At 53.5% G+C, this 57,671-nt stretch carries 48 protein-coding genes and 2 pseudogenes; 13 read left to right on the top strand and 37 right to left on the bottom strand.

Annotation, left to right across the window (positions count from 1 at the left end; genetic code table 11):
- Nucleotides 1–187 precede the first annotated feature (187 nt).
- The 3 genes from GSF01_RS00245 (at nt 188) to GSF01_RS00235 (ending at nt 2,902) form a co-directional block, all read left to right on the top strand.
- The gene (locus GSF01_RS00245) at nt 188–394 is read left to right on the top strand and encodes a hypothetical protein (RefSeq protein WP_159881011.1); all 207 of its coding nucleotides are present in this window, start codon (nt 188–190) and stop codon (nt 392–394) included.
- A 231-nt stretch (nt 395–625) separates the two neighbouring features.
- Nucleotides 626–1,426 (top strand): archaetidylserine decarboxylase, encoded by an 801-nt coding sequence (asd, locus tag GSF01_RS00240; protein WP_159881010.1) that lies wholly within the window; start codon nt 626–628, stop codon nt 1,424–1,426.
- A gap of 219 nt (nt 1,427–1,645) precedes the next feature.
- Complete coding sequence (locus GSF01_RS00235; protein ID WP_159881009.1) at nt 1,646–2,902, top strand: MFS transporter; 1,257 nt, start codon at nt 1,646–1,648, stop codon at nt 2,900–2,902.
- Nucleotides 2,903–3,006: 104 nt separating this feature from the next.
- Here the strand turns inward: GSF01_RS00235 and GSF01_RS00230 are convergent, their stop codons facing one another.
- The 3 genes from GSF01_RS00230 to pdxR form a co-directional block, all read right to left on the bottom strand.
- Entirely contained in the window at nt 3,007–3,867 is an 861-nt protein-coding gene (locus GSF01_RS00230) for a tetratricopeptide repeat protein (protein ID WP_159881008.1), read from the bottom strand.
- 168 nt (nt 3,868–4,035) lie between these two features.
- Nucleotides 4,036–12,222, bottom strand: coding sequence for a 5'-nucleotidase C-terminal domain-containing protein (locus GSF01_RS00225; protein WP_159881007.1), 8,187 nt, complete (start codon nt 12,220–12,222; stop codon nt 4,036–4,038).
- Between the two features lie 113 nt (nt 12,223–12,335).
- Entirely contained in the window at nt 12,336–13,805 is a 1,470-nt protein-coding gene (pdxR, locus tag GSF01_RS00220) for a MocR-like pyridoxine biosynthesis transcription factor PdxR (RefSeq protein WP_159881006.1), read from the bottom strand.
- Between the two features lie 123 nt (nt 13,806–13,928).
- Between pdxR and GSF01_RS00215 the strand changes: the two genes are divergently transcribed.
- Entirely contained in the window at nt 13,929–14,405 is a 477-nt protein-coding gene (locus GSF01_RS00215) for a GNAT family N-acetyltransferase (RefSeq protein WP_159881005.1), read from the top strand.
- Nucleotides 14,406–14,407: 2 nt separating this feature from the next.
- Nucleotides 14,408–15,025 carry a pyridoxamine 5'-phosphate oxidase family protein gene (locus tag GSF01_RS00210; protein ID WP_159881004.1) on the top strand — a complete coding sequence of 206 codons (618 nt, stop codon included), beginning with the start codon at nt 14,408–14,410 and terminating at the stop codon, nt 15,023–15,025.
- Nucleotides 15,026–15,173: 148 nt separating this feature from the next.
- On the opposite strand, the gene GSF01_RS00205 is transcribed toward GSF01_RS00210, so the two are convergent.
- Complete coding sequence (locus GSF01_RS00205) at nt 15,174–16,889, bottom strand: ABC transporter ATP-binding protein (protein WP_159881003.1); 1,716 nt, start codon at nt 16,887–16,889, stop codon at nt 15,174–15,176.
- A 261-nt stretch (nt 16,890–17,150) separates the two neighbouring features.
- Between GSF01_RS00205 and GSF01_RS30575 the strand changes: the two are divergent.
- Nucleotides 17,151–17,330, top strand: a pseudogene (locus GSF01_RS30575) (IS1634 family transposase); the annotation flags it as partial.
- A gap of 462 nt (nt 17,331–17,792) precedes the next feature.
- Here the strand turns inward: GSF01_RS30575 and GSF01_RS00200 are convergent.
- The 3 genes from GSF01_RS00200 to GSF01_RS00190 form a co-directional block, all read right to left on the bottom strand.
- Nucleotides 17,793–17,972: a hypothetical protein gene (locus GSF01_RS00200; protein ID WP_235941185.1), complete on the bottom strand. Its 180-nt coding sequence runs from the start codon at nt 17,970–17,972 to the stop codon at nt 17,793–17,795.
- An 82-nt stretch (nt 17,973–18,054) separates the two neighbouring features.
- Entirely contained in the window at nt 18,055–18,870 is an 816-nt protein-coding gene (locus GSF01_RS00195; RefSeq protein WP_159881001.1) for a response regulator, read from the bottom strand.
- 53 nt (nt 18,871–18,923) lie between these two features.
- Nucleotides 18,924–20,207: a BNR-4 repeat-containing protein gene (locus tag GSF01_RS00190; protein WP_201305285.1), complete on the bottom strand. Its 1,284-nt coding sequence runs from the start codon at nt 20,205–20,207 to the stop codon at nt 18,924–18,926.
- Between the two features lie 941 nt (nt 20,208–21,148).
- Between GSF01_RS00190 and GSF01_RS00185 the strand changes: the two genes are divergently transcribed.
- On the top strand, nt 21,149–21,511 hold the full coding sequence (locus GSF01_RS00185; protein WP_235941183.1) for a group I truncated hemoglobin: 363 nt from the start codon (nt 21,149–21,151) through the stop codon (nt 21,509–21,511).
- 239 nt (nt 21,512–21,750) lie between these two features.
- Here the strand turns inward: GSF01_RS00185 and GSF01_RS00180 are convergent, their stop codons facing one another.
- From GSF01_RS00180 to GSF01_RS00165, 4 genes are all read right to left on the bottom strand, one after another.
- A complete protein-coding gene (locus GSF01_RS00180) occupies nt 21,751–23,622 on the bottom strand; it encodes a cache domain-containing sensor histidine kinase (RefSeq protein WP_159880999.1) in 1,872 nt (623 codons plus the stop codon).
- Between the two features lie 136 nt (nt 23,623–23,758).
- Nucleotides 23,759–24,544 (bottom strand): carbohydrate ABC transporter permease, encoded by a 786-nt coding sequence (locus GSF01_RS00175; protein WP_235941218.1) that lies wholly within the window; start codon nt 24,542–24,544, stop codon nt 23,759–23,761.
- 139 nt (nt 24,545–24,683) lie between these two features.
- Nucleotides 24,684–25,553 carry a carbohydrate ABC transporter permease gene (locus tag GSF01_RS00170; protein ID WP_159880997.1) on the bottom strand — a complete coding sequence of 290 codons (870 nt, stop codon included), beginning with the start codon at nt 25,551–25,553 and terminating at the stop codon, nt 24,684–24,686.
- A gap of 100 nt (nt 25,554–25,653) precedes the next feature.
- On the bottom strand, nt 25,654–26,988 hold the full coding sequence (locus tag GSF01_RS00165; protein WP_159880996.1) for an ABC transporter substrate-binding protein: 1,335 nt from the start codon (nt 26,986–26,988) through the stop codon (nt 25,654–25,656).
- Between the two features lie 317 nt (nt 26,989–27,305).
- Here GSF01_RS00165 and glsA point away from each other — a divergent pair, with 317 nt between their 5' ends.
- Nucleotides 27,306–28,250, top strand: coding sequence for a glutaminase A (glsA, locus tag GSF01_RS00160; protein ID WP_159880995.1), 945 nt, complete (start codon nt 27,306–27,308; stop codon nt 28,248–28,250).
- 443 nt (nt 28,251–28,693) lie between these two features.
- Here the strand turns inward: glsA and kduI are convergent, their stop codons facing one another.
- Nucleotides 28,694–29,527, bottom strand: coding sequence for a 5-dehydro-4-deoxy-D-glucuronate isomerase (kduI, locus tag GSF01_RS00155; RefSeq protein WP_159880994.1), 834 nt, complete (start codon nt 29,525–29,527; stop codon nt 28,694–28,696).
- A gap of 358 nt (nt 29,528–29,885) precedes the next feature.
- Between kduI and GSF01_RS00150 the strand changes: the two genes are divergently transcribed.
- Nucleotides 29,886–31,193 (top strand): aminotransferase class I/II-fold pyridoxal phosphate-dependent enzyme, encoded by a 1,308-nt coding sequence (locus tag GSF01_RS00150; RefSeq protein ID WP_159880993.1) that lies wholly within the window; start codon nt 29,886–29,888, stop codon nt 31,191–31,193.
- A gap of 78 nt (nt 31,194–31,271) precedes the next feature.
- Here GSF01_RS00150 and GSF01_RS00145 read toward each other — a convergent pair whose 3' ends face one another.
- The 4 genes from GSF01_RS00145 to GSF01_RS00130 all read right to left on the bottom strand — a co-directional run bounded on the left by GSF01_RS00145 (nt 31,272) and on the right by GSF01_RS00130 (nt 37,105).
- Nucleotides 31,272–33,251, bottom strand: coding sequence for a rhamnogalacturonan lyase family protein (locus tag GSF01_RS00145; RefSeq protein ID WP_159880992.1), 1,980 nt, complete (start codon nt 33,249–33,251; stop codon nt 31,272–31,274).
- A gap of 38 nt (nt 33,252–33,289) precedes the next feature.
- The gene (locus GSF01_RS00140; protein WP_235941182.1) at nt 33,290–34,540 is read right to left on the bottom strand and encodes an extracellular solute-binding protein; all 1,251 of its coding nucleotides are present in this window, start codon (nt 34,538–34,540) and stop codon (nt 33,290–33,292) included.
- Nucleotides 34,519–34,797: a hypothetical protein gene (locus GSF01_RS00135; RefSeq protein ID WP_159880991.1), complete on the bottom strand. Its 279-nt coding sequence runs from the start codon at nt 34,795–34,797 to the stop codon at nt 34,519–34,521. Before GSF01_RS00135 ends, GSF01_RS00140 begins: the two co-directional genes overlap by 22 nt.
- Nucleotides 34,798–34,942: 145 nt before the next feature.
- Complete coding sequence (locus tag GSF01_RS00130) at nt 34,943–37,105, bottom strand: helix-turn-helix domain-containing protein (protein WP_159880990.1); 2,163 nt, start codon at nt 37,103–37,105, stop codon at nt 34,943–34,945.
- A 272-nt stretch (nt 37,106–37,377) separates the two neighbouring features.
- Here GSF01_RS00130 and GSF01_RS00125 point away from each other — a divergent pair, with 272 nt between their 5' ends.
- Together GSF01_RS00125 and GSF01_RS00120 are read left to right on the top strand one after the other, a co-directional pair.
- Nucleotides 37,378–38,325, top strand: coding sequence for an ABC transporter permease (locus GSF01_RS00125; RefSeq protein WP_159880989.1), 948 nt, complete (start codon nt 37,378–37,380; stop codon nt 38,323–38,325).
- 17 nt (nt 38,326–38,342) lie between these two features.
- Nucleotides 38,343–39,206, top strand: a complete 864-nt coding sequence (locus GSF01_RS00120; protein WP_159880988.1) for a carbohydrate ABC transporter permease — start codon at nt 38,343–38,345, stop codon at nt 39,204–39,206.
- A 162-nt stretch (nt 39,207–39,368) separates the two neighbouring features.
- On the opposite strand, the gene GSF01_RS00115 is transcribed toward GSF01_RS00120, so the two are convergent.
- The 21 genes and pseudogenes from GSF01_RS00115 to GSF01_RS00015 all read right to left on the bottom strand — a co-directional run.
- A complete protein-coding gene (locus GSF01_RS00115; protein ID WP_159880987.1) occupies nt 39,369–41,516 on the bottom strand; it encodes an ABC transporter transmembrane domain-containing protein in 2,148 nt (715 codons plus the stop codon).
- Nucleotides 41,517–41,660: 144 nt separating this feature from the next.
- Entirely contained in the window at nt 41,661–42,770 is a 1,110-nt protein-coding gene (locus GSF01_RS00110; RefSeq protein WP_159880986.1) for a GerAB/ArcD/ProY family transporter, read from the bottom strand.
- Nucleotides 42,771–42,801: 31 nt separating this feature from the next.
- Entirely contained in the window at nt 42,802–43,035 is a 234-nt protein-coding gene (locus tag GSF01_RS00105) for a hypothetical protein (RefSeq protein ID WP_159880985.1), read from the bottom strand.
- A gap of 10 nt (nt 43,036–43,045) precedes the next feature.
- Nucleotides 43,046–44,242, bottom strand: coding sequence for a Ger(x)C family spore germination protein (locus GSF01_RS00100; RefSeq protein ID WP_159880984.1), 1,197 nt, complete (start codon nt 44,240–44,242; stop codon nt 43,046–43,048).
- Between the two features lie 16 nt (nt 44,243–44,258).
- Nucleotides 44,259–45,734 (bottom strand): spore germination protein, encoded by a 1,476-nt coding sequence (locus tag GSF01_RS00095; protein WP_159881284.1) that lies wholly within the window; start codon nt 45,732–45,734, stop codon nt 44,259–44,261.
- Between the two features lie 204 nt (nt 45,735–45,938).
- Nucleotides 45,939–46,382 (bottom strand): GyrI-like domain-containing protein, encoded by a 444-nt coding sequence (locus tag GSF01_RS00090; RefSeq protein WP_159880983.1) that lies wholly within the window; start codon nt 46,380–46,382, stop codon nt 45,939–45,941.
- A gap of 5 nt (nt 46,383–46,387) precedes the next feature.
- Nucleotides 46,388–46,810 (bottom strand): VOC family protein, encoded by a 423-nt coding sequence (locus GSF01_RS00085; RefSeq protein ID WP_159880982.1) that lies wholly within the window; start codon nt 46,808–46,810, stop codon nt 46,388–46,390.
- Complete coding sequence (locus GSF01_RS00080) at nt 46,800–47,213, bottom strand: DUF1801 domain-containing protein (RefSeq protein WP_235941163.1); 414 nt, start codon at nt 47,211–47,213, stop codon at nt 46,800–46,802. Before GSF01_RS00080 ends, GSF01_RS00085 begins: the two co-directional genes overlap by 11 nt.
- A gap of 37 nt (nt 47,214–47,250) precedes the next feature.
- Nucleotides 47,251–47,724, bottom strand: a complete 474-nt coding sequence (locus GSF01_RS00075; protein ID WP_159880980.1) for a hypothetical protein — start codon at nt 47,722–47,724, stop codon at nt 47,251–47,253.
- 38 nt (nt 47,725–47,762) lie between these two features.
- Nucleotides 47,763–48,209, bottom strand: a complete 447-nt coding sequence (locus GSF01_RS00070) for a hypothetical protein (RefSeq protein ID WP_159880979.1) — start codon at nt 48,207–48,209, stop codon at nt 47,763–47,765.
- A 321-nt stretch (nt 48,210–48,530) separates the two neighbouring features.
- A complete protein-coding gene (locus GSF01_RS29465) occupies nt 48,531–48,734 on the bottom strand; it encodes a histidine phosphatase family protein (protein ID WP_235941157.1) in 204 nt (67 codons plus the stop codon).
- Between the two features lie 29 nt (nt 48,735–48,763).
- A complete protein-coding gene (locus tag GSF01_RS00060; RefSeq protein ID WP_268893668.1) occupies nt 48,764–49,378 on the bottom strand; it encodes a M24 family metallopeptidase in 615 nt (204 codons plus the stop codon).
- Between the two features lie 6 nt (nt 49,379–49,384).
- Nucleotides 49,385–49,933 (bottom strand): histidine phosphatase family protein, encoded by a 549-nt coding sequence (locus GSF01_RS00055; RefSeq protein ID WP_159880978.1) that lies wholly within the window; start codon nt 49,931–49,933, stop codon nt 49,385–49,387.
- A 30-nt stretch (nt 49,934–49,963) separates the two neighbouring features.
- Nucleotides 49,964–50,671 (bottom strand): AAA family ATPase, encoded by a 708-nt coding sequence (locus GSF01_RS00050; RefSeq protein ID WP_159880977.1) that lies wholly within the window; start codon nt 50,669–50,671, stop codon nt 49,964–49,966.
- A 17-nt stretch (nt 50,672–50,688) separates the two neighbouring features.
- A complete protein-coding gene (locus GSF01_RS00045) occupies nt 50,689–51,204 on the bottom strand; it encodes a cupin domain-containing protein (protein ID WP_328803614.1) in 516 nt (171 codons plus the stop codon).
- Between the two features lie 600 nt (nt 51,205–51,804).
- Nucleotides 51,805–52,317 carry a DUF6886 family protein gene (locus tag GSF01_RS00040; protein WP_159881281.1) on the bottom strand — a complete coding sequence of 171 codons (513 nt, stop codon included), beginning with the start codon at nt 52,315–52,317 and terminating at the stop codon, nt 51,805–51,807.
- Nucleotides 52,318–52,512: 195 nt separating this feature from the next.
- Nucleotides 52,513–53,004, bottom strand: coding sequence for a DUF6933 domain-containing protein (locus GSF01_RS00035; protein WP_159880976.1), 492 nt, complete (start codon nt 53,002–53,004; stop codon nt 52,513–52,515).
- Between the two features lie 56 nt (nt 53,005–53,060).
- Nucleotides 53,061–53,474, bottom strand: a complete 414-nt coding sequence (locus tag GSF01_RS00030; protein ID WP_159880975.1) for an NUDIX hydrolase — start codon at nt 53,472–53,474, stop codon at nt 53,061–53,063.
- A 60-nt stretch (nt 53,475–53,534) separates the two neighbouring features.
- On the bottom strand, nt 53,535–54,104 hold the full coding sequence (locus GSF01_RS00025) for a histidine phosphatase family protein (protein ID WP_159880974.1): 570 nt from the start codon (nt 54,102–54,104) through the stop codon (nt 53,535–53,537).
- Between the two features lie 196 nt (nt 54,105–54,300).
- A complete protein-coding gene (locus GSF01_RS00020) occupies nt 54,301–54,642 on the bottom strand; it encodes a cupin domain-containing protein (RefSeq protein WP_159880973.1) in 342 nt (113 codons plus the stop codon).
- A 147-nt stretch (nt 54,643–54,789) separates the two neighbouring features.
- A pseudogene (locus tag GSF01_RS00015) lies at nt 54,790–55,526 on the bottom strand (FAD-dependent oxidoreductase); the annotation flags it as partial.
- Between the two features lie 187 nt (nt 55,527–55,713).
- Here GSF01_RS00015 and GSF01_RS00010 point away from each other — a divergent pair.
- Both GSF01_RS00010 and GSF01_RS00005 read left to right on the top strand, forming a co-directional pair.
- Nucleotides 55,714–56,502 carry a formate/nitrite transporter family protein gene (locus tag GSF01_RS00010; RefSeq protein ID WP_159880972.1) on the top strand — a complete coding sequence of 263 codons (789 nt, stop codon included), beginning with the start codon at nt 55,714–55,716 and terminating at the stop codon, nt 56,500–56,502.
- Between the two features lie 60 nt (nt 56,503–56,562).
- Nucleotides 56,563–57,486, top strand: coding sequence for an L-lactate dehydrogenase (locus tag GSF01_RS00005; RefSeq protein ID WP_159881280.1), 924 nt, complete (start codon nt 56,563–56,565; stop codon nt 57,484–57,486).
- Nucleotides 57,487–57,671: the final 185 nt, after the last annotated feature.

Here is a 57,671-nt window from a genome sequence, read left to right as displayed (position 1 = left end):
GAAAATAGAAATGCCGGATCTCAGAACTGATACGGATTGGAGCGATTATTAAAAATAATTTAGAAAAAAATCCCTAGTGTTATCGAGAAATGTTTGTTAATATAGGCTTACTCTCTTTAACGGAAGCGGGGAATACCGAGGATTGAAAGCGTTATCTTATACGGAATGTATCAAGGGGGTACCGCCTATGCAAGAGATGGCTCCTAACGAGCTGGAAGCTCTGGAACTGCAGCCGATTACCGCAAGCATGATCGCCGATTGTCAATTTTGCACCCGAATCCTTTGCGATCCCCACTCCCGAACTCCTGTGCATTGCACGAAGTGGTCGGGGGCGCGCAGTCCGATTATGGTCAATTTGACCGCATGCATGACCTGCGGGGAGTATAAGAAATAGACAAATTCCCGATTCGGCGGCGGGCTTATGTTAAGCTATATGGGCCGGAATAATCGGAAGAAAAGCGGCAATGCGCCGAAAATAAGAGGTCTGTATCCCTAGTAGGCTCCTTCCGGGAGCCTTCCTGCTTTTTTGCCCTTGTTTAAGGTTTGCTTTGTCCTACATTCTGTGTCAAGATAATCGGTAGGTTCCATACCATGATTCTGAAGAAATAGGTGACATTCGACCCTTATGAAGATCACGTTTTTTCGGCTTTTAACCGAGCTCTCATCCCGCAAGACCGTATCCCGCATCACGGGAGCCTTCGCCAAGTCCCGCGTCAGCCGCGCCTTTATTCCGCAGTTTGCCAAAACCTACGGCATCCCGGTAGAGGACGCGGAGAAGGCGGTGCATGAATATGCTTCTTTGAATGACTTCTTTACCCGTCGTTTGAAGCCCGGCTTACGCCCTGTCGACCCGGCCAAGGGCATCGTGGTCAGCCCTGTCGATGCGATGATCACCGGCATGGGCCAGATTCGGGAAGGCACCCTGCTGAATGTCAAAGGGCAGGACTATACCGTCGAGGAGCTGCTTAACTTCAGCCCGCGCCGCATTAACTATACGAACGGCTATTTCTACGTCCTGTACCTGAGCCCTACCGACTACCATCGCATCCATACGCCGGTAACGGGCGAGATCATCGAGAAGGAGCATGTCCCTGGGAAGGTATACCCGGTCAACGACTTCGGTCTGAAGCATATGCGCCGCGTGCTGAGCCGCAACGAACGGTTGATCACGTATATGCAGCACGAGGATGGCGAAATCGCAGTCGTCAAAGTAGGGGCCTTGAATGTCAGCTCCATTCAGTATGTTTCTCCTCTGCCGAACCAAGTAGAGGCCGGAGACGAGCTTGCCTACTTTGAATTCGGCTCTACCGTAGTTCTGCTTATGGAAAACGGCACGTACGAAGGACGGGCCGATCTGGACGTCGGCAGTAAAGTGAGGATGGGCGAGGCACTCGGTGCTTTAACTCGTCATTCGTCAGGGAATTAGCGGAACTGGAGCGCGTTACTCGTCGATGCTTCCTCCATTTCCGTTCGATTAAGGCCGGAGGCGGGCCATTAACGAGCTGCAGTTCCTTTAATTTCCGGTTTCGCCCTTGGAGAGGCAGGCGGGCAGCAACCCCCTGCTTCTGACCAGCCGGGCGTTTTTTCACATGCGCTTACCGAGCCATTCGGGCTCCGAGCTCACCACAGGAAGGAGTCAGACTTCATGAATGTATCTACCGGAGCGCCGGCGGGCAGTTCGGCTTCACAGCAGACTGTGAAGTCCGATGCGAAGCCGACCGTCTTCCGTATTTTGCTCGCGATCAGCCTTGTCCATCTGTTCAATGATACGATCCAATCCATCATTCCCGCTATTCTCCCTATCCTGAAGGACACCATGAAGCTCAACTACGCCCAGTCGGGCATTATCGTCTTCACGCTCAATATGACGGCCTCCGTCATGCAGCCGCTGGTCGGGATGTACTCGGACCGCAAGCCGCGTCCATACATGCTGCCGATCGGGATGTGCTTCACCTTCGTAGGGGTGCTGGGACTTGCGCTGGCACCGAATTATTGGTTCGTTCTGCTCTCCGTCCTGCTCGTCGGTATCGGCTCGGCGATCTTCCATCCTGAAGGCTCGCGGGTCGCTTATATGGCGGGCGGCAGCCGCCGCGGCTTGGCCCAATCCATCTTTCAGGTGGGCGGCAACTCCGGACAATCGCTCGCCTCGGTCATGACAGCGCTCGTCTTTGCCCCGCTCGGGCAGCTGGGCGCGATATGGTTTACGGCCGTAGCGGCCATCGCCATCGCCGTGCAGCTGTTCATCTCGCGCTGGTATAGCGGCTACATGGCAGCCAATCCGCCGACTCCCCGGAAGAGCGGGACTCGGGCCATCGATCCAAACCGCAAACGTCAGCTGCGCTTTGCCGTGTACCTGCTGATTTTTCTCGTATTCGCGCGGTCTTGGTACCATGCCGGCATCACGATCTACTTCCCGTTCGAGCTGATGGAGAAGTTCGGGATGACCCTTGAGCATGCGCAGGTCTACATCTTCCTCTTCGCGGCCGCAGGCGCGGTAGGTACGTTCATGGGCGGTCCGCTGTCCGACAGATTCGGCCGCCGCAATATCATTTTTTTCTCCATGCTGGGCTCGGCGCCGCTGGCCATGGTGCTGCCGTATGCCAATGAAGCCTGGTCTTATGTGATTCTGCTCATTAACGGATTTATCATTTTATCCAGCTTCTCCGTCACCGTCGTTTACGCCCAAGAGCTGATTCCCGGCAAGATCGGCACGGTCTCCGGCCTCATCACCGGCCTGGCCTTCGGCCTCGGGGCGCTGGGCGCTGTCGCGCTCGGCAGTCTGGCCGATACGTTCCACCTGCAGACGGTCATGGGCTGGGTCAGCTTTCTCCCTCTGATCGGACTGCTGACCTTCTTCCTGCCGTCGGACCGTACCTTGAAAGAATGGTCTCAGGAGGGCTAACCGCCACAGCAGCACGCGGCCTTCGTTCCAACTAAGCGAGACCGTCCGGGTCACCGGACGGTCTCGCTTAGTTTTTGCTCTAGGTTAGCCTGGAGTTCTTCTCCCTAATCAGCCCGGACGGCTTCAGCCCCTTCTTCAGCCCCGTTCGATTCGGTCGCCAGCTCCAGCCCGCCGGCCAGCCGCTCCAGATCCTCTCGGGTCAACGGGGTCACCATCGCCAGCTCCCGGCCCAGCGCCTTCTCGCTCTGCTCTCGCGCCTCTTCGAGCCTACCCAGCTTCTTCAGCGTAAGCGCATAGAAATAGTAGGACTCGGCATGCTTCGGAGATTTGTCCATAACCTTGTCGTACATCTCGGCGGCTTCCTCCAGCCTGTCCAGCAAGTAATAATTCTGCGCCAGATTATCCAGGATGGTCATATCATTATCATTGAAGGCATACGCTTCTTCATTCAAGACGAGCGCTTGCTCCAGGTCCCCGTTCAGCACCTTGAAATACCCGAGGTTTCCGTAAGCCAGCGTATTCTTGTACTCGTCCATCACTTCCTCCATCAGCTCCAGCGCATCGCTGCGCCTGCCCTGCAGCCAGTAGGCGGTCGACAGGTTGATCCTCGCCTGCATCATCACCTCACGGGGTACGGCCGAGCGCTGCACATCCTGAAATACCTGCTCCGCTTCCTCCGGCCTCCCCGCCTTCAGCAGCAGATACCCATACCCGATCCGGTGCTGCGGCGCCACTCTTTTCATCCGGTTGGCCTTCTCTAGCAGCTCCAGCGCCTTCTCCTGGTCGCCCTTCATATAGGCCATGTTGCCACGCTGGGCATACAGCGCGGAGCGGTTAAGGAATACAAAGAGGCCGAGCAGCAGCACAACAACCCCCGTCCCAAGAGCCCAATGGAGCTTGAAAAGATACACGATAACGATGACGACGGCAGCAACTTGAAGCAAGGTTTTCACAATGGGAGGCATCCGCTTCCCTCCTTCACCTACGTTTTATCCCCATTATACTCAAGCACGGGGAGGAGAAGCCACTTTCTGCTGGTCCAGGCGCCGAATCGGGCAAAAAGAGCCTACCGGACAGAACCGGTAGGCTTGGTAGGCTTAGTATACTTGACAGACGTGCAGGCTTCGCCCGCCTTACTTATTGATAAATTCCACAGACTGCAGCAGCCGCTTGAGCATGACCGCAGCTTCTGCTCTTGTCGCAGATTGGGCAGGCTCGAAGGTGTTGGCCGGAGTGCCTTGAACAATACCTGCTCCTACGCTCTCGGCAACTGCGTCAACCGCCCACTGCTGGATCTGGCTGAAGTCCGTAAATCGGCTAGCCGCTTCAGGCTTAGCCTGACTCTTGCTTTTGCCGGCAACTGTCATCGCCCGGCTGATCATCACGGCCATCTGCTCGCGCGTGATGGTCGCCTCCGGCCGGAAGGCACCGTCCTCGAAGCCTTCCATCAAGCCAGCCTTCGAGGCTGCGCCGAGCGCTCCCGCGAACCAGTCGCTGGCCTGCACGTCCTTCATCCCCGATGCGGCCTGGCTGTCATTCTTCAAACCAAGCGCACGGACGAGCAGCGAAGCGAACTCGGCACGCGTGATCCTGCTATCCGGAGCGAACCCGACTTCCGTCTGGCCTCTCACCACCAGCTTGGAGGCAAGCAGCTCGACATCTTGCTGTGACCAGTGGCTGTTCAGATCGGCAAAGGTTTTCTCGTAGTTCACGACCGTATAGATGCTGTTGGAATTCCGCTTCATCGTAACAATCGTTCTGCCGCCCGCGACTTCGAATACCGATGGCACGAAAGCCAACTCGCCGGTGGTCGGGTCGTACACGACGGCCGTCGCTTGATTGCGATCGACGGACCGTGGAATCGTAATCGTCCGTGTTACGTAAGTGGCGCCGAAGTTATTCACCTCCGCCGACTTCCCTCCTGCTTCGGCCGTAATCGTGAAGCTGATGGCGTCCGCAAGCAGACTTAGTCCGGACCTGGCCGCAGCTGCGCTGACCTCCTTGGCTTCGTCCCCTCTTAGGGCCTCAATCGCGACGCTGATCGTCACTTCACGCGGGGATACTCCCAGCTGAGCAGCCAGCTCCCCAAGCTTTAGAACGCTCAGCGGCAGATCATAGGATTGCCCCTTCGTCTTCACCTGGATTACGGCATCGGCCTTTTTACCCACAGCCTCCTGCAGCGCTGCTGCCGGCAGCTCCACCTTCACCGCTCCGTCCACGCCAGCCAGATTAAGGACGGCGTTACGTCCCTTGCCGCTGCTGGCGAGTGCTTGCACCGCCTCGGCCAGCGACTCAGGGCTGACGACCACCTTCGTCCGCGTTTGGCCGTCAGGCGTCGTTTCCCGCTTCAAATCGTTGTCGCTTACTTTCAGCTCGACACCGTTGCCGGAAGCCGCAGGTTTTGCGGACTCTGACGTCTGAGGCGCAGAGCTTCCGGAGCCCGTAGTCGTCGTACCGCCCGTCGTCCCGCTGCCGGAAGAATCGGCTTCGGTTCTCAGCGATACGGACGGACCGTCCGTCGTCTCGTTGCCCGCTGCGTCAAAGGCCTCTACTTTGAAGGTATAGCCGGTGTCCGAGGATAGCCCGCTTACCGTGAAGCTATATACGTCGCCGGTCACGGTGGCAGCCAAGGCCGTGCCTTTATACAGCTTGTAGCCTGCAACCGCTACGTTATCGGCTGCCCTCGTCCAGGTCAATACCGCGCTGCCGGTCGATACGCCGGATACCGTGATGGACTTGTCACCCGGCCATACCGGGGCTGTCGTATCCGCTCCTGCCGGCTCGGCCAGTTCACGGATGCGGCCTTCGGCCACATAGTGGATAGGGCCTTCGTAGCCGCTCACGAAGCTTAATGTGGCCTCCAGATCCTCCGGTCCGGTAATCGGATTTTTGCCCCGCTTGCCGATCTCTATGTTTTTCGGACTGGTCGACGTATGCATAAAGTTATTGACGACCACGGTATACGTGCTGGCCTTATCGACGGGGGTACCGTCCGGCAATTGCATGTCGATGACCTTGCGGTTGTTGCCGCTGTCCCTGTACCACGTATACGTAAAGCCGGATACATGGAAGTCTGGCCCGTAGATGGAGCCGGAGCCCAGCTGCGCGTTCAGAATTTCTTCCAGGTCGGCGCCCGTCACCTCCAGCTTCACCAGCACATTGTTAAACGGTTGAATGCTGAAAAGCTCGCCCCATGTAATGTCGCCGATATCAAGATTTTCGCGAACGCCACCGCCATTCATCAGGGCAAAATCCGCCTGCATGTTGGCTCTCATGCCGTCTGCAATCAGATTGCCTAGAGCCTGATCTCCGTTCACGCCAATGCCCATGCCCGGATAATCCTTCTTCATCTCCACGGTAGAGCTTCCTACGACGCGGTTCAGGTACGGAGCGGCAAGCTCCGTATATTTCTCGATAATGGCTCTGACAGCCGGGTCATAGACCGTCTGAAGGTTGTATCCGATCACGGCGTTCTTCTTCACGATATCGCCGGTGGCACGGTCGATCTCCAGATCCACATCGCCAAACGCCTTGCCGTACTCCCACGCCTGCACGATCAGCTTGCCGTCCACTTCACCCGCGACGCGCTGGTGATTATGGCCGGCGAAGATAACGTCCACTTCATCGTCGACAGCTGCAGCCAGATCGGCCGCATCTCCGCTTACAAGCGAGCCGGACTGCGAAGCCGGGATATGGGCGAGCAGGATGATCGACTTGACGCCCTGCGCCTTCAGCTCAGCCACCGCTTCATTGGCCGCCGTCTTCGCATCGGTAAACACAATATCCTGGATCCCCGCCGGTACGACGATCTGCGGGGTTTCTTCCGTAATGACCCCGACAAAGCCTACTTGGATGCCTTCGACCTCTTTAATGACATAGGGAGGCAATACATGCTTTCCGCTGTCTTTATACTTCACGTTCGCGGCAAGCAGCGGGAAGTTCTGGCCGTCATAGCCCTTCGTTCCCTTCGGATGCTCGCCTCCGTTCTGGAGACGGAGCAATTCCTGCGTGCCCTCGTCAAACTCATGGTTGCCGACGACACCAACGTCGAAGCCCATCGCTTCCATGATCTCGACCGTCGGCTCGTCCTGGAACAGAGCGGATACCGGCGGACTTCCACCGACCATATCTCCTACATGAAGGGTGATCGTATGCGGACTTGCGGACCTGCGCTGCTTCAGCGCAGCTGCCATATAATCCATGCCGCCTACGAATACATCCGTGCTGATCACGCCATCGCCGTTCAAGTCTTCGTTCAGCGATTTTTCGGAATAGGAATCGTTGATCTTGCCATGCAGATCGTTGACGCTGAGCAGCTTCAGCTTGACGTTACCCGAGGGCTCTCCCGGAAGGTCGGAGCCCTTCAAGTCTACGATCCGGCCTTCGACTGCCGAATCGGAGGCGGTTACCGTCCCAAGCTTCTTCAAATAGTTCGTGAGCACTTCATAGTCCGGCAAATACAGCAGATTGACGCGCCCTTCCTTATACGCCTTCTCCAGCGATGCGTAGAAATCTCCGCCCTTCGCGGTAAAAGCATTCGTAGCCACCGTATAGCTCGCCGCCAGATCAAGCGCGACATAGCTTGCGCCCTGCTTAACCTCCACGCGCTTCACGCGCTCATTCACCGGCTGGGTCGAGTCATAGTAGAACCGCATTCCCGCGACATGCGGGAAGCGCCCATCCCTGGTCGTCGTAATCGTCGACACGCCATTCTCCAAGGCTTCCTTGATCTCCTGGCCGGTCAGCGTGATCGTAACCAGATCGTTATTGAAGGGCAGTACGGTCAAAATCTCGCCCTGGCTGATCGGACCTTGGTCGATCGAAGCGCGGATGCCTCCGCCGTTCTGCAGCGCAATGACCGCGTCCGTGCCTGCTGCCCGTGCCGCGTCCAGCATCCCGTCGGCGATCAGGTTGCCCAGATTCGTCTCCTTCGAGCGGACATCGGTGCGGACGCCGTTCAGCTCCACATCGGAGTATCCGACCACGACCTGGGTCAATTCCTCGATGCCCGGCTTATACTTCGTATCCAGGATCGCCTTCGCTGCGGCGTCCTCGGCCAGCACGTAGCTGCCGTCCTTCTTCTCATCGATGGAAATCAATCTGTCGTTCCATGCCGTCAGCACGCCATCCTTATTGAACGCGGCCTCCAACCGGCCAAGGAACTGCCCCTTCTCGCCCGTCTGAACGATCAGCTTGGGCGCGCTGTGCTTCGTGTTGACGACAGCATCATTAAGCTGGGTATGGGAATGTCCGCCGACAATGATGTCGATGCCTTCGACGGCATCCGCCAGCTTCAGGTCTTCGTCGTAGCCCAGATGAGTGATCGCAATGATTTTGTTGATGCCCTGCGCCTGCAGCATCTCGACGGTCGCCTTGGCTTTGTCCAGCGCAGAGTGGAATTTCACATCGCCCGGAGAGGCGATATTGACCGTATCCTCCGTCGTCAGGCCGAACAGTCCGACCTGCTCTCCGGCGATATTCAGCACGATGGCCGGATAGATCGTAGCAACGGTACCCGTATCGACGGCTTTCCCGAAGCTGCCGATCTCCGCTTTGTAGATGTCCTTGAGAATCGCATCCGCGGAAAAATCCAGGTTGGACGAAACGAACGGGAACTTCGCGCCTGCGATGAAGCTTGCCAGCACCTGTGAATCCTTATCGAACTCATGGTTCCCGAACGTCATCGCGTCGTAGCCGGCCATGTTCATAAATTCCAGGTCCGCTTGCCCCAAGTATTTGTTGAAGTAGAGCGTACCCGAGAATACATCGCCCGCGTCGAGGAGAATCGGATTCACCGAGCTTGCCTTGGCCTCCTTGATGGCCGTTATCCGCCGCAGGATATTATTCGGCGAGCTTACCGTATCGAGATTCGCGTGCGTATCGTTCGTGTGCAGAACCGTGAGCGGGAAAGCGCCCAGATCGAGCTGAGCCAGCACCGCGTCATGGTCCGAAGCCCGCCCCTTGGCAGGGGAGAAGTCCGCATTGAGATGGACGATATCCACACGGGCTGCGGCCGACAGGTTCTTGCTGACTAAGATGTGATCGAGCACCTGCGAGTTGCCGTCAAACGTATACGTATAGCGCTCCTGCAAGGGAAGCTTATCAATCAGATTATCCAGCTCGTTCCCCTTCAGGATGTCCGCTGTCCGGGTAAACTGAAAGTCGTTCAAGTCGCCGAGCGCGACGATGTTGGCCTTCGGATTGGCCGCCAGCACGTCCTTCACAAAGCCGTTCACGACGGCTGCGATCTGATGGCGCTGCGTTTCGCTGGACAGCACCGGCGGCTGGGTATTCGCGAACGGACCGCTGTCTCCGCTCTTGGAATTGAAGTGATTGGCGATGACGATGACCTTCTCGCCCTTGAAGTCGAATTGGGCCGCCAGCGGCTTGCGCGAGCTGTTGAAGGCTGCGTGGGTCGGATCGATGCGCCCCGGATTGTAAGTCAGCTTGTCCGCTCCGCCATCATACTGGACCGCTGTCGTCGAAGACCCTTTCGCTCCGTTGACGCTGTCCGACAAAGTAACCCGAGCCGGGTTGTACAGGAAGCCGACACGGATATTGCCTCCAGGCGCGCCGCCATCCTGATTATTAACAGGCGCGATGTCGGTATACGTATAGACCGGGCCTCCGGCTGCTTGGATGGCGGCGATCAGCGATGCCGCGCTTTGATCCGCACCGACCTCTCCGTTATTCGTCTCCCCGTTGCTGTCCTGCATCTCGACGACAGCGACAATATCCGGCGTCTTCATGTTCTCGACGATAGATTCAGCAATTTTATTTATCTTCTCGGCTCCGACATTCGGATTGAAATTTTCGATATTATATGTGGCAATCGTCAATTTATCGGCATCGACCGGCAAGGTCGTCGTCTCGCGCTGGAACGTACCGCCTGTGATAGCGGGCAGCTCGCCCCAAGCCGGGATAACCTTGAAATTGCCGTTGTTATAGCCGATAACGCCCGTTACATCCGCGGCAAACCGGTCGCCGGTATTCACTTCCTGACCCGGGTTGCCGTAAGCGATGAGAAGGCGCTGCGGGTTCAGATTGCCAAGCTCCTTCAGCACAAGCCCGCCTGCCGGAGTGATCACATCGGCATCGTCATTCTCTACTCTTGTCGGTATGTTGTATAGCTGAGAGTCCCCTGAGCCGCTTGTCCAATACGGACTGAGAATGGTCGGAGTCTGCAGCTGGACGCGCATGCCCTCGAGGGATTCGAAGAAATCGATCGCATCCTCGGCAGGCTCGAACTTCGTCAAGCCGTCATTGTCGATGATCGAAGAAGGAATCGTTCTGCCGTTCTTACCCAGGATGACGGGAGCAGGAAGCGGATTCCCCGACGAAACGATCGTACGCGAGGTCATCGTGATCTGGGTAGAAGTCAGGTTGCTGCCGCTGCCTTCGTTATATTCGGATACTTTGCCGGTTACCTTGACAAGGTCGCCGATTGCCGGCTTCAGCGATTCATTCGTGCTGAATACAAAGATCCCTTCGGAGGTGTTGATATTATCGTCCGGGGCCGGATCTTGCATGAAGAAGCCCTTGTAAGCTCCGTTTGCAAATGTATACCCGTACTGGGTGACGATCCCTTCAACATCCTTCACTTCCTGCCCGGCGTACTTGGAGGCATGGGCTTCACCCTGGATGTGATGAATGCGGCCGAGATCGGATGAAGTCACATAAGAGAAGGAATACACGTCGCTCGTCTGCGCTCCCAATACGACGATCGCCTTGATCGTCATATCTCCGTTAACCGGGATCGGAGCGGTGTACGGAGCGCTCGCTGCCGTCGGCTCTGTGCCGTCGACCGTATAGTAGATCGCAGCTCCGGCCGTCGGGCTGGACAGCGTGACCTTGTTGCCCGCTACAATAGGGCCGGAGCCGGGTGTGGCAACGACCGAGAAGGCGTTCTCGACCAGAGCGTTTTCATTCAGCGGAATGAATTGATAGGCCGTATTATACTGCTTGATGACGCCAGTAATCCTCTCGAACACGACACCTGCCTGCAGAGCCGCAAGGCCCGAATAAATCGTGAACGTTTGGCCTCCCTGGCTGGCTGTCACCGTGGAGCCGTTCTTGCTTTCGATCTTGACATTTTCCATATACACGAGCTCGGCTTCATGCTGCTCGCCGTTTGCCGCCGACAGATCGGCTGCCGTCAGCAGCTTTGCCGCAGGCACGCCCGCTTGTTTTTGAAGGATGCCGTAGCTTAAGCCCGGCAGCGGCTTGAGCTCCTGCAATTGGTTGAAATGCACCATGCTGCCCTGGGCGTATACCCGGTCGCCCGCCTCGGCGAATGCCGGATAGCCATATAGCACAAGACCTCCGGTGCTGTCCTGGATATAGACCTCCTGGCCGTCCACATGCGTCACGATACCTTCGGTATAGACGTTCTGCGAGATAGCCGCCATACGTGCGGTCGCGATATCCGTCTTGGCAAGAATCGTATAGTCAAACTCGGACACCGGACTATCCGCATAGCCCGGAGCCGCTGCGTAAGCCTTGATGGTCTTCGCCGCATCCAGGAGAATCGGACTCGTGTAAAGTCCGAAGCCGGAGCCCGCTCCCGGAGCGGTATATACATCCGCATAGACGGATGCGCCCACAGTCGGGGAGCTGAGCGAAATCTGCGTTCCGGCCGGCCAAGCGCCCGGAGCAGGATCTGCCGTCACGGACGAAGCGCCGAAGCCGTAGGAGCTGTTTCTCGGATCAGGCTCGGCTACGAAGAAGTCAGCAGCGTTATTATTCGTATCCAGTCCTCGGCTGCCAGCCGGGGCGCCGGGAGCTGCATGACGAACAGCCGCCCTCGTATTAGACAGGACAGCGGTCGGGCCGGTTCCCTCGTGGGTGCTGGCGCCACCATATCCGACCATATCGACGACAGCGCCTGACGCCTGGACCAGATCGACCTTGCCGTCTGTGCCGCTCATAGCCAAAGTACCGATATCATCAGGAGTCGGCAGGTTTTTGGTGCCGTTCGCACCGGCTGCCTGCTGGATCAAGTAATAACCCTTGGCCCGGATCGTCCCTGTCAACGTAGTGAAAGCGCTCGAATCGCCCAAAGCACTCGCTTTGCTCGCATAGCGCACCTTCCAGCCGTTCAGATCTATGGGAGCATCCGTCGGATTATACAATTCGATAAAGTCATGTTTATATTCGGCTCCCGAATTGCCTCCTCCGCCATATAGTTGCGAAATGACGACGTTACTGCCATCCGTCGCCGCTTGGGCGGCCGGTGCGGCCGGAAGCGCGAGACCGGCTACCAGTAAAGCCGCGAGCATCAGGCCCATCCATTTCTTAACCCTGTACAAAGAGCTAATCATTGCAGAAATCATCCCCTATCCATTTTTAAGAAGACTCGGACAACCTCTACTAGACTAGCACTCTATTGTTAACGGAATGTCAGTGCTCGTGTTAAAATAAGGTAAATCGCCCATTAAGCGCGAGAAGCCCCGGCCCCTTCGTTCAGTATCCGGTTCATCCGCCTGACTCCCTCTCTCATCTCCTCCTCCGTCAGATCCGAGAAATGAAAGTAAGCCCCCCATCGACCGATGCCTGCTCCGTTATCCGCCGGCTCCGTATCGGCCCAGACGACTCCCGCTTCCCGGCATGCGGACCGGAAGGCCAGATAGGCCTCCTCACTCCCTTTCCACCACCCGAACACATGCAGACCGGCATCGCTCGGTACCCAGTCGAAGCTTCCGGACAGCTCTTCCTGCAGCAGGGCCGTCAGATGGGCAAACTTGCGTCCATAGCTGCGCTTCATGCGACGGAGATGCCGCTCGTAGCCGCCGCTCGTCATAAATTCCGCCAGCGCCCCCTGCTCCAGCTTATTGGCCGGGGAAGGCTCATACAGGGCCTGCGCACGGACGAAGGGCTCCACCAGCGAATCGGGAAGCACCGCATACCCGATTCGCAGGGACGGGGGCATCGACTTCGTGAAGCTTCCGACGTAGACGACCCGGCCGTCCCGGTCAAGCGCCTTCAACGGCTCGATACTTCGCCCGCGATGGCGGAATTCGCTGTCGTAATCATCCTCGACGATGACGGCCCGCTGGCGGGCAGCCCAGGCGAGCAGCGCTTGCCGCCGCTCTAGACTGAGCACCGCTCCCGTCGGGAACTGCCGGGAAGGCGTGACGAATAGCGCGCGTGCGTCCCATTCGGCCGGGACGATCCCCTCTTCGTCGATGGGGGCGTCGATCACGGTGCCCCCTGCGGAGCGGATCGCCCGGCGTATGCCCGAATAAGCGGGCGTCTCCGCTACCGCCCGGTCGCCCGGATTCAGCATCAGCTGGGCGATCAAGGCCAGCGCCTGCATCGAGCCGTGTACAACGGCGATCTGCTCGGCGGACACATGCAAGCTCCGGGACCTGCGCACATACATCGCGATTGCCTCGCGAAGCCGGTAGTCGCCCTGCGCGCTTGCCCGCCCCGATTCCCACTGGGTCTCATCCCGAATCCCGGCATACAGGCACCGGTTCCAGGCTTCGCGGGGAAACAGCCGTTCATCGGCCTTCCCCGAGGCGAAGTTGATTGGTTTAAGCCCCGCTGCGGCTGCCGGATGCCCTTGCTCCCGAGGGAGGTCGACCAAGCGGGAGGACCAGGCCGACAGTCGAAAATCAGGGACTGATGCAGCCCGAGCTTCGGGCGCTGCATAGCGGTAGGCGACCGTTGTACCGCTTCCTACTTTGCACACGACATAGCCTTCCGAAGCAAGCGTCTCATAGACCTGATTCACCGTGCCCCGGGACAAGCCATACTGGGCGGCCAGCTCGCGTGTGGAAGGCAGCTTCATGCCCAGAGGGAGTCGACCGTCCAGCATCGCTTCGCGCAAGGCTTCATATAGCGCAGCATGCTTCGTCGGATGCCGCTGTGCAACCTTTTCATAGGGAATAAGAAAGTCCAATCGATTACGCTCCTTTCCCGACCCTCAAATGGTCCAATAAAAGTATATAGAAATGGATCTTTTCATCGGTCCATATTTTCATTATAGTTCCCCTATTACCTTGTTGAAAAGGAGCCTCTCCCGATGAAAAGCGACGATCAACCGATTTGCCGTTTGGCCGAGCATTCCGACGTCCCTGCTCTCTCTGTGTTATTCGATGCCTACCGCCAGTTCTACGGACAGCAAAGCGATGTTGCCGGGGCCGAGGCCTTCCTGCGCAAGAATATGGAGGAGCGGCGTTCCGTGATCTACCTCGTGCCTCAAGCCGCTCATGAGGGAGCCGACCTGCTGGGCTTCGCCCAGCTGTACCCTACTCTCTCCTCCATCTCGATGCAGCGCGTCTGGACGCTTAACGATCTGTACGTCCTACCGGTATCGAGGGGGCATGGAGTCGGCTCGAGTCTACTGGATGCGGTAGCCGCACATGCCCGCGAGAGCGGGGCCAAGGGCGTCGAGCTTTCCACAGCCGCTGACAATCTGACGGCCCGGCGTCTGTACGAGAAGGCGGGTTATGTCCGAGATTTGACATTCGTACACTATTTTCTAAGCCTGGAGGGGTAAGTATGCGCAGAAGTGATTTTGAAATAACCGAACAGCAAGAAATCGAGTCCTTTCTGGCGGAGATGAGCTTCGGCATCCTGGGTACGCAGGGCGAGGACGGCTGGCCGGAGCTGACGCCTCTAAACTTCGTCTACCACGAGGGAGCCATCTATTTCCACGGCAGCAAGGTCGGCCAGAAAATGACGAATCTCAAGAAGGAAGCCCGGGTGACCTTCTCCGTCTCGCAGGAATTCGCACGTATCCCCTCATACTTCCTCGACCCGAAGCTGGCCTGTCCGGCCACCGCTTATTTCAAGTCGGTCCTGATAAAAGGGTACGGCGAAATCGTGGAGGATCTGCAGGAGAAAGCCTCCGCGCTGTCCGCCTTTATGAGCAAGCTGCAGGCCGAGGGCGGCTATGAGACTATCGATCCTGGGGATGCCGACTACGCCGGACAGCTTCGTGCCACAGCCGTCGTTCGCATCCGCGTCGAGACGATGTCAGCCAAATTCAAATTCGGCCAAAACCTCACGGACCGGAAGCGGGACAAGGTCACCGCAGGCCTGGAGAACAGGGACGCCCCGCTGGATGCCGAGACGCTCGCGCTGATGAAGCAGTTTTGCCCGCATCATCGGGAATAAGACGGCAGACACCGGCTGGACTGGATACGCAAAAAGGACATCCGCTTTGCCAATCCTTCAGCAAAGCCGACGTCCTCTCCCTCAGCAGCGCCATGAACGCGTAACGGTTCATGGCGCTGCTGCTCTGTTTTATTGTGCGAGCCATCGGCTATCTTGCCGACTGTGCCCTATGCAAGCGACTGTACGCGCCTCCGGAGGCGATCAGCTCCTGGTGCTTGCCCTGCTCGGCGATGCCGCGCTCGTTCACCACGACGATCCGGTCCGCATTGCGGATCGTCGTCAGGCGATGAGCGATGACCAGCGTCGTCCGGCCTTCGGACAGCTCGGACAGCGCCTGCTGGATGGCCGCCTCGGTTTCCGTATCCAGTGCCGAGGTAGCTTCATCCAGGATCAGGATCGGCGGATTTTTCAGGAACATGCGGGCAATCGACAGCCGCTGCTTCTGGCCACCCGACAGCTTCACGCCGCGCTCCCCGATGACCGTCTCCATCCCTTCGGGAAGCTTGCGGATCAGCTCATCGAGCGAGGCTCTGCGCGCCGCCTCCCAGATCTGCTCCTCGGTCGCGTCCAGATCCCCGTAGGCAATGTTTTCGCGAATCGTCCCCGAGAAAAGAAAGACATCCTGCTGCACAATCCCTATATGCTTGCGCAGGGCTTGCAGCTTTATCTGCCGGATGTCCCGGCCATCGATGGTGATCCGTCCCCCCGTCACATCGTAGAAGCGGGGCAGCAGGCTGCAGATGGTCGTCTTCCCGGCCCCGGAAGGACCGACGAATGCGATCGTTTCCCCCGCACGAATGGTCAAGTCGATATGGGTTAGGATGTCCCGGCCCGGCTCATACCCGAACGACACGTCTTCGAAGCGAATATCCCCCTTCACCTCGCGTAAGCTTACCGCATCCGGCGCGTCGGCAATATCCGGCTCCGTATCGAGTATTTCCGTATAGCGCTTGAAGCCTGCGATACCCTTCGGGTAGCTTTCGATCACCGCGTTGATCTTCTCGATCGGCCGGAAGAAAATGTTGGACAGCAGCAGAAACGCCATGAACTCGCCCATTTCCAGCTTATTCTGAATAAAGAACCAAGCGCCGCAGATCATGACGAATACCGTGATCAGACGCATCATCATATAGCTGACGGAGATGCTTTTGGCCATCGTTTTGTAGGCGAGCAGCTTGGTCGTGCGGAAGTTCTGATTGTCCACGGCGAACAGCTTCTTCTCATGGGCTTCGTTGGCAAACGATTGTACGACGCGGATGCCGCCCACATTGTCTTCGATGCGCGCATTGAAGTTGCCGACATCGCCGAACAGACGGCGGTACGTCGTGGTCATCCTCCGGCCAAAGAAGATAATCATCCAGGCCATGACCGGGATGATGATAAACGTCAGCAGCGCCAGCTCCAGATTAATGTAAGCCATCAGCGTAAACGCGCCGGCCAGCGTCATGATCGCGATAAACACGTCCTCAGGCCCGTGATGCGCAACCTCGCCGATGTCATTCAGATCATTCGTGATCCGTCCGATCAGATGGCCGGTTTTTTGATTGTCGAAAAAGCGGAAGCTCAGCTTCTGGATATGCTCGAACATCTTGCGACGCATATCCGTCTCGATGTTGACGCCAAGCATATGCCCCCAGTACGTCACGATATACTGCAGGGCCGTATTGAGGGCATAGACCGCGAGCAAGCCTAAGCACGCCAGCACGATGACCTGCCAATTCTGTCCCGGCAGCAGGTCGTCGATAAACTTGCTCACTGCCAAAGGAAAAGCCAGCTCGAGAAGACCGGCGATGATCGCGCAGGAAAAGTCCAGAATAAAGAGCCCTTTATAAGGTCGGTAATAAGAAAAAAAACGACGAAGCATGCTGAACCCTCACTTCCAAGCAGATGTATAAAGTCTTTGGGGCAAACTTCCGGCAGCAGCACCTAGGAACCACGCTTGGCGGAGCCTATCCGATTCTGAGGGATCGCCGTACTTCCTAGGTTGAGCTTGCCTGCCTGCATCATATAAGATATATCGGATTCCTGCAATACTTCCCGGCAACAAAAAAACGCCGATCGCAGCGATGGCGCATTCCATATTCGTACTCGGCATATCGTGGACGGACCCTCCCCGACCTACCTGGTTCGCGGCCAGACGAGTGAGCACCGCCCCCTGATCGCAACGACGAAACGAAAACTGGCACAACCAACGACGAGGGAATTCTTCCGTCTGCTTGAATATGCGCAGGTGATTCTCATTCGGATGCCTGACGGAAGCCGCTTTCGCCAGTTGGGTCAACAATTGAGATCGAAGCAAAGATGATTGTCAGCACTATTTGGCTATGATGAGTCTATCTATATTTGAATGTATAGGCAGCACGATTCTCTTTTCCAGCAAAATGATCTTTCCCGCTAGGAGCGCTGGCGCATGACCGTGCTTGATTTGTGTTGCTATTCGATATCCAGAGGGTGCGCGAAATGTCAGAGCAAGGTCAAGGAGCAGCTGAGCGCGCCGGAGACCTCGGCCGCCGTTACCGTCGGACCGAGCCCCCGACTGCATCGTCCGCTGTTACGCTGCACCGGAAGCAGATATCCGCGGCTTCGCCGATCGCGTGGAGGTGCCGGTGACCGTGGCGCTCACTGCCGCGCAGCTAGGTATGGCAGATTGTCTAATATAAAAAAGAGTCCGATTGGACCCTCCAACTTGCTTCGCTATTAGCCTTCTGGGAGAAGTCTATATTTTTAATAATACAAACTATGTATATTAGCGCTTAAACTGCTCACACTAGACTTGCTTTTCATTGCTTTTTCCTTTGGCGACCGCTATGCATGTAGCAGTTACAAATAACAAAATAGCTAGCACCCATCCAATCGTTGGCGCGAACGTTATCATGTCTTTCACGGCAATACCAAATAAAATGGATGCAACAGCGAGTAAACAAAGCAAAACTACAATTTTATTCAAAATTATCACCCCAGGCTAAATTATTGGGCAAGCTCAATGTTTTTCTTACAATAAAACTAAGAAAAGGAGGCGAAGAGGAGGGCTACGACGGATGGCCGGTCAGAAACCGGCTTCGGTACGTATTCGGCGTCAGCCCTGTAAACCGCTTGAAGATCTTGATGAAATAGTTGTCATTCTCATAACCGACCTGCAAGCCGATCTCCGACACGGACAAGCTGGTCTGCTCCAGACGGAGCTTGGCTTCTTCGATGCGCAGTTGATGTAGAAACTGAATCACGTTCGTTCCGGTCTTTTTCTTGAACAGCGTGCTGATATACTTCTCATCCATCGCGACCTGCCCGGCCAGCGTCTTCAGCGATATAATGCTGCGGTAATTTTCCTTCATATAGAGAATCAGCTTGTCAACTTCCTTGTGGCCGGTCTCCGCCTGAAGGGAAGAGGGAAGGTCTGAGGCCCGTGCAGGCGGCCCTCCCTCCTGGTAGCCTGCGTCTGCCTCCCGGCCTCCTTCCCGCTTTGGCCGCTTCCTAAGCTCCGCATCCACTTTGACCAGAGCGTCCATCAAGGACTGCACATTCATCGATAGCTTCAATATATAATTGGAGGCGCCGAACTCCATCGCCTGCCGTACATATTCAAAGTCGCTGAGACAGGACAGCATGATGAAGCGGCAGTCGATGTCCGCCTCGCGGACGCGCTTCAGCACCTCCACCCCGTTCATCTTTGGCATCAAAATATCGCAGATGACCAGATGGGGGCGATGCTGCTCGATCAGAGCGAGCGCTTCCTCGCCGTTACCCGCTTCTCCTATGACATCGAAGCCCAGGCTGTGCCAATCCACGATGCGCCTGACCGACTCTCGTACAAACACCTCATCCTCAACCAGCAATACGGTCCACATGCTCCCACCCCCTGCTCCTGATCATCCCTTAGCTGATTTAATTATACCATGCGTCAGTTTCTTCCGTAATACAGCTTGAGGTTCGTGATGTCGACCAAGTATAGAATATCGACTCCCTTGGCGTTCCGTTCCACAGCGAGTCGTTCGATCGGCTTGCCGGGGGCAAGCGAAACCGCGCTCCAGCCGGAGGCTCCTGTATTCACGGCCATAAAGGCCCGATCCGTTCCGCTCGCCGTCGCGTAATAGACTCTCGCCTGCGAACCCGTCCAGGTCACATCGATGGCGGCCTTGGTCTGCACGGTGTCCGCTACGGTCTGCCTGACCCAACCGCTGCCCCCGTTGAAGGCCGCATATTTCACGGAGAACAGGCTGCTGCCTTCCTCCCGGTACCGGTATGCGACCAGTGGAGAGCCGGTCCCGTCGACGGTTAGCTTGGCGCTCTGTACGCCGGGACCGCCGGGATCGGGCGAGCTGTTCACATAACCCTCGCTTCCCGTCAGCGGCTGGACCTTATCCGCGGTAGCCGGAGTGACCGGCACGGAGACGGGGGTACCGTCGGCCTTCGAAAATACGCCGGTAGCCGGACTGTATTTTAGATAAGACAGCTCATGGCGGAGCACACTCGAAGGGAAATGCGACCACTCAAACAAAATATGAAGATCGCCGCTTGCATCGAATGCGAGATCGTTGGGATAGACGGCGCGATTCAAGGCTGAAGCAACCACGGCTACCTTGCTCCAGGCGGAAGAGGCGTTGTTCCAATGGTACAGCACCCCGTTCCGGCGGCCTTGCGGATCCTGATCTCCGCGGACCAGCAAGTACAAGTCGCCGTTAGGAGCTGTCTTCACAACGGGATACGTGATACCCATCCCGGCATCCGGCAGATCAGCCGAATGGTTCTGGGGCGGCCCTCCGACCGTATCGGAGCGAAAATACCTCCAGGGATTGTCGTGCATGGAGGCGAACACATGGAATCTGCCGCTTCCGTCTCTGGCTATCGAAGGCTGATTGTGGCCTATGTCGTCTATGTACTCGGCCACATTCGTCCCGTTCATCACCGGAATGTTCGACCAGGCTCCGGCTCCGTCCCGTCTGGCTATGTACACCTTATGCGTGCCGGGCGTACTGCCAGGAGCGTTATACGCCATATAGGCGTACTCGTTGCCGGTGCCGTACGTCGCCAGAGGCGACCACCATCCCGCCTGATTGCTCGAGTCCATCGCATAAGGCACCTCGGTCAGCACGGCGGCAGCCTGTCCCGTACCTGCCGGAAGCAGCGCCAGCAGCAAAGCCGAGGCAGCGAGTCCCGCTTTCCCTATCCGTTTCATCCATCTCATCGTCAAAACCTCCTTCAGAGCTAACATGCAGAAGCAGCCTTGCGCAGCCCGGATCGATGGGACGGCAATCCTATCTTTCTCCATCAAAATGAAGCGCTTACACAATTTGCTGTCTGTTGCTGCACCTATCGTATCACGGCCGCGACAGGGCCGAACATGAACAATATCTTGCGGTTCATAGAACGATATTCAGCATTTCCGGTCATTGACGCAGCGGGTAGAACGATTTCCTGCTTGGCGGAGTCGTATAATGTCCGGCACGGGTAGAGCGAAAGCCCGAAGGCCGTCGGTCGGTTCACTGAGAGTTCGTACCTGCAGGACGGATTCCAGAGAACGTCGGCGCGCCGAGAATTCTTACCTGTAGGACGGATTCCGGAAACCGTCGGCGCGCCGAGGGTTCTTACCTGTAGGATGGACTCCCGAGAACGTCGATTCGACGTGAGTTCGTACCTGCAGGACGGACTCCAGAGAACGTCGGCGCGCCGTGCATCCCTTCCTTCGGTACGGACTCCAGAGCCGCTATCGGCACTTTTTCATCTGATTGGTAGATGTAACGGACCCAGGAGCCGTTAAACGCCTGGATCTCTTAACCGAAGGCAGCTTTCTGTACAAGTAACGTCATCTGTGTCCGTTATGAAGCTTGATCGAGGTTACCGGGTACATTAACGGCGCTGGGGTCCATTGCGAGGTCGTTCATTCGTTTCACAACCTCCCGCATCGAAGTTCGGGCACTTCTAGCAAACACCATTTGTGTTGAGTGTGCATCATGGGATAAAACCAAGTAAACAGGCGTCCACGCCACTCCCGCATCTTTATCACGATGTGTATGGTCATGGCACCTCCAGAGATTAGTGCACTGCATCAGGTCGCATGAATTCATTCTACATTGGTATTCTAACCATTGGATTAACCAACACTTCAATACGCAAAGGATGAACACCGTGAGTACTGCAACCTTATATGAAAAAGTGGGCGGAGAGCCAGCGATAGAAAAAGTCGTTGATTACTTCTATGAACTTGTTTTAGCTGATAAGACAGTGAATCAATTTTTCAAGAACACGGACATGGACAAGCAGCGAATACATCAAACTAAATTCATCAGCTTCGCTCTGGGCGGTCCGAACCAGTATTCGGGATTGTCGATGGCCAAAGCTCACCAAGGGATGAATTTACAGCCCATTCATTTCGATGCCATTGCTAAGCATCTTCATGATGCGCTTGCACATTTTAATGTGAGTGAAGATGATATTAATCAAGTTTTGAATCACGTAAGTACATTAAAAGAAGATATCCTCTATAAATGATGAGCAAAGGTGAAAAGGGGCAAGTCGAATGGAATCATTCGCCGCCCTTATGGTCGTTCAACTCATCGACAATCGCTCGACCGCTCGAACGTTCGACCACTCGACCACTCGACCACTCGTCCGCACGCCCTACGCCGGATCCCGCCTGACGCATCAAGCCCGGCCACTGACGGAAGTCCTGCATGCGCTCGCGCCGCCTGCGCCTCTTCCCGAATCGCATTCCCCGACGGGGCGTGACGTCAGCCCTCCCCGGGAAGCGGCTGGACCGCCGGCTTGTCATCCGCTACCGCCGTCTCCTCATACGGCTTCGACAGCAGCAGCGGCAAATAAAAACGGACCAACGTGCCCTGCTGCTGCGGCAGCACCTCCAGCCCCGAATTTCCCTTGAACAGCAGCTCCAGCCGCTCCCTCAGGTTGCTGATCCCGATCCCGGGCCTTCTGCGTTCCGGCTTGCCCGTACCCGGCGTCGTACCAGCCGCATCCGGTCTCGTATCCAACTTCGTACCCGGCGTCGTCCCCGGCTTCATGCCGGCTCCGTTGTCCTCTGCCTCCAGATACAGTCGGTCTCCGCGGGCATAAACCCTGACGGTGATCAGCCCTTGACCCTCCAGCTCCATGAAGCCATGCTGGATGCTGTTCTCCGCCAGCGGCTGAAGGCTCAGCTTCGGAATCAGGGCATATTCCAGCCCCGGCTCCGCCTCAACCCGCAGCTCAAACTGCTGTTTGTAGCGGAAATTTTGAATATACATATAAGACTCGACGAGATGCAGCTCCTCCCGCACATGGATCAGCTCCAGCTCGGAGTTCAGCCCGGCCTCCAGCAGCTTGCCCAGGCTGACGCAGATCTCCGCGATATCCGGCTGCTTCTCCACCAGCGCCAGCCATTTGATCGTATTGAGCGTATTGAGCAGAAAATGCGGGTTGGTCTGCGAAAGCAGCACCTGGAAGCGGACGGCCTCCTTCTTCCGCTCCTCCTCCTTCAGCCGCTGAACCAGCTCCTCCATATCGCCCATCATCCGGTTGAAGGCTCGCGTCAGCTGGAGCACCTCGCCTTGGCGATTGGCCTCGGGCAGCTTCACGCGGAACCGCTTATCCACCGCATCAGCCATCCGGCGCTGCAGATGATGCAAGGGCTTGGTGATCGTCGAGGCGATCAGCAGCGTGATCGTAATAAAAGCCAGCGTCAGCGATACCGATACGGTAAAAAACGACCGCTTCAGCCGGTCCACCTCCGCGTAAATAACGTCAAGCGGAACCTGCTTGATCAGCACTTTATCCAGCCGGGGCAGCTTGGAGTAGATATGCAGATAAGAGCCGGACACATAGTAGCCCTTGTCTACGAGCGCGGGCACCCCGGTCAGCCTCTCCCCTTGCCCGGACAGCCTCTGCTTGCTATCCGCGAGAATGGTGCCGTCCAGGTCCAGCAGCAAATACTTTTCCTGGGAAAATTGCGTAGCCAGCCGGAACCATTCATACACATCCACACTGACGCGCAGGGCCGCAAAAGGCGTGTTGTTGCGGTTCTTCAGCGCAGTCGCGTAGGTCAGAAGCTCCGGACTGCGCGACACGTCCCGGCTCGTGTAGTTCCTCTCCCAGTCCCAAGCATATACGCCGGGCTGCTGCGTCGCCTTCACATACCAAGGCTCGCTGGTCATTCGCCCATAGGATAGGCTCTCATAGGGCTGATAAGAGGCGTAGACATGGCCCGTAAAGTCCACTATCGTGTAGTAGACAGGCGACAGGCTGAGAAACAGACTGTTCATGATGGACTTGAACTTGGTTTCGATCAGGTAGACCCGCTGCAGCTCGTCATACCGGTCCGGAACCTGTAGAACGGAGGATGCGGTATCATCCTGCTCCACGAGAATGACGGACTTGTAGGCTACATTCAAGAAGTCCTCCAGCGATTTGTTCAATGAGAGCATCTGATCCAGATTCTGATCGGCCGTCTGCTTCCGGAGCACAGCCTCCACCCGATTGAAGTTGTACAGATTCAGGAAGGCATGCGGCAGCAGGATCAGCAGGACGAAGGCGAGAAACAGCCGGTTTCTCAAGGTGTGGGGCAGCCAGGCCGACGGCTTCAGCTTTGATTTTCTTGGTAAGGAATCCATGCTCGTTAGCCACCCTTTCCAGAGTCCGTCTTCACTTGCCGTGCAAGACAGCTTTTCTTTCCTTCAGCTTAGTACACGATAGCGAACAAAAACAAGCCTTCTTCGCAGAAGGCTGTTTCCACTTGACCAACTCCACTTACCCTTTCACAGCCGTGCTGGACAAGCCCTGAATAATGAACCGCTGCCCGATCAGAAACACCACCAGCATCGGTAGAATCCCCGCCGAGGCGGCTGCCATCATCCCGTTGTAATCGACGTTAAACTCCATAATAAAATTTTGCAGGCCGAGCGGGACCGTATACAGCTCCCGGCTGATCAGAAACACCAGCGCGTTCTCGAAATCGTTCCAGTGCCACGAGAAGTCGATGATGGCCAGTGTCGCCAGCGCCGGCTTGGCGAGCGGCAGCATGATCTGCGCGAAGATGCGGAGGTGTCCGGCTCCGTCGATGAACGCGGATTCGGAGATGTCCTTCGGAATCGAGATGAAGAACTGCCGCATCATAAACACGCCGAAGATCGTAATCATCCCGGGCAGGATCAGTGCCCAGTGCGTGTTGAAGATGCCCAGCCACTTGAACATAATGAACTTCGGCACGAACAGCACCTGAGGCGGAATCATCATCATTGCGATGTAGAGAAGGAACAGCGTGTCCCGGCCCTTGAACTCCACCTTGGTAAAGCCGTAAGCCGCCAGCGCGGACAGGAACGTCGCGCCCGCCATGCTGATCAGCGAAACCTTCAGGGAGTTGATATAGTACGGCACGAAGCTGCTCGATCCCGTCCATATCTTGATATGATGCTCCCATACGGGCTGGGTGGGAATCCAGGCGATCGGGTATTCGAACACCTCGCTCGGCGTTTTGAAGGATGTGGAGATCATCCAGATGAACGGCAGCACCATCAGCACCGCGAAGAACAGCATGATCAGGGTAACCGCGATTTTCCCGAGCCGCTGCCACGCCTGCTTCTTCACGGCGACGGCGGCCGGTCGGCGGCGCGGGGCGGCGGCATAGTCGGCATTGGCATTCATGGCTGGCTTCCTCCTTTGGTTGTATTAGCCATTAATAGTGCACCCATTTCTTCTGTCCGATCCACTGGAGGCCCGTAATGATCAGAATGACAGCGAACAAAGCCCAGGATACAGTGGAAGCGTAGCCCATCTCGTAATAGCGGAATGCCGTCTTGTACACATACAGCGACAGAATAAGCGAGCTGCTGCCGGGACCGCCCTGCGTCAGCGCCTCGATCATGCCGAACGTCTTGATCGTCATAATCAGTCCGGTCACGACCAGCATGAACGTGGTCGGGCTGACAAGCGGGAGCATGATGCGCAGCACCGTCTGCCTGACCGAAGCGCCGTCCATCTTGGCCGCTTCCAGCAGCTCCGGCGATATTTCCTGTAAAGCCGCAAGATAGATGATCATATTATAGCCGAGCATAAACCAGATCCAGATGATATCGATAGCCATCATGACAGAATCCGGAGAGGTCAGCCAGCCCGGGGGATGTGCGATGCCAAGGTTCATGAGCAGGCTGTTGATCGGTCCGAGCTTAGGCTGGAACAGCAGCATCCAGACGAAGGCAACGGCCACGCCGCTTGTAATGTAAGGCATGAAATAAAGCGCGCGGAGCAGCGTCTTCACATAAACCGAACGGTTCAGAATAACCGCGACGATGAACGCCAGCGCTACGGAGACCGGGACGCTAGCCAGGAACAGCACCGTGTTTTGGAGCGACACATAGAACAGCTCGTCGCTAAAAAGCCGCTTGATATTATCGAAGCCTACGAAGTGAAAGGTAGGACTTGTGAACTGCCAATCGGTAAACATCAGAACCGCGGAGAATAACGCCGGGATGATGAAAAACAGGAGCACGCCGATCAGATTCGGCATAATAAACGCATATCCGATCCATAGCTGCCTTCTGCGCATGCACGTCCGCTCCAATCCGGACCGGTGGTCCGGGAGAGCCGGTCGTCTGGATATGGGCGGCCATTCCTGCCTACCCCGACGAAGCTCTCCCTGCTACCGGTTATTTTTTATTTTGCTTCAAATAGTCGTTGTGGCGCTTCGCCATCGACTCCAGCGCAGCCTTGACATCCTTCTTGCCGGTGAAGAAATTCTCGTACTCCTCCTGCCGCAGATCGAGCACCTGCTTCGGCAGCGATCGGGTATACTTGACCGAGTCGTTGAACAGCACCTTCTTGAGCGACTCCTGATCGTAGGTCGCGGCGTTTTCCCCCAGCAGCAGCTTCAATGTTTCATCCGCATTGACCGCCTTGGAGGCCGGGAATCTGCCGCCCGGCACCATCGGCAGCATGCCGCCGTCCGCGTACCACTTCAGGAAGTTCCAGGCCGCTTCCCTGTGCTTGGACTTGGCATTGACCGATATAGCGTCGCCCGTGCCGCCGCGGGTAATGAAATCGCCCGCCTGCTCAGCAAGCCTAGGCACGGGGGCGAAGGCGATCTTGAACGTTCTCGGATTGTCCTTCATGTTGTTCGAGCTGCGGAATATCCAGGTCCCGGCATTCAGCATGGCGGCTTCGCCCTTCAGGAACACCGTGTCTACCGGCATCTTGGAGGTCACCTGCTCGGCGTAAGGAACCGTCGTCCGGCCGTCCTGCATCATAGCCTTCAGCGTTTCCATCCACTGGCCGTACAGCGCATGATCCAGATTGGAGGTGCCGTCCGCCTTGGTGTAGCCGAACTTGGTCGATACGGAATCCAGCGGGTCCGGGAAAGGCTCCAGATGCTGAACGAGCCCGTAGCGGTTATCGCTCTTCAGCTTTTCCGCGTACGTTTTCATCTCCTGCCAGGTCCAGGCTTCCGGCACCTTTAGGCCCGCCTGGTCGAGCACATCCTTGTTGAACCAGACGAAGAACTGGCTTTTGCTCGTGGGCATCGCATAGTATTTGTCATTGATCTTCCATTCCGTGCCGCCGCTGATCTTCTCATCGATGTTGTAATCCTTGAAGGTGCTCAGATCAAGCGCGAACCCGGCATCGATCCGGCGCTGGAGCTGCGTCTGGGAGTAATTGACGAACAGGTCCACGTCCTGCTGGGTCGCAAGCGCCGTGTCCAGCTTCATGTTGCCGGCATCGTCGTTGACGAAGCGCTCATATTTCACCTGAACATCCGGATTCTTGGCATTCCAGGCATCCACAACAGCCTGCGGCCCCGACTCGGCCGGCACTCCTCCCCACATCGTCAGCGTAATCTTCTCGCCCGGCTTGGCTGCCGGTGCAGGGGCCGAGCCGCCTGCCGGACTTGCCGTCCCTTCATTCGTCGCCGTTCCGGTCGAGCAGCCTGCAGCTGTTGCACACACGGCGATTGCGGTCAATACCGTCATCGTCTTTTTCTTTATCATGCTAGAGTCCCCTCCGTTAGCTGTACTTGGCTTTCGCTTGCCATTTCAATATAACACCTGTCTCCCGGCCCGGTAATGAACGATTTCTTCTAGTGGATGGAACGATGTTGTGAGGTTGAGACGGCCCCGATAGAACGATTTCTTCTTTGGAGCTCTTCGAAGCTGTGCAAAGCTCTTGGCAATACGAGGCTGCTCGGGGTATGCTAAAATAATTCCACCAGCGAAGTCTTTCTTCGAGATCAAGTCGGACTACAAAAATTGGATGCGTACGCGATCCCCCCGCTCCGCTCCACACCCTCAAGGAGGCCATCTATCCGATGTTGACAACCAACGAATGGGACTTGCTGTCCCAGCGTCTTCCCGCCTGGCTGGAGGACAGCCGCCGCGAGGCGGCACACGGCTCTCCGGCCAGCTACATCCCGGAGCTGGCCCATGCTCCCGCCGATGCGCTCGGCATCACGATAGCGGCGGCAGACGGCCGGGAGCTCGCCTTCGGCGACAGCGGGCTTCCCTTCACCCTGCAGAGCATCTCCAAGGTGTTCACGCTGCTGCTCGCGCTGATGGATCAGGGCGAAGAGGGCGTGTTCCGCAAGGTCGGCATGGAGCCGACCGGCGATGACTTCAACTCCATGCTGAAGCTGGAGCTTGTCGAGCCCGGCATACCGTTCAATCCGCTGATCAATGCGGGAGCGATCGCCATTTCCTCGCTGATCCGCGGTCGTACGCCTGCGGAGAAAAGCGAACGGATTCTCGCTTTCTTCCGCGAGCTCACCGGAGATCTGAATCTTGGCTATAACGAGCAGGTACGAGCGTCCGAGGCGGCCACTGCACATCGGAACCGGTCCTTGGCTTATTTCCTTAAAGATAATCGGGTCTTGGAGGAAGAGGTGGAGGAGGTGCTGGACGTGTACTTCCGGCACTGCTCGATCGAGGGAACCTGCCGACATATTGCCCGGCTGGCGCTGGTGCTGGCCCTGAACGGGAAGGACCCGGACACCGGCCGGGAGCTGGTTCCCAGGCGCTATGTGCAGATCGCCAAAAGCTTCATGATCTCCTGCGGCATGTACAACGCCTCCGGCGAATTCGCTATCAAGGTCGGCCTTCCGGCCAAAAGCGGGGTCGCCGGCGGTATTCTCGCTCTCGTGCCCGGACGCTACGGCATCGGCGTCGTAGGACCTGCGCTGAATGACAAGGGCAACAGCGTTGCCGGGGTGCATCTGCTGCAGACGATGTCGGCAGCTTGCGATTGGAGTATTTTTTAGAGGATGGGCAGAGGCTGTCGATTCATTGTGAGTAACTGAGTTGAAACGTTCTGCTTTCGCTAACGGACCTCAGAGTCTCTATTTGCAGCGTTTTCGCGATATTGAAAATCTAACGGACTCAGATGACGCTATTTGGTGCATTTGCGCCCATTCTATGCGGTTTTGACGTAAGTAAGGTTGTCTGTGTCCGTTACAATTTGAACAGGCCCCATTTTTGTGAAATAGCGACTGTGGTGTCCGTTACGATCAGCCTTTACTTAACTGCGCTGCCGTCCACAATGAATCGACAGCCTCAGGCAGGCTGTTAGAACTAGCCGCATGAGGAAGTCCCTTGCATGCCCGAGAGCAGGAAAGCATGCGGCTCTGAGGTCTTTAGCGCCAAAAAAAACCATCCTTCCGCTCGCAAATACGAAGCGGGAAGGATGGTTTTGGCTTTGCAGGAATTACTTGATATCCGTCATCGCGACATGGTCCATATCGGAGAACTCTTGGTTCTCGCCGGCCATCGCCCAGATGAACGTGTAGTTGCTCGTGCCCACGCCGCTGTGAATCGACCAGCTCGGGCTGATGATGGCCTGCTCGTTGCGGACGACCAGATGACGAGTTTCGGTAGGCTCGCCCATCATATGGAACACCACGCCGTCTTCCGGCATATCGAAGTACAAGTAAACTTCGGAGCGGCGGTTATGCGTGTGGCAAGGCATCGTATTCCACATGTTGCCCGGCTTCAGCAGCGTCATGCCCATAACGAGCTGACAGCTTTGCACGCCGTTCAGGTGGATGTACTTGTAGATCGTACGCTCGTTGGAGTTCGTGATCGAACCCAGGTGCGCCGGCTCGGCTTCGCTGATCGCGACCTTTACCGTCGGATAGTTCTTATGTGCCGGCGTAGAGCTCAGGTAGAAGCGGGCCGGGTTGGATGCGTCTGCGCTCTTGAACTGAACGTCCTGATTGCCGAGACCTACATAGAGGCAATCCTTGCTCTCCAGCGTATAGTCGGTACCGTCGACCGTGACGACACCAGCCGCCCCGATGTTGATGATGCCGATCTCGCGGCGCTCCAGGAAATAATCGGCGCCCATATCATGCTTAGGCGCTTCCAGCTTGATCGCTGCACCGGTCGGTACGGCGCCGCCCGTAATAAAACGGTCTACGTGGCTGTATACAAGCTTCAGCTCGCCCGGTACGAACAGCTGCTGGATCAGGAACTCCTGGCGCAGGCGCTCGGTATCGTAGTTCTTCGTTTCAGTCGGGTTTGTAGCGTAACGGATTTCCATGAACGTTCGTCCTCCTTAGGATAAAAGCGTTGGAATAGTGAGTAAAGCTGTAGGAAGCCAGCGGCGGGTCCTCCTGCTCTTACATGCCAAGCAGCCAGAGCGATGGACCCCGGTTAGTTTAAACGTTTCAATAACAACGTCTAAGGCACCTGCCGAACAAGCTTCGGATGTACTCCTATCGTATCACAGTTGCCTCCATTGTGCCAAGTTAGAAAAATCCAGATCGGGCGGCCCCTTCCCTCGCTCGTCCCCAGCTCCATCGGCAGGACCCGAAAAACCACCGTGACGCTCCTGCTTTAAAATGATATAATATGGGCTGATATAGGCAAGTAACGACCAGTTGGAAGGAATGAAATACATGAACCCTCTTGCTCAGAAACTGAACGAGACGATCGCCCAGGAAAATCCTCATGTTTATGAGATGCTTTCAGAGCTCGGACGCCTGATTTACTTCCCGAAGGAAGGGATCCTGAGCCAATCCGCCGAAGCGAAAGTCAAAGCCAAGAAGTTCAATGCCACCATCGGCACCGCGCTGGAGAACGGGCAGCCGATGCACCTGAAGGTAATTCAAGATACTTTGTCCGCCTACCAACCGAAGGACATTTATGAATATGCTCCGCCAGCCGGGAAGCCCGAGCTTCGCGCCGCCTGGCGTGCGAAAATGCTGGAGGAGAACCCTTCCCTCCAAGGGAAAGGCCTCGGCAATCCGATCGTAACGAACGCCCTGACTCACGGGCTCAGCATCGTGGCCGATCTGTACGCAGGCCCCGGCGACGCCGTCATTATCCCGGATAAAAACTGGGAGAATTACGAGCTGACCTTCGGCATCCGCCGCGGAGCCGAGCTTGTCTATTACCCGCTGTATAACGCAGAGCGCCGCTTCAACGCACAAGGCCTCCGCGATGCTCTGCTTGCCCAGAAAGACAAGGGCAAGGCGATCGTGGTGCTCAACTTCCCGAATAACCCGACCGGCTACACGCCGGATGCCGCCGAAGGCGCCGCCATCGTCGGTGCGATCCGCGAAGCGGCCGAAGCCGGCATCAATGTCGTAGCGGTCACCGATGACGCCTACTTCGGACTGTTCTTCGAGAACTCGCTGCAGGAATCGCTCGCAGGCCATCTGGCCGGGCTGAATTCGCGCATCCTATCCGTCAAGATCGACGGAGCCACGAAGGAAGAGTACGTCTGGGGATTCCGCGTCGGCTTCATCACGTATGCCGGACAGAGCGAGGCGATGCTCGCTGCGCTGGAGCAGAAGACGATGGGCATCATCCGCGCCACGATCTCCAGCGGTCCGCATCCGTCGCAAACCTTCGTCCTGCATGCGCTCCAATCGCCCGATTTCAAGGCGCAGAAGCAAGAGAAGTTCGAGATCATGAAAGGCCGCGCCAACCGCGTCAAGGAGCTGCTGGACAGCGGCAAGTACGGCGATGTCTGGGAATATTATCCGTTCAACTCCGGGTACTTCATGTGCCTGAAGCTGAACACCGTCACAGCCGAAGCGCTGCGCACTCATCTGCTCGACAAGTATGGCGTCGGCACGATCGCCCTCGGCGATACCGATCTGCGCGTCGCGTTCTCCTGCATTGAGGAAGCGAATATCGACGAGCTGTTCGATATCATCTACCAAGGCGTGCTTGATCTGCAGAGCGTCGCTGCGAAATAAAACCACATAAAGGGGCTGGCCGCTCAAGCAGATAAACCTGCTAGAGCGGCCAGCCCCTTCTCATTCTCTACCCGTCTATTACCGCGGATAGTGGAACTCCCCGCGGTAATTCGAGGCGTTGCACAGGGCGTACTTCTCCGGCACGACGACCGTTTCGGCCGCTGCTGGGCGGTCCTGTGTGTATATATACATGCGCTGCGCATCCCACAACAGGAGCTCGTCCCGGCCGTCGCCGGTCAGGTCCAGCACCTCTGCGCACAGATCGGGATGCCCATCGTCCGGAAAGAGCACGACACGGCGGCCATGGCCGTCGATAAGTCCTCCGTACTGCGTATTCCCGTTAAGCAGGACAAGATCCTGTCCGTCCCCCGTCCAGTTGACCGGCGTCAGCAGATTGCCGTTGCAGGCAGGCTCGAATTGATGGATGAGCCTCCCCTCCCCATCGAAGAAATAAACGATACCCTGCTCGCCCCAGAACGTACTGACGCACAGCTCCAGCCCCGGCAGCTCGGGACGGTAATTGCCGACGCTCACCCGCTGGGCGTGTCCGATCATATGCTTATGGACAATCTGTCCCTGCAGATCGGCGATCATAAAGCCTTCCTCTCCCGAAGCTATCGCGATCAGCGGCTCCTCGTTCGTCGGATGCCAATGCCCGATCAGAATCTCATCCGTATGATCGGTCTCCACCGGCAGCGAAAACAACAGCTTGCCGTCATGATCGACCAGATGATAGCCTACGAACATCTCGTCCCGGCCATCGCCATCGATGTCGGCGGTATAAGGGAAATGTCCGGTGATGCCCTCGTGGAACGACCATAGCAGCGTCAGCTCGCTGTCGTATACCCAGAGGCGGCTATACCGGTCCTTGATCACGATATCGGTCGGAGTGGGATTGCCGGAGAAATTGGCGATGCGGATCGCATCGACATTGATCCGGTCGAACGCGTAGACGTGATGGGGCACGCTGAACAGCTCGCCGCCGGATGCCGAGGAAAGCGGCGTCGGGATGGAGCGCTTGACCTCGCCGGTACGTCCGTCCAGAATCATCAGCCGGAAGTTGCGCGCCACGATCACCTCATCGAATCCGTCTCCGTCGATATCGCATACCTGGAAAGGCAGATCCGCCGACAGCAGCGCATGGTCGGTAAGCGTACTCGGCTCGCCGAGCTGCCACAGCACCTCTCCCTCCAGCGTAATTGCCGTGAGGCAGGAGATATGCGCGTAAGCATCCTTATGGCCCCGCTTCTGGTGCTGGGCAAGCACCAGTTGCAGCTCGCTGCCGCCGGTCAGATGACCGAAGCGGATCTGGCGAGCTGTGCCGAAATGCTTAAAGTCGATCGTCTTCCACAGCCGGGGCTGCGGATACCGGCTGCGGAGCTCGGCGAGCTCACGGTCATCCGCCGTATGCAGCTCCGTCCAGGCCTCGTGCTGGCGATCCGTCATCGTCACCAGCACGTCGCTGTACTGGGCGGGCATCCGCGACGACAGCCCAACCCGCCCGAAGGCGTAGCTGTCATCTTGGGCCGAAAGCAGCGGGATGCCGTCCACGGAGACGGACAGACTGGAGCCGGAGCAGTCCGCCTGCAGCCGGTAACGCGTATCGCAGTCGGCCGCGAACGGAACGGACGCCAGCTCGGTGATCTGCTGCTGGTCGCGCTTCAGCAGCGCCAGCCGCCCGTCCGAGAAGCCGACGAAGTAATAGCGCCTGGCATGCTGGTAGCGGAACAGAATGCCCGTATGCGAAGCGGTCGAGAGCGGACGGACGGTGACCTCCAGCTTATAATCGCGCCAGCGGCCGTCTCCCTTCACCAGCAAGGGCCAGTGGCTGCTAATCGCCGCCTGAGGCCTTGTCTGTTCCATATACTTGACACCCTCGTCCTCCGTTACGATCCAGGTCGGACCGAGCCAGCCGTAATAAACGACCGGATCGTACCAGCCGCCGCTGTTCCCTTCCGATGGATAATAGTGGTACTCTCCGATCGCAGAATGCTTGGGATCGTAGGGAAACGGTCCGATCGAAAACTGATTGAAGCTGTCTTGCAAAACGGGAATCACGGCTCATCGCCCCCTTCTTCGTAGTTGAGTTTCCTTCGTTAGTTCAGCTTGCTGCCTTCCTTCGCATACCAGTCGCTCCACTGCTTGATCGCCTTATCCCCGCCGGAGGAGCGGTATTTCTTTACGTAGTCGTTCCAGCTGGTATCGATCTTTTCATTGCCAAGAATCGTCTTCGCGGTGTATTCCTGAGCGATTTTGGGCAGATTGTACGCCGCCAGCTCGGGATAATACGGCAGCGCCGCCGCCACTTTATCCAGCGTACCCACGCTAGTGGCGAGGGTCAGATTATCGATGACCGCGTCCTTATACTCCGTCTTCATATAGGCCTTCACTTCATCGTTCAGCAGCCCGTGCTTCACGAGTGAGAACGCCCAATGCAGCGCCGCCCGCTCCGTGCTAGTTTTCTGGAAGGCGCCGCCCGCTTCCGTATAATGCTTGCCCTCGATGCCGAGGAAGTTAAACCGGGTTCCCTCGGGGGATACGGCCCAATCCAGAAACTTCAGCAGCGCCTCCACATTTTTCGTCCCCTGCGGGATCGCGATATAGTGACGGTTCGTCGAGTTGTACGTAAACGTCGAGGGCGTCCCGTCCTGGCGTAGAGGCGGCTCGACCGCGATATAGTTGTCCATGACGCCGTCGGCGAATTCCTTGCCGCTGGCAAAGTGCCAGAAGCCGTTAAACATGCCGTACTTGCCGGTATTGATCTTCTGCCGGAATATCGCTCCCGTGATCGTCGGCCATTCCGGATCGAGAATTTTCTCCGACACCAGCTTGTTCATGAACCCCAAATAGTCGCGGTACTCCTCGGTAATCTCCGGCGGCTGAAGCTCATTATCGCGGAACTTGTACGATTCGGCGTCGAACGCCGCCTGAAACATGCGGCCTCCGTAAGTCAAATCATTATTGCCGACTAGCCCGAAAGTATCATTCTTTCCGTTGCGGTCCGGGTCCTTTTCTGTAAACGCCTTCATGACCTCATAAAATTCATCGATGGTGCGCGGCGGCTTCAAATCAAGCGTATCCAGCCACTTCTTATTGATGTACACCACCTGGGTGAAGCCATCGTGCCGGTTATACGGAATGGCCCATATTTTCCCCTCCTGGGTGACCGGCAGCCAGGCCTCCTTAGGCATGACATTTTTGAGATTCGGGTACTTGTCCAAATACGGCGAAAGATCGGTAAGCAAGCCGTCGTTGGCAAACTGGAGCAGCTTGCTTTTGAAATTTTCGGTTAGCGCGAACGCGTCGGGGTACTCGCCCGAGGCCATCATAATGTTGAGCTTGTCCACGTAACCGGCCGATCCCGGAGATTCCAGCTCGACCGTACGCCCGTCTGCTGCTGTAGGTAATCAATATACTCATTGTCGCTCAGCGACATGCCCTTGGCGTCGACGTTATAGTCGAACATCACTTTAAAGCTGGGCACCTTGTCCGGCTCTGCGGCCTCTCCGCTTTTAACATCCCCGCCTCCCGAGCTGCATCCGCCGACCGCAAGCGCGGCAGCGACAAGTGCAAGCCAGGATCTTCTTTTTACATGAATCGCCATACAGACCTCCTGATCAACCAGTCGATTTCCGCTATGCCCGCCGCTTAGGCAGCGGCAGCGGATACTTCTTCATTCTAATGAGCGGACGCCTAACCGCAATGAATAATCCTTAAGACCATGTACAGAATTTATGAAAGGCGTCTGTCTATTTTTTGTGCTCCATATTTTCGCTGCGCCGGCGGCTCCGATATTCATTAGGCGGAAGCTGATAGGTCTTCTTGAATTGGCGGATGAACGTATGAACCGTATCGTATCCGCACTGCTCGGCGATATGCTGGATGGTCAGGTCGTCATTCTCCAGCAGACGAATCGCTTTCTGAATGCGCAGCCGGCTGATGTAATCGATAAATCCGATACCGAGCTGATTTTTGATCACCACACTGAGATAGGAAGGACTCATCGACAGCTTCTCCGCCAGCATACTTAACGATATGGGAGAATCGAAATGCTGATCGATATAATCGATGATCATTTTCCCCGTCGAGTTGACCCGCTCGTGAGGCGCATGGACGAGCTCGATCAGCAGCGCGCAGATTTTCAGGACGTACGCCTTCTTCTCCTCCAGAAATTCATAGCTGTACAGCGTGATGAAGGGGTCCTCCTTGCACTGCTGCTGGATGTCGATCCGGTGCTCGATGGCAAACTTCATAATAACCGACATGATATTGGCGAATAACGCATGAATCCAGTCGAGCGTGAATTGACGGTCCGCAATCAGCTCTTCGAGGATCGACTCCAGGCAGCTTTCGATCCGGTCCAGCCTGCCCGCCTCCAGATCCCCCGCCATCTGATGGATGCTTTGCGACAGTTTCGGCAAGGAGACTGAACCCGTGAAGGACAACTGCTCATAGTAAATCAGCGAATGCTTCCCGTAGATGGACTTGTAGTCGACCGCCAGCATCGCATGCGCATAGCAGGAATGGACATGCGCCACATCGTCCGCGATCTCGCTTACGCCTACGCAAACCGTCAAGCCGCAGTTTTCCTTGATATCGTTCTGGATATAGCGGATCGTCTCGTTCAAGCGTTCCTGCGCCGCTTCACCCGGGGTATCGTAGCAGATCAGCACGGTCACCTTCTCCAGCTCCGTATTCATAATATGCGCATTGAACTTTAAGGCGAATGACCAGCGGATCGCGTTGAAAATGATCTTGTTCATCACAAAGCGCTCGCTGTTCGTCTTGGTCAGCAGGTAGTTGTAATAATCGTCGATCTGAAACACGATAACTTGATAGCCCGCGCCCCTCAGATTGATCTGGTACTGCTTCGACTTCTCCTCCAGCCCGGCCAATACCGGCTTGCCGTTCAGCAGGTCCGTAACAAGCCCGTTACGAAGATCATCCAGATTATGCTCCAGATTGCTCTTGGCCAGCTTGTCCTGCTCCCGGCGGATCAGACGGAAGTACAGCAGCAGCAGCAGACCAAGTGCGAGGCAGGAGGCGAGTATGATATATTTGTACGCCTTGTGCTCCGTTCCCCCTTCCGTCAGCACCTGCTGCGGCATGATCGTCAGCAGCTTCCACTTGCCCGTGTCGGATGCGGAGGTTATGACCAGATGATCCTTATAGAAGAAGGACGCCGCCTTGGTAGCCCAAATCTCCTTCGCATGCTCGTTATAGAAACCGGCGATGCGTGCGTCACCGGCCAGCAGAATCCGGTCCTGCTCATCCAGCCACAGCAGATACGGGCTCTCCTCCAGCAGCGTGTCGGCCATATAAGCGCGGCTGACGTTTATGGCTACCGCTCCCTTTTTGTTGCGAGAGGGCAGGCCGGCGGTCATCGATATAATAGGGGAGCCGTTCGGCTCCGTAATGTCCGGATCGAAGGTTTGCCACTGCCACTGTTCATTCTCTCTGCCGTATTCAAACTGCTCGAAGACGCGATGATTGGGGAAATCCTTCAGCTCGGTCAGCATGTACGGAGTGGAGAGCACCAGATCATTGGTCTTGTTGTGCAAATAAAAGGAAGAGATGCCCGAATGGCTGTTGATGAGTTCAATAAATGAATTTTGAATGCGGCTGAGCCTGTACATATCCGTGACGAGCTCGCCGGGCATCGTCAGCCATTCGGTGATTTCCCGGTTAATCAGCACCTGACGGTACACCGATTGAAGCCGTTCCGTAAACAGAAACAGCGTTGAGAACGCTTTCTCATGATTTTTTTGATAAACAAAGACGCGTTCCTTCCGGTACTCGGACCGAACGCTCTGATCGTACAGAAAGACGGAAGCGGAAAAAATAAGGAGAATCACGAGCGATAAAACAAATACGGAGCGGTCCTTAATGCGTTGGATAAAGGGGAGCATCATCGAGTCTTCGGCCTCCTGCCTTGCGTTTGAAGCCATTATAGCACACCGGCAGGCGGCCCTTCTTCCCCGATCGGGTCACTTTCCCCCTCATTCAAATAACTAATCATCGCTTCAAAAATCGTTCATCCCGTCACCACAAAAATTATACATACCTCAAAAAAGTAGACATATGCCTGGCGCGGCCTCCTCTCCTATAATGGGGTCTACACCGGAGCCGTAACGCCGATAGGAGACGCAAGAACGGCCATAAGCCAAGGGAAAGGACGATCAGGATGAAAGCAATCACCTCCGCTGCCTCAACCAAAAAGAGCCGGCTCGCAGCCATTTGGTCCGCATGGAGCAAGTACAAGTATTTATACCTGCTGATGCTGCCGGGATTCATTTGGTATTTGATTTACAAGTATTTGCCCATGTACGGGCTCATTATCGCGTTCAAAAATTTCAATTTTGCCAAGGGGATTTGGGGCAGCCCCTGGGTCGGTTTGGCGCATTTCGAGTTTTTATTCAGTTACCCGGATTTTTACCGCATCGTGAAAAATACGATTATGATGAATGTCTATGAGCTGCTCTTTTCTTTCCCGGCGCCGATCATTCTGGCACTGCTGCTCAATGAGCTGAAAAATATCGTCTTCAAGCGCTGGATTCAGACCATTGTGTACTTTCCGCACTTTCTGTCCTGGGTCGTGTTCGGGGGGATCGTCATTCAGCTGCTGTCGCCGAATGAGGGGCTGGTCAATCAGATCCGGACGGCTTTCGGTCTGGATACGATCCACTTCATGGTCATGTCCGACTATTTCCGGCCGACGATCATCACTTCGCTGATACTGAAGGAAAGCGGCTGGGGAGCGATCATTTATTTGGCGGCGCTGTCATCGATCGATCCCGAGCAGTACGAGGCGGCCACGATCGACGGCGCCAATCGCTGGCATAAGCTGCTTCATATAACGATACCGGGCATCCGCAATACGATTATTCTATTGCTGATCCTCAAGATCGGTACGATGCTCGATTATGGCTTCGAGCAGATCTATGTCATGTACAACCCGTCCGTCTACGATGTCGGCGACGTGCTGAGCACCTATATTTACCGGATCGGTCTGCAGGATGCCCGGTTCAGTCTGACAACGGCGATCGGTCTGTTCCAATCGGTGATCGGCTTCGTGCTGATCTGGAGCGCTAACCGGGTCGCGCGGCGATTCAGCGATAATTCATTGTGGTAGGAAGGAGCACTCACGTCATGAGCAAAAACTTTTCACTTGCCAATTTCGCTATAGGCTCGATTCTTGTTGCCTTTGCCCTGATCACCTTCATGCCCTTCTATTACGTCATGCTGACTTCCATCAGCGATCCGCAGCTGCTCAAGGAGGGCGAGCTGCTTCTATGGCCGAAGGGCTTTGACCTGAAGGCTTACCAGATCATTCTCGATAATCAACGGTTCCTGACCGCCTTCGTCAATACGATCCAGCGTACAGTGCTTGGCGTGACGATCAATCTGGCCCTGTCGCTCAGCTTCGCCTATGTGCTGTCCAAGCGATACTTACCGGGGCATAAGCTGTTCATGCTGTACATTATCGTGACCATGCTGTTTAACGGCGGCATCATTCCTACCTATCTGATCGTCAAGGGCACCGGCCTGATCGACACCATCTGGGCGCTCGTCATCCCTTCGGCTATCAGTACGTGGAACGTTATTCTGCTGAAGTCGTTCTTCGAGAACGTGCCGGACAGTATGGAGGAATCGGCCAAGATCGACGGTGCGAACGATTGGACGATCTTCTTCAAGATTTACTTGCCGCTATCCACAGCCTCCATCGCTACGATCGGCCTGTTCATCGCGGTTCATCACTGGAACACTTATATGGATGCCGTTGTTTACATTAACTCGCCGAAGCTGCATGTTCTTCAAATATTTTTGAGAGATATGGTCGTCCAGCTGGAGATGGCTACCGTACTTGGGGATATGGGGGCTATCGCGGAGACGTCCTCGCTGTCGGTGCGCACGGCTTCTATATTTCTTGTTGCCCTTCCCGTCATTATCGTGTACCCGTTCATTCAGAAGTACTTCGTCAAGGGTGTGATGCTGGGAGCGGTGAAGGGCTAGGAACTCCTTGTCCGCCATGGCGGACATGTCCAAACTCATCGATCCTGCCGATAAAAAAAGGGACTTGCGGGTTTTCCCCGTCAGTCCCTTTTGACCATTCGGCTACGGACTTTATCGGCTTCAAGCTCGTCAACCTAAAGTCCCTCTTTCTAGCTCCCGGATCTAAGACCGCAGCTCCAAGGTCCGCTGCAGCTCGACCAGGATTTGCGGAGCCTTTGCCGTTAAACATTGGAACGCTTCCCGTCTGACAGCCAGCAGCACCGATGGGCCCATGGCCCTTACCGTAGCATTGCGAGGTGCGTCCCTCAGGAGAGCAACCTCTCCAAAATGATCCCCGTCCTGCAGATAAGCCACCCGCCTCTCCCCTTCCTCGGGAATTTGCTTGATGACTTCGAACTTCCCGCGGACGATGATGTAGAAGGTATGACCCTCCTCTCCCTCGCGCACGATATCCTCGCCTTCCTTGCACGTTTCGGTCGTAAACAGGCCCGAGATGTCGTGGAGCAGTGGAAGCTCGACTCCTTTGAAGAAGGGCAGCCTGGCGAGCCTTTCCACTTCCACCGAGGCATGAAGTCCGTCCGAGGACAGATGAAAGCCCTGCTGCTTCTCCCACAAGCCGGAATAAACTCCCTTGCGCTCCAGCAGCTCCGGATGGGTCCCTGATTCCACGATCCTTCCTTCCTGGAACACATGAATCTGGTCCGCATGGATGACCGAGGCCAGTCGGTGGGTAACGGAAACAATCGTCTGCTGCCCGCGGATTCGATGGATCAGCTCGTTGATCGTCGATTCGGAGGCAGGGTCGAGCGCCGAGGTCACCTCATCGAGCAGCAGCAGCTTCGGCTTTCTTAGAAGCGCTCTGGCAAGTGCAATACGCTGTCTCTCCCCCCCTGACAATGTACCGCCTTCCTGTAGAATACGCGTCTCATATCCTTCAGGCCAGCGTTCAATAACCTCGTGGATCCCCGTCTGCCTCGCCGCCTCCACCATATCGGCATCCGTCACGCCCACGCTATCGAGCAGCAAATTATCCCGAAGCGTAGAGTTAAACAGGAAAGTATCCTGGGTCACTAGCAAGGCCAGCTTCCTTAAGGAAGCCTCGCTTACCTCGCGCAAGTCGTACTTATCGATAGAAACGGTCCCTTCTCTGGGGTCGTAAAATCGCGACAGGAGCTGCAAGGCCGTGCTCTTGCCGGAGCCGCTCGACCCGACGAAGGCGACATAGCTGCCCGCCGTTATTTGCACGCTAACCTTCTTCAATTGATCGCTCTCCTCGGTATAGCCGAAGGACACTCCCTCCATGCGCATCGACGAGAAGGCTGGCGGCAGCTCCAGGGGGGAATCCGCTTCCGGGACGGAAGGGGGATGATGGAGAATTTCTCCGATCCGCTTGAAGCTGACACTTGATTCGATCAGGCTTGGGATCAGAAAGGAGAGATTGGAGCCGGACTGGCCTACCGTCATGAATAAGGTAAAAAAAGCAATAAAGCCGCCGATGGACATCTCGTCATGAAAGATTAAATATCCACCGTAGCCAAGCATCGTGCCGTTCAAAATCATGAGGGCCGTTAAGGGCAAACGCTCCATCAGGGCATTCGTCATATGAAGCTTTAATCCGAGGGAAAACAGCGCATGAACTTGCTGCCGGCCGCGCTCCCGGAACCGGCTTTGCTGATGAAGGCTCTTAATGGTTCTATGGCCCTTCACCATCTCATCGATCGTATTCGAGAAGCGTTCCTGAGCCGCCTTGTAATTCTCATTGTCCGCCTCCGCCCGGCGATGGAGCAGCCTCGGTCCGACCAGCATCAGCGCCGAACCGGCTACCATGACAAGCGTCAGCTTCCATTCGATGGAGAACAACATAACAAGCCCGAGCAGGACGCTCAACGTTTCCCCGAGAAACATGGGACTCGAACCCCGGATAACCCTCTCGACCGAGGACATATCCCCTGAGAAGCGAGTGACCAGATCGCCCACGCGATACCGTTGATAGAAAGGAAGCGATTGCCGCTGCAGACTGGCGAACAGCTCCATCCTCAGCTTGCGGATCCCCTCGCCGCTCAACTTGCCCAGCGCATAATCCCCAAACCCGCTGGCACAAATATTCAAAAATCCACCTGCGAGCAATATTCCCATAATTAGCAGGAACGCTTGAAAATCCTTGGGGGTGAACGCGTCATCCACCAAGTATTTCAAGCTCAAGGGGGCAGCTACCCCATAGGCGACCTCGAAGAGAATGCTTATCAAAAAAACGCTAAAGAGAAGCTTATATGGAGTAAAATATCTCAGCATCATTCGAATGGACTTCATGTGTTCATATGCCTCCCTGTACAGTTAGATTACAGCAGATTCCTTGGTGTGTAAATGCGCACAGGGCGGCTTCGCAAAAGCCGAACGCGAAAACAGCCAGCAGCCTTCGCTGTGGCTTTCATTACCTATAATCGGTCAATCCGATTACTTGGCAGATTGCTTTCCGTAACGTCCCCTCCAATACTTGGTCGCCACAAGGATTAGCGGCAGAATAACCCCGACACATAATACGAAGGCGATCCAATCGGTAGCATTGAATTTTTTTTCGAACGCCGAGTCCGGAAAAATATCGACCGAAACGACAAGCAGCAAAACCCCCATCGGCACTAACACCGAACGCTGGCTTTTCAGTTTGGCGACATCCACAAAACCCGAAAGCGCCGCATAAAAATAAAGAGACATTTTGGCAAAACTGGTGATCAGCCACAGACCGGCTACGACCGCTTCGATCCGCTCAATGAAATTCCCTATACTGATCTTCTTGGCCAAATGATACACCGGATATTCCTGGAGTGACGTCAGGTTTGCGCCAAGTACGAAAATTGTCAAGGCTATAATGACGGAGGATAGGGCATTTCCGATCAAAGCGGCTGTAAAAAAGGCATGTTTGGCGGATTCAGGATCTTTTAAGCGACTCGGATAGACCATCAGAAAAACAACGAGAGGCATGAAGGTTATGCTTAATACCGAAAGAGTCGCAGACAGGAGCTTGTTCGGCGCTGCTTCAAGCACAGGTTGCGCATTCCGAAAATCGATCTGCGGCGATAAGATGATGACCATCAGCAAAAAAAGAAGCACGAACCACGGAAAAAACAATTCCAGCATCCGCGCCAAAGCATCGAAGCCGACTCCCGTTGCGTAAATCAACAAGAAAACAAACAGCGCGTTAATAAATGCTAAGGGTGTTTCCGGCATAATGATCGAAGTAATAAACCTGCCCACATCGAACATCACCATCGCCGATGCCAGGAAAGAAAAGAAGATAAAAAAAATCGACCACGCCTTCCCGAGCCATGTGCCGAGCAGGGCTTCGCACAGCCTGACCAATGTCATTCCCTGGTCACCGCGGCCGATCCTGCTATAAAGAAGTACCAGGAGCAGTCCAGGCACCATGGCAAAGAGCGGCGCCATCCATGCATCCTGCTTGGCCTCACTGGCCAGCCCGGCTGGTGTAATCAAGATGGTAGTCCCGATGGTAAACAGGATGACTACTATTTGAAATTGTCGAATGCCGATTTGTACCGGTTGCTGCATGATCTGCTTCCTTCCTCTAGGTCAACATATGTTATTGAAGCATTCGAATCAAATCGCTTAGCGGTTTGAAGAACCAGCTTACCACATATAGAGGGGTGGGCGTTCCCCATTTCATGATCCGGACCAGACTGACCACAACCGCTGTGAACAGAATCATCGCAGACACGATGGCATCCTTGCGCAATTGCTGTTTCCACAGAGCGCGGCCATCGAACCAAAATAGAAGGATAGCTGCGATGAATACTCCAAGCGCCTTGATGACCATTACTCAAGTATCACTCCTTCATTTTCTTAAGGAACGCCTCGGTTGTTTTGCCCGTTGCCCGTAATTTGACACTGACTTTTACCGTCACCGGGTAGGAGGACATCTGTTTATTCCAATCCTCCTTCAGCTTAGCCCAAGCTTTGGCATCCGATCGATGGATAGCTGCCCCGAGTCCGATAAAGTCGGCTTCAAGTGAATAACCTTTGCCAAGCGCCTTTCGGATGAATCCTTCTAGCTTCTTGGCCGAAAGCTTCTCCAGCTCGCGTAACACTGCCGGGTCCGTCGGGTCGAGGCCGCATTGAACCTCCCCCACGCTCCCTTCCGTAGTCAAACGGATTTCCAGCGCCGGAGTATGATCTCGCCAGTTTACTTGGATGTTGCTGATAAGATTTTTGATCTCTATGGAGACATTGCCCTTTTCCTTGGGGCAGTTCACCACTCCCACCGTATTTATCACTTTACCGTGCACGTAGTTATAGCCTTTGCTTTCTTCTTCATCAAGCCATCCAACAAGCTTATCCTTGCGGAAAACGGCCATTCCCCCATACTTCAATCGGGCGTATCCTTCCGTCACCTCGACATTTTCCTTCTTTCCGGCTTTGCTTATATCTCCGGTGTAATGTATCCCGGTCACAAGCGAGGACTTTCCTTCCGACATCAGGTCAGAGATCAGCTCGTCTATTTTCATGGTGCCCGTCGCCGCCCAGGTTTTACTGGACATTTCCAGCGAAGTAAACAATTTATTGGCGGGAATTTTCTCGATAGCCGTTAAGCCTTTAAGGATCTCCTCCGCCTTGATTTTCCTGGCAATGGTAATATAGTAATCCTCACGAAATTCATGGTCTCGGAAAACATATTCGATTAGGCTGCCGATGCCCTCTGTTCTGGCCGTTTCTTCACCGATAACGAAAATTCTCAAGTGCGAGAAGTGGATTTTTCTGGCCGAGGTGCTTGTCATACTTCTGATCGCATCGAACACCGTCTTGCCTGTCCCTTTATAGAGAGCGACCGGCGCGCGTCCGCTTCCCTTCTTAGCCGAAACCTCACCCGGATCAACCACCTGTATAGATACATGATAGCCTTCTGGTACTTTATCAATCCCCATCCCGACCGCAATGACGAGATCATTGATTTCCCGCCGGTTCCAGCAGCCGCTCAGCATCAGCATCATCGAAAGCAATAAAGCCATGCGTAGCAATCGATCCATTATTCTCCTTCTCCGATCAAGGCTTCTTCTGCTTGGGCGTGATTGAGTTTGAGCGCAAGGAGAGGCCGATTTGGGGCAGCCGTATAAGACTGTCTTTCTGGTCCTTCATATTAAAAGGAGCGAACGGCGCCATGTAAGGTACGCCGAAGGATCTCAGGCTGCACAAGTGAACAAGCATCAGCGCGATCCCGATAAATATCCCGTATAAGCCTACCGCCGCCGCAAGTCCCATGAGGGGAAACCTCAGTAATCTGACCGCGATGCCTATGTTATAGGCTGGCAGTACGAAAGAGGAAATGGCTGTAAGCGCGACGACAATTACCATGCTAGGCGATACCAATCCGGCCTCCACCGCCGCTTGGCCTATTACAAGTGCGCCAACAATCGAAACCGCCTGCCCGATCGCTCGGGGCATACGAATTCCCGCCTCACGCAAAATCTCGAAGATCGTCTCCATAAGCAGAGCTTCAATAAACGCAGGGAATGGAATCCCCTCCCGTCCTGCGGCAATGCTGATCATCAGCGGCGTCGGGAGCATCTCTTGGTGAAAGGTGGTAACCGCGATATACAGAGAGGGCCCGAGCAGTGCGATAAAGAAAGCTAACACACGCAGCACTCGCAGCAAACCAAAGTCAGAGCGCTGGTAGTAATCCTCGGCCGTCTGGAAATATTGAATGAATAGTGCCGGAACCAACAAAACGAACGGGGTTCCATCGACCAGTATCGCGATGCGCCCTTCCATTAGCCCCGCCGCTATCACGTCTGGCCGCTCCGTATTATACATCGTCGGAAACGGCGTATAGGTTCTGTCCTCGATAAGCTCCTCGATCGTACCGCTTTCCAGAATACCGGGGACCTCGATCCCGTCCAGTCTGCGGTATACCTCCTCAAGCACCTGCTCATTGGCGATCCCTTGGATGTACATGACAGCCACGTTCGTTTGCGATACGGTTCCGACCGGCTTTGTTCGGACCCACAGCTTCGGATTTTTAACCTTTCGCCGGATAAGCGCCGTGTTCGTCCTCAGATTCTCGGTAAAAGCATCCCGCGGCCCCCGTACCACGGTCTGGTCTTCAGGAGGCTGAACCCCCCGGTCTTCCCATCCCGCGGTGCCGGCTTTGAGACCCCGGTCACAATGCTCCAATAAGATGACCGTATCTCCGCTTAGAACAGAGGAGAATAACTCGTTAAAGCTGCCGATCTCATCAATCATCGCGATCGAAACCGCGCGTTCTTTGACAATCGTGAATACATCGCTATCGGTATCAGTGGAATCATCTTGCTTACTGCTATTCAGAGCATCGGATGTGAGCGCCCTCACAATAAAATCCTGTACCATCGTCGTATCCGTTAAGCCGTCTACATACAGGATGGAGGCACGCTGCCCGGAACGGGTTCCCATCCCAATTTCCCTTATGACCAGGTCTGTGCTATTCCCTAACGATTCTCTCACGAATTGAACATTATGCTCCCTATCTGAGGAAAGCGGCATGTTCTCCTCTTGTTTTTCCGAGTCGTTTACCTGCCCCTGATTGGGGACCTTGAAGAAAAAAGCCACGGAGATCCCTCCCGATTCATTCCGCTGTATAGTGTATCCATTTTGCCAAAAACTGAAACACGATAGCGGGATAGCACTTTACTGGAGGAAAACGACAAAAACGCCCGTCAACAAAAATCAGGGCGCTGGATTGACTATTTATTTATTGTGAGAGAAATACCACTCCGTAATTCCTCGAGGCTGAAGCAGATCGGTAAATATCTCATATCTTGGCTTTCCAAGGTCTATGCCGTATGCAATCAGATTCTCTTCTTTGCATATGGCATTCCAGAACTCCCCGATATACCGTTCTTCGAACCTTAAAACGACATAATCATCGGCAGGTATGATAAAAGAAACCATTCCCTCCGGGATAAAGGAATCCTCTGTCACCTCTACTCCCACAACTATTCGGTCACAGCCTACTACGAGATACTCGTGCCCATTCTTTCGAGCTTGTATTTCATTTTTTCTTGCCGACAGCTCACGGAATAATTTGTTGTCTTCCTCTGGACTACTGCCCCGAAGGCCAATAAGTGGAATGCTCTTTCTTTTTTCGATTCGGGCTTCAATGAAGTCTTGAATCGTGATCTCTTTACTCATAGCATTCACTCCTTATTCATTCGTTTAGCGGGCTGATGAACATCGAACATATTGCCGAACGGATCATAGAAGGTGAAAAATTTACCAATAGCTCCCTCATCCTTGATAACGCTTACTTGAGTGCCGAGAGTCAATAAGTAATTACGAAACTCTTCTATTAGAGTCACTCGAAATCCAATTGTATAGTGATCTTCCCCGTTAACCAGGAAAGTGGAGCTAGTAAGGTCACTTGTCTTGACTAAAAATAAGCTAGGCCCCATTGAGAAATCAACGTATGCTAAATCCTCGTTCCGGTATCCTAATTTAGCTCCAAGCTTATTGCAATACCAGTCGATGCCTTTTTCCAAGTCAGCAACTGGAATTTCCGTGTACTCGATCCCCTCGATAAAACTAGTACCTTCTCGATTATCTATCGGATTATTGTTCATAGGTATGAGCCTCCTTTTTACTCGTTACTTCCATCCACAGGGCGACAACCTCCGCCAGCTTCTCTCTCTTAGAATCCACATCGCTACTACTGGTTAATTTTACAATGGCTCTGTCTCCTGAGGCCCAGTCTAATAACTCGGTATATTCCTCGAAATGCGGCCTTAGCTCTGCGTGCTTCTTTACCTTGGCGCCACAATGAAACACAAGGCGGAAAAAACCTTTCCCCTGGAGATTGAAGGTCACCCGATCTTCATGATGGATACAGAAGCTTGGGGCATTCCACTTGATATGCTCTGTTATATGCTCATTGACGCTTAGTATGATTGTGCGAACCTCCTCGATCTCCTTTTTTAACGGATGTTCGAGGTTTTTCATAAACTCAGCTACTTGTGCATTAGACATCTGGCTCATCTCCTCTTCCATTCATGAAAGTAAACAGCTACCCTCCATCGAAGTAGCAATTTATACGGTTCCATTCCTTTACAAAAGTGGAGTCAGATGAAGATTGAATACAGGCCTGATTCATGCCATCTAACGAAAAAGTAAGAACGGTGGGATAGGTCTCTTGCTGACCGTTTACCATAAAAGTAACAGCCGCATGTCCATCCATACGCTCTCTGTCATGGGGTATTTTGAGACCTGTGTAGCTTACCGCATAAAATCCTCGTTCTTTAAACCCCTCTATCTCCCGGGTCCACTTCCCCTTATCCGCATCGTCACGCGACAAAGCGGAGGACGCAGCTTGGAAATGACCTTCAATCATATTCGAGAGAAACTGTTTTCCATAATGGTTATTAAGCGGGATGACCAGCCAGCCTGTTACACGAAGAGGGTCCAGCATAAAAATGAAGCCTACATACAGGACAACCACGATGATAGGGATGCCTATTCTCATGTCTAATTTTCTTACCATATTACCCTCCTCGGTTCTTCAGTGGGCGCAAGAAAGCCCTATGGCAGGTTTGGCCAAGGGGAGCCGGAGGCGTATTGCGTGATTACCCATTCCCCATGTATCTTCTGGATCGTGAGTTTATCCGTCTTATCCCCTTTTTCCAAGGAATGTAGATACGTAACCTTCACATAAACGACTTTCGTTCCTCGACCTCCCCATAGCATCGGCCAAATATGGAAGCCTTGAATGTCCCCATACCAGTGACGATCATTGATGAGTTGCTGTGCGATCAAGCTCATCTTCAAGTCCTCGGAGATATCACTTCTGAATTTCATATCAAAATAGGTATAGGATTCTGTAAAATCTTTACGGATAAATCCGTCATAAAAGCCATGAATCGTACGCTCGACAGCTGCCTTTTCATGTATACAGAGAATATAATAGACCAGGGATAGACATGCCATCGCTAGGATCAAAGTCCTTCTTTTCATCGCTTCCCTTACCATTCTCTCCATTTTTCTGTAAAAAGGTCGTCTCCGTATTCGATCATTCTTTGATTCCACAATTTTGTTGGTTTCTCGTTAACTAACTGCTGCAGCTTCATAGAGATTGTCTTCCTTTCGTCAGTAAGGGTTGGTTTCCGATCATTCATAACCAGGACGAGAACTGATAGACGTTATACTCTCCGTTGTTCGAAGAGAACCTCAATATATTTCCATTCTCCGGGATCCCTCTAAAAAAAGCACCGATACAACCCGTTGTACAGCGATGTCCAGATAATAAAATGTTGACTTCATGAGAGGAGCCATGCTCGCTTTCAAGTTCTCTCATAAAGCCGAATACTCTTTCGACGAAATGTCCAGCATTTTCCACGCCTTTATACCGACATAATGAAAGGTTTGATTTCCGAGGATATCCCTTAACGATTCAGCTTGTTTAAAGCCATGATCATTCAATGGCAAGCCTTGTCTTCCTTGAATTCTTCCTTCTTTATTCAGATCGGTTTGTCCATGTCTAACTACGTAGATCATTGCCAGATCAGCTCCTGTCTCACAACATGTTATAAAGCTATTACTTTCTCAAACTTTGCCCCGTATCCCCCTTTGCCGATGTGTGGTTCAATCGCCCATTTCTTCCCCTCTAATCGGACATGTTCATGGTCTGGACTGATATAAATACGCTTATCCTGATTCTCGTCATCTTCGATGGAATGTCCAATATTTCCGTTCGGATCGAGTAATTCATAGCCTTTGGATTGGATAAGTTGATTGCTAAACCTAAAGAGATCCCCAACGGTTTCGGACTGCTTAGAAAAAGCGTATGTCTCTTCGAAGATTTGCTTGGCATCCTGGATAAGTCGATGAAATCCCGCGTCTTGTCCGATCAGGATCGTTTCCGAGTAATCCCCCCACTTCCCCTGGAGTATCGGGCTATAATCAACTAATACGATATCGGTTTCCAACAAATATACGTGTTCGGAAGGCAAGTGATCCCCACGCGTGCAATAGATGGTGTTCTTATTAAAATTGACGAGCATGGGGTACCACAGCCCCTCCGCGCCTAAGGCCGACATAATTTCTTCGCATTTAATAGCGAATTCTTTCTCCGAAATTCCTGGTTTTAGATAGGATTTGGATGTTTGACATGCCATAATAGCGAGCTCCTGTGCGTCTATCGTCCTTCACTCCCTTGACAGCCCAATATGATCGATAACGATTTCTTCCTTCCCTGCTTTCATATGAAATATATCCGGATTGGCCATTCGCTTCCATTCGTTAAACCCGAACTCCGGCACATAATGCTTGATGATCAACGACAATAATGCCCCGTGGCTCACCACAATACTACTCTCCTCAGGTCTTGCCCATATTTCTTCAATGAATCCAATTCCCCGGCTCATCGCTTTACTTGATGATTCTCCGCCTTCAAAACTCAGTTCTAAATCATCATACGTGGCCTCCAGCTTGCTCATCCAATCATCCAACTGTACGGTGCTTAGTACCCGCTCCCTCAGACGATCATCCATCACCACTTTCTTGCTAGCTGCCTTGGCAAATGGCAAGATCGTTTCAACCGCCCTAAGATATGGGCTTGAATAAATCAGATCAATAGGTTTATTCATGAAAAAATCAACCAATTGCAGAGCATCCTCCTGCCCTTGAGCGGTTAAGGGGGCTTCCGGTTCTTGTCCGGCTGCCTTGCCATGTCTAAGCAGATAAATATGTTTCATCGAATCAACTCCTTTTCAGAGTCCTCTAACTTAATTCTTGAATAGCTCCTTCAGAATGCTATTTCGATTCTCCAAAAATCTTCTCGTTATTTGATAATGCTCGGTTTCCTCATAAGCCATTTCGGTTATTTCGCTATGATCGAAACTCAAGATATGCCCTCCCGGATAACCCAAGATAATGGGGGAGTGAGTAGCGATAATAAATTGAGAGGTGTCCGCCAGATCGTGAAGAATTCGCAGCAAAGACAACTGCCTGGCCGGAGATAGCGCGGCTTCGGGTTCATCGAGCAAATAAAGTCCTTTTCGATGAAATCGGTTCAGGAACAAATTAAGAAACGACTCCCCATGGGATTGTTCATGCAAGGATCGTCCGCCATAATGCTCATTGGCACCAATACTATCAATATGAGATGCAAATTGGTAAAAGGATTCGGAACGCATAAAAAAACCATTGGAAATTTTGGGCATCCAGGAAAGCCGCAAATAGTCACCTAACGAGGATTCGGCCGCATGCATCTCATACACATTATTTCTGCCGCCACCGGCCGTATTAAACCCGCACTGATAAGCAATAGCCTCCAGAATTGTTGATTTGCCTGATCCGTTCTCACCGACAAAAAAAGTAACGTTGCTCTTGAACTCCAATTTATGCAAGGAGCGTATCGTGGGGATATGGAAGGGATACTGATCCGGGTTCCCAATTTTTTCAGTCAGCAGCTCAACACTTCTAAGGTACATGGATGTGCTCCTCTTTGTTAACCTAGTATGACTCTATCATTCCTTGTATTCGGACTTGAAATGACTAGAAACTCGGTGTCCTTCTCCGACTTATTAAATACTTGATGCGGCTCCCCGGGCAGCATTTCCATCCCCTCATGCTCTACCAGCTTATAAACGGTTCCGTCCACTTCAATAGTCAGGGTTCCTGAGAGTACAAAGAAAAATTGCTTGGACTTATTATGAAAATGTCTTACCTCATAAGTGCCAGGCGGCATTCGTTCCTGTATAATGCTTTGGTCCTCTTCGTTAATAAGGCGCCAACCGTCACATTGATTTCCCCAAGTATAATGCTCCCTAGTATGTTTACTTATCACGGTATCAGCCCTATTTTGTCTTTGATATGGCTTATTTCGGTTTGCTTTTAATTCCCGGCGTGCGAGTCGAATCATGCATACCATGCCATATAGTCCGAGTCCTGCAATGATCAAAAACAGAACACCGAGAAGAAGGGGTCCATATACGAAAATAAAATTTGTAGTACTTGAACTCATTATGGACTGGGCTCCTTGAATCGTATTTGCTATCCCGCTACGTTAAAGAACGTATCGTTGGTGATCTCAATTAGCCGGTCTGTAGCCTGCTTACTTGAGGGCTCCTGAACTAGAAGCAAAAAAACCTCCCTCAATTCATCTATACGTAATAAGACTTTGTCCTTTGATTTCTCTTCTCTCAAAGAAATATATAAATGGTGTAATGTAATATCCAGGTTATCATTTATTTTCTCAAAAGACGTTAACTCCGATAAAGAGGCTGCATTAGATACGTTAGCTATTAATGATCTATAGGTATACTCGTTTATTTCCATACTTAAACTGTCCAGGACATGACTTAATTGATATTTGAAGGAATTATCTATAGAATCCTGTAAATGTTGTCGCATTCTATTCGACTCTATGTATAAATAACCCGTGATGATTAAAGCTAGGATTAATAACAAGATGACATATTCTCTTTTCCTCACAAATGATTATTCACATCCTTCATATTACGAAACCGCCTTGCCCGTCGGTGCGTCAACATCTTGTTTTGTACAGGCTTCTCTTCTTCATCGACTTCGATAATATCAATTTGTTTTACGAGCTATCCCCTTTTCACTTCGTCGCATTCGAATATCGAATGATGGAAAAATCTAAGGTCGACTGAATAACGGCATTCCTTATTAGACCTAATGTGGGCGTGAAGCGCAGCTCAATCGGTTGCTCCAATAATCTTCCCAGCAAATCATCTATGACCTCGACCTGAACAGGTTTAACTTCCTTATGAGAAATGTAGTATCCCGCAGTCTTCGCTTCTTCAAACAGATTAAAATCCTTCGGATCAAACCCATACACATATAACCGGGTATCCCTTAATCTCTCCAACCAACGATTCTCAATGATCATAATCTTGTCCGCAGAGCTGTACTTAAAAAACAAATCGATATCTTCAGCTGTACTAGTTTCCGACTTCCAATAAATCACTCGGGGACAATCCCTTGGAAAATAATAATGAGGAGCATGCTCCTGGTCAATGGCCCATACGGCCGGTTTTAGATGTGGAAACGACCGATTGGGCCTTGGGATAAAGGTTTTAATCCCTGCCTCTTCACTGAAATGATATAAGATGTTTATCCTCTCCTCTGTCCCATAAGTGAAGCGAAAAAAAGACGAAAACCCTCAATCTTTTCGATGTAAGGTTCCGTCATGGAGTTCTACCTGTCGTTTCTATAATTTAACATATTCCTCTAATTTTGAATACGCACCTGTATTCTGCTTCTCCGAAATGCTTCAGGAAGACTCGTAATATTAATTATCGTTAACCTATAATTTATTAATCTCGTTCTTAAAAACATCGATAGGTTGCTGGTAGCCAATCGGTTTATAAATAATTGTATTGTTCCATTGATCTCTCTCCAAATTGCTTGCCCATTCGTTCTTTTCAATTGTATTCATTATTAACATTACTTCCTTTAAAGTACCTAGTACGCTTCGATTATTCGTATCTGAAATGATTGCCTCATCCCCACAACGTTCCAAATACTTATCTATCCGTTCTTCTTCTATATTCTCGCTTATTAAGTAGTCTCTCAGTTGTACTTTAAAAATTCCGTCCAGATCCTTATATTCCTTAGCCTTAATTCCATAAAGCGTCACGCTTAAACGTGTCAGATCATTCATAAATACGATGCATTTTCTTCTGTTCAGTACAAAGTTATTTGCATGCCAACTAAAGAATGGATCTGCTATATCAACCCTTGTCGATTGAAGCTTTAGTTCTTTTAATAAACTCTTTGTAACTCGGAAAATCAACATCTTATTGTCCTCCTTCGAGCCTTCCTCGATCCCCCACACAAATGGATGGTCTTTGCTTAGTTATTAAATTCTATTAAAAATGGATCTTGACGAGTCATACAACATTCAATTTGTTTTTTGAAGCTCTTCCACGTTATCTTGTTCAGTGCCTCTTCTAATGAGAAATAATTAATCTCAAGACTTTCATTAGACGTTTTAAACTCTCCACCAACAGGTCTTCCTACAAACAAGGTGCTGCAAACAGATTCCTTAACGTTCTGAAATATCCCGCAAAATTTAACAATTTCGATATCTATTCCGGTTTCTTCCTTGGTTTCTCTCACCGCTGCAGAGGATATAGACTCCCCCTCCTCCACACGCCCCCCCGGAATCTCCCAACCTCTCTTCGGCCCATTAAGCAATAAAATCTTGTTATCCTTGTTCAAAACAACCGCAGCGGCGACTATTATATGCTTCGGTGAATTCTCCATCAACTGTTAGTTTCCTTTCTTTAAGGTGTTCGAAGAAGTCATTGCCTTCCCCAACTTCCCTCACTTCCATAATCGGTCAATCTTTTGTAGTTGACCCTCAACAAAAGTCATTCTATAAATATCTGGTTTTGACGTACTGTTCCAAAAATCATATCCATACTTGTTATCAAAAAAATTCATGATAATCGTCATGATATTTCCATGTGTCCCAATGGCTATGTTTTTCCCCTTATATTCCTCCAGTAGCTCCTGAACAATCGGGATCGCTCTTTGTTGGGCTTGTCTTGTTGATTCTCCACCGTCGAGAGCATAATCCATATCAACAAACGATTTTTCGATCGCCTTCAATAATTCCTCCCATGATGATTTGTAGTCCAGTCCTTTTATAGGTCTTTCCCTTAGTTCTTCATATTCTATGATTGGCAAGTTTTTCCTTTCCGCCAGGAATTGCACGGTTTGCTTAGCCCTTTCGTAGGTACTTGAGACAATACCATGTATGTCTACCGAATCTAACATGTCGGCAACTTTCATTGCCGCTTGAAATCCACTCTCAGATAGACCTCTGGATCTTTCTTCACCAAACACAAAGGGAGACTCGGCATGCCGAATCATAAAAATAGTGGTTTTCATCTTTGCCTCCTTGAGTTTCCGATTCCTTGAGGACCAAGGGACATCCGAAGGGTGGCCCTTACGAGCTCTTTAACTGGTATTATAAATTATATATTGAATTTATGTATGTATTTTCTATAATCGACAAAGTCACTGACTAGTTTTGAGCCGAAAAAAAAAAGCAGTTGAGGAATCCCTCTTCTGCTTCGATGTTGATCTAAATGTTCTCTGCATATCGTTCATCGGGCAGCTTGGTTAGCGTCACGTACAGCCGGACAGGCTCTTGGCCCGTGTTCTCGAAGGAAAATGCTACGTCTCCCCCGCATAAAACAGCTTCTTCCGCGGACACCTCCATGATCTCCCCATCCAATACTAGTTGGCCCTTTCCTTCCAGGACTAACAGATGAACCTCGGAATCCGAATGACGGTGAACCGGCAATTTTTGCCCCGGTAAAAAATGAAGGACAAACGTTACGCTGTTCGTCGTTTTGAATAAAATTCGTTTCGTAAAGCTTTCCGTCTTGAATTCACGAACCGATTGAAGAGAGAGCTTCAACATACCCGATTCCCCCTAAACGAAATTCTTGAGTATGAGACCATTATATCTTCAAAATGGAACCTCCTTTGTGATTACACTCACATAGGAATCAATTCGTGAACATTTTTTTAGACCGGACGGAATCCGCCGCAGGAGCGGGAAGCGCCCGCGGACAACGGCGAGGTCCGGCGCGTCCGTAAACTCGCCCGCGGAGAATACGTCCACTCCCGAGATTTTGAGCTGTGTGGAAACGATCATTCCCTCGTACGGCTTTGTCTCAACTCCGCAGAGATGCCTGGCCAGAACCACCCCTGCTCGAACAGCGGAGCGACCAGCCCGTAGCTGATGCCGCGATGTTCGTTGCACTCCCCGACGGCATAGACGCCCGATGCGGAGGTGCGCATATAATCGTCGACGACGATGCCCCGGTTCCCTGAAGGCCTGCAGACCGAGCAAGCTCGGTATTCGGCCGGATGCCTACAGCCATGACGACGAACTCCGCTTCCAGCGTCGTCCCGGAAGCCGACGATACCCTGCTTGTCAGCTCCAGGGACAGGGAGGATAAAAGGCTTGGAGCCCGTGGCGAGGATCAGCTTATCATAGGAGACGACCAATCCATTGTCCGTGGCTACTAGCTTGGTGACTGGATCCAGGCGGGTCACCGTCGTACCCGTATGAAGGTCGATCTCGTTCTCCTGTACCCATCCCAATCATTGAGGATGATATCCTCAATGGCCTTGCTCTTCTCCAGGACATACGATAGCTGGATACGGTTGTAGTTGGGACAAGGCTCTGCTCCCGAAGACCGTTATTTTATAGCGGTTCGGGGCCAGCTTCAGCATGTTCTCCATCGTGTTCACTCCTGCCAACCCGTTGCCGACGACCACCAGATGCTCGCGCTCTATCAATGCACCATACCTCCCTGATAGATTAATTACGGTTTATCTTTATTTATATTTCCGTCTAGCATGAAGAGACTTTCTCTTGTTCTCCGGTTCAGGAGAACCTTGCCGATCCTACTGGTGCGGCCGATTGACTTGTGATAAACTGGGGGAATATTTGGAATTCCCATTATAGTTGGGCGGTGAAGCTATGGAACAAAAATCGCTGCTCAAGGTAGAGCAGCTGGCGCTCAAAAAACAAAAAATCTACCAGCAGAGCTTGGTCCGGTATCTCTCCAGATCGGCCTTGGCCAGTATGTTCATCGGCTTCGGTGTCATCGTGGCTTTCCGAACCGGCGGTTTTTTCTACCTGGAGCACTCCCCGTTTACTTACCCGATGGCGGCGCTAACCTTCGGGGCAGCGATTATCCTAATCTCCTATGGCGGAGGAGATCTGTTCACCGGCAATACGTTCTACTTCACGTACGCGGCGCTGCGCCGCAAAATTCGCTGGCCTCAGGCAACTAGGCTGCTAGCGACAAGCTACATAGGCAACATCCTGGGCGCTGTGGTGTTCGCCGGACTGATTTATATGACGGGACTGTTCCGGGACAACAGCGTCAACGGCTTTCTTCTCAGTGTCGTGGAGAAGAAGATGCAGGCGCCGGTGCTCGAGCTGTTTTTCCGTGCCATTCTGTGTAACTGGCTTGTATGCCTGGCATTCTTCATCCCGATGTCGTTTAGGAACGACGGAGCCAAGATGTTCGCCATGATGCTGTTCGTCTTCTGTTTCTTTATCTCGGGTTATGAACACAGCATAGCCAACATGTGTACCTTTGCCATTGCGCTCGTGCTTCATCATCCGGGCACGATCTCCTTCGAGGGGGTTGTGTATAATCTCATCCCCGTGACGATAGGCAATTTTATCGGAGGTTCCGTGCTTATGGCCGTCATGTATCATTATGTTAACAAGCCTTTCCTGGATGAGAAGGAAGGGTAACTGCATGGGGAAAGACGATCGAAACGGGTCAACGATTACTTTAAAGTTAAGAAGGGATGAATCGAATTGAAAAAAGCAACCCGGATTGCGGTAATCGGCGTAGGAGCAGTCGGATCTACATCGGCCTATACGCTCCTGCTACGCGAGAGGGCAGACGAACTGGTACTCATCGACGCGAACCACGACAAGGCGGTGGGTGACGCTCTGGACATGAACCACGGCCTGCCGTTCCTGGGACGGACGAAGGTATGGGCGGGTAGCTATGAGGACTGCCGGGATGCCGACATTATCGTGATTACGGCGGGAGCCGCCCAGAAGCAGGGCGAGACCCGGATTGATCTATTGAAGCGCAACGCTTCGATCTTCGATAGCATCATCAGCGAGATCACGAAAGTCAATTCCCATGGTATCCTCCTGATTGCATCCAACCCTGTGGATGTGATGAGCTACTTGTCGCTCAAGAAATCGCAATGGCCTGCACACCGGGTCATCGGTACGGGTACGCTGCTCGACAGTGCCCGCTTCCGTTATCTTATCGGGGAGCACCTCAGTATCGACCCTCGCAGCGTACACGCGCACATCATCGGGGAACATGGCGACTCGGAAGTGCCCGTATGGAGCCTGGCCAATGTGGCAGGGACGGAGCTGAATATCGATGAAGAGAACAAGGAGGACATCTTCACGAATACACGGGATGCCGCTTACCAGATCATCGCGGGCAAAGGGGCCACTTTCTACGCTATCGCCCTGGCTATCGACCGGATCTGCACCGCGATTCTTCGGGATGAAGGCGCCGTCCTCAACGTGTCAACCCTGCTGGAGGATTATCATGGAGTGTCGGACGTGTATCTCGGCGTACCTTGTATTGTGGACAAGCAGGGCGTTCGCTCCGTTATGAAGCTCCAGCTATCTGAAGAAGAAACCGACGGGCTGCAGCGTTCCGCGAAGAAACTGAAGGATATTATCGACTCCATCGGATTGTAGAGCTTACGATGCAAGACGATTAACCTGAAAAAAGTCCGGCCAAGGCAGGCATCTTACCGTAAGCGTCTAATAACCAGGTGTATTGAAAAAGAAAAGCCCATGGTTCATGAGAATCCATAGGCTTTGCGTTATGTACAATGTTGCCTAACTGCTGGACTCCATGGAAGGTGCTCATCAAGCAACTC

Source organism: Paenibacillus puerhi, assembly GCF_009846885.1.
Lineage (GTDB): Bacteria > Bacillota > Bacilli > Paenibacillales > NBRC-103111 > Paenibacillus_G > Paenibacillus_G puerhi.
Note: the sequence above shows the minus strand (reverse complement) of the source record. Positions and strands in the feature narration are given on the sequence as shown.

Excerpts from the sequence above, each read along its gene's own strand:
- GSF01_RS00245 (WP_159881011.1), top strand. The coding sequence starts at position 188 with ATGCAAGAGATGGCTCCTAACGAGCTGGAAGCTCTGGAACTGCAGCCG.
- asd (WP_159881010.1), top strand. The coding sequence starts at position 626 with ATGAAGATCACGTTTTTTCGGCTTTTAACCGAGCTCTCATCCCGCAAG.
- GSF01_RS00235 (WP_159881009.1), top strand. The coding sequence starts at position 1,646 with ATGAATGTATCTACCGGAGCGCCGGCGGGCAGTTCGGCTTCACAGCAG.
- GSF01_RS00230 (WP_159881008.1), bottom strand. The coding sequence starts at position 3,867 with ATGCCTCCCATTGTGAAAACCTTGCTTCAAGTTGCTGCCGTCGTCATC.
- GSF01_RS00225 (WP_159881007.1), bottom strand. The coding sequence starts at position 12,222 with ATGATTAGCTCTTTGTACAGGGTTAAGAAATGGATGGGCCTGATGCTC.
- GSF01_RS00215 (WP_159881005.1), top strand. The coding sequence starts at position 13,929 with ATGAAAAGCGACGATCAACCGATTTGCCGTTTGGCCGAGCATTCCGAC.
- GSF01_RS00210 (WP_159881004.1), top strand. The coding sequence starts at position 14,408 with ATGCGCAGAAGTGATTTTGAAATAACCGAACAGCAAGAAATCGAGTCC.
- GSF01_RS00205 (WP_159881003.1), bottom strand. The coding sequence starts at position 16,889 with ATGCTTCGTCGTTTTTTTTCTTATTACCGACCTTATAAAGGGCTCTTT.
- GSF01_RS00195 (WP_159881001.1), bottom strand. The coding sequence starts at position 18,870 with ATGTGGACCGTATTGCTGGTTGAGGATGAGGTGTTTGTACGAGAGTCG.
- GSF01_RS00190 (WP_201305285.1), bottom strand. The coding sequence starts at position 20,207 with ATGAGATGGATGAAACGGATAGGGAAAGCGGGACTCGCTGCCTCGGCT.
- GSF01_RS00180 (WP_159880999.1), bottom strand. The coding sequence starts at position 23,622 with ATGGATTCCTTACCAAGAAAATCAAAGCTGAAGCCGTCGGCCTGGCTG.
- GSF01_RS00175 (WP_235941218.1), bottom strand. The coding sequence starts at position 24,544 with ATGCTGTTCTTCGCGGTGCTGATGGTGCTGCCGTTCATCTGGATGATC.
- GSF01_RS00170 (WP_159880997.1), bottom strand. The coding sequence starts at position 25,553 with ATGCGCAGAAGGCAGCTATGGATCGGATATGCGTTTATTATGCCGAAT.
- GSF01_RS00165 (WP_159880996.1), bottom strand. The coding sequence starts at position 26,988 with ATGATAAAGAAAAAGACGATGACGGTATTGACCGCAATCGCCGTGTGT.
- glsA (WP_159880995.1), top strand. The coding sequence starts at position 27,306 with ATGTTGACAACCAACGAATGGGACTTGCTGTCCCAGCGTCTTCCCGCC.
- kduI (WP_159880994.1), bottom strand. The coding sequence starts at position 29,527 with ATGGAAATCCGTTACGCTACAAACCCGACTGAAACGAAGAACTACGAT.
- GSF01_RS00150 (WP_159880993.1), top strand. The coding sequence starts at position 29,886 with ATGAACCCTCTTGCTCAGAAACTGAACGAGACGATCGCCCAGGAAAAT.
- GSF01_RS00135 (WP_159880991.1), bottom strand. The coding sequence starts at position 34,797 with ATGGCGATTCATGTAAAAAGAAGATCCTGGCTTGCACTTGTCGCTGCC.
- GSF01_RS00130 (WP_159880990.1), bottom strand. The coding sequence starts at position 37,105 with ATGATGCTCCCCTTTATCCAACGCATTAAGGACCGCTCCGTATTTGTT.
- GSF01_RS00125 (WP_159880989.1), top strand. The coding sequence starts at position 37,378 with ATGAAAGCAATCACCTCCGCTGCCTCAACCAAAAAGAGCCGGCTCGCA.
- GSF01_RS00120 (WP_159880988.1), top strand. The coding sequence starts at position 38,343 with ATGAGCAAAAACTTTTCACTTGCCAATTTCGCTATAGGCTCGATTCTT.
- GSF01_RS00115 (WP_159880987.1), bottom strand. The coding sequence starts at position 41,516 with ATGAAGTCCATTCGAATGATGCTGAGATATTTTACTCCATATAAGCTT.
- GSF01_RS00110 (WP_159880986.1), bottom strand. The coding sequence starts at position 42,770 with ATGCAGCAACCGGTACAAATCGGCATTCGACAATTTCAAATAGTAGTC.
- GSF01_RS00105 (WP_159880985.1), bottom strand. The coding sequence starts at position 43,035 with ATGGTCATCAAGGCGCTTGGAGTATTCATCGCAGCTATCCTTCTATTT.
- GSF01_RS00100 (WP_159880984.1), bottom strand. The coding sequence starts at position 44,242 with ATGGATCGATTGCTACGCATGGCTTTATTGCTTTCGATGATGCTGATG.
- GSF01_RS00095 (WP_159881284.1), bottom strand. The coding sequence starts at position 45,734 with ATGCCGCTTTCCTCAGATAGGGAGCATAATGTTCAATTCGTGAGAGAA.
- GSF01_RS00090 (WP_159880983.1), bottom strand. The coding sequence starts at position 46,382 with ATGAGTAAAGAGATCACGATTCAAGACTTCATTGAAGCCCGAATCGAA.
- GSF01_RS00085 (WP_159880982.1), bottom strand. The coding sequence starts at position 46,810 with ATGAACAATAATCCGATAGATAATCGAGAAGGTACTAGTTTTATCGAG.
- GSF01_RS00080 (WP_235941163.1), bottom strand. The coding sequence starts at position 47,213 with ATGTCTAATGCACAAGTAGCTGAGTTTATGAAAAACCTCGAACATCCG.
- GSF01_RS00075 (WP_159880980.1), bottom strand. The coding sequence starts at position 47,724 with ATGGTAAGAAAATTAGACATGAGAATAGGCATCCCTATCATCGTGGTT.
- GSF01_RS00070 (WP_159880979.1), bottom strand. The coding sequence starts at position 48,209 with ATGGTAAGGGAAGCGATGAAAAGAAGGACTTTGATCCTAGCGATGGCA.
- GSF01_RS29465 (WP_235941157.1), bottom strand. The coding sequence starts at position 48,734 with ATGATCTACGTAGTTAGACATGGACAAACCGATCTGAATAAAGAAGGA.
- GSF01_RS00055 (WP_159880978.1), bottom strand. The coding sequence starts at position 49,933 with ATGAAACATATTTATCTGCTTAGACATGGCAAGGCAGCCGGACAAGAA.
- GSF01_RS00050 (WP_159880977.1), bottom strand. The coding sequence starts at position 50,671 with ATGTACCTTAGAAGTGTTGAGCTGCTGACTGAAAAAATTGGGAACCCG.
- GSF01_RS00045 (WP_328803614.1), bottom strand. The coding sequence starts at position 51,204 with ATGAGTTCAAGTACTACAAATTTTATTTTCGTATATGGACCCCTTCTT.
- GSF01_RS00035 (WP_159880976.1), bottom strand. The coding sequence starts at position 53,004 with ATGTTGATTTTCCGAGTTACAAAGAGTTTATTAAAAGAACTAAAGCTT.
- GSF01_RS00030 (WP_159880975.1), bottom strand. The coding sequence starts at position 53,474 with ATGGAGAATTCACCGAAGCATATAATAGTCGCCGCTGCGGTTGTTTTG.
- GSF01_RS00025 (WP_159880974.1), bottom strand. The coding sequence starts at position 54,104 with ATGAAAACCACTATTTTTATGATTCGGCATGCCGAGTCTCCCTTTGTG.
- GSF01_RS00020 (WP_159880973.1), bottom strand. The coding sequence starts at position 54,642 with ATGTTGAAGCTCTCTCTTCAATCGGTTCGTGAATTCAAGACGGAAAGC.
- GSF01_RS00010 (WP_159880972.1), top strand. The coding sequence starts at position 55,714 with ATGGAACAAAAATCGCTGCTCAAGGTAGAGCAGCTGGCGCTCAAAAAA.